At 63.1% G+C, this 57671-nt stretch carries 54 protein-coding genes, 4 tRNA genes and 1 pseudogene (1 of these 59 cut by a window edge); 40 read left to right on the top strand and 19 right to left on the bottom strand.

The features are described from left to right. Window positions 1–2264, top strand: partial view of an Hpt domain-containing protein gene (locus V6E02_RS04435; RefSeq protein ID WP_347307531.1) — the 3' portion only. 3526 nt of this gene lie to the left of the window's left edge; 2264 of the gene's 5790 nt are visible here — the last part of the coding sequence; its start codon lies beyond the left edge, outside the window; it ends in the stop codon at window positions 2262–2264. An 82-nt stretch (window positions 2265–2346) separates the two neighbouring features. On the opposite strand, the gene V6E02_RS04430 is transcribed toward V6E02_RS04435, so the two are convergent. Both V6E02_RS04430 and thiC read right to left on the bottom strand, forming a co-directional pair. Continuing rightward, window positions 2347–3171 carry an undecaprenyl-diphosphate phosphatase gene (locus tag V6E02_RS04430; RefSeq protein WP_347307529.1) on the bottom strand — a complete coding sequence of 275 codons (825 nt, stop codon included), beginning with the start codon at window positions 3169–3171 and terminating at the stop codon, window positions 2347–2349. Window positions 3172–3234: 63 nt separating this feature from the next. After that, window positions 3235–5160: a phosphomethylpyrimidine synthase ThiC gene (thiC, locus tag V6E02_RS04425; RefSeq protein WP_347307527.1), complete on the bottom strand. Its 1926-nt coding sequence runs from the start codon at window positions 5158–5160 to the stop codon at window positions 3235–3237. Window positions 5161–5570: 410 nt separating this feature from the next. On the opposite strand from thiC, the gene V6E02_RS04420 reads away from it, so the two are divergent. Genes V6E02_RS04420 through V6E02_RS04410 form a run of 3 tightly spaced genes read left to right on the top strand, consistent with a single transcriptional unit; the run spans window position 5571 to window position 7894 of the window. After that, window positions 5571–6224: a protein-L-isoaspartate O-methyltransferase family protein gene (locus tag V6E02_RS04420; protein WP_347307526.1), complete on the top strand. Its 654-nt coding sequence runs from the start codon at window positions 5571–5573 to the stop codon at window positions 6222–6224. Continuing rightward, window positions 6224–6547: a rhodanese-like domain-containing protein gene (locus tag V6E02_RS04415; protein ID WP_347307524.1), complete on the top strand. Its 324-nt coding sequence runs from the start codon at window positions 6224–6226 to the stop codon at window positions 6545–6547. Before V6E02_RS04420 ends, V6E02_RS04415 begins: the two co-directional genes overlap by 1 nt. 21 nt (window positions 6548–6568) lie before the next feature. Beyond that, window positions 6569–7894, top strand: coding sequence for a TolC family outer membrane protein (locus tag V6E02_RS04410; RefSeq protein WP_347307522.1), 1326 nt, complete (start codon window positions 6569–6571; stop codon window positions 7892–7894). 160 nt (window positions 7895–8054) lie between these two features. Here the strand turns inward: V6E02_RS04410 and waaA are convergent, their stop codons facing one another. Beyond that, window positions 8055–9308, bottom strand: a complete 1254-nt coding sequence (gene waaA / locus V6E02_RS04405) for a lipid IV(A) 3-deoxy-D-manno-octulosonic acid transferase (protein WP_347307520.1) — start codon at window positions 9306–9308, stop codon at window positions 8055–8057. Next, window positions 9309–10301 carry a lipopolysaccharide heptosyltransferase I gene (waaC, locus tag V6E02_RS04400; RefSeq protein ID WP_347307518.1) on the bottom strand — a complete coding sequence of 331 codons (993 nt, stop codon included), beginning with the start codon at window positions 10299–10301 and terminating at the stop codon, window positions 9309–9311. It lies immediately after the preceding gene. Between the two features lie 327 nt (window positions 10302–10628). Between waaC and V6E02_RS04395 the strand changes: the two genes are divergently transcribed. From V6E02_RS04395 to V6E02_RS04265, 27 genes and pseudogenes are all read left to right on the top strand, one after another. Then, window positions 10629–11387, top strand: coding sequence for a glycosyltransferase family 2 protein (locus V6E02_RS04395; RefSeq protein ID WP_347307516.1), 759 nt, complete (start codon window positions 10629–10631; stop codon window positions 11385–11387). Beyond that, complete coding sequence (locus tag V6E02_RS04390) at window positions 11384–12391, top strand: NAD-dependent epimerase (RefSeq protein ID WP_347307514.1); 1008 nt, start codon at window positions 11384–11386, stop codon at window positions 12389–12391. The genes V6E02_RS04395 and V6E02_RS04390 overlap by 4 nt, the downstream gene beginning before the upstream one ends. Before the next feature lie 70 nt (window positions 12392–12461). After that, window positions 12462–13535 (top strand): dTDP-glucose 4,6-dehydratase, encoded by a 1074-nt coding sequence (gene rfbB, locus V6E02_RS04385; protein ID WP_347307512.1) that lies wholly within the window; start codon window positions 12462–12464, stop codon window positions 13533–13535. Then, window positions 13532–14407, top strand: coding sequence for a glucose-1-phosphate thymidylyltransferase RfbA (rfbA, locus tag V6E02_RS04380; protein WP_347307510.1), 876 nt, complete (start codon window positions 13532–13534; stop codon window positions 14405–14407). The genes rfbB and rfbA overlap by 4 nt, the downstream gene beginning before the upstream one ends. A gap of 219 nt (window positions 14408–14626) precedes the next feature. Next, on the top strand, window positions 14627–14992 hold the full coding sequence (locus tag V6E02_RS04375) for a MarR family EPS-associated transcriptional regulator (RefSeq protein WP_347307508.1): 366 nt from the start codon (window positions 14627–14629) through the stop codon (window positions 14990–14992). A gap of 82 nt (window positions 14993–15074) precedes the next feature. Beyond that, entirely contained in the window at window positions 15075–16211 is a 1137-nt protein-coding gene (gene gmd / locus V6E02_RS04370) for a GDP-mannose 4,6-dehydratase (protein WP_347307507.1), read from the top strand. 23 nt (window positions 16212–16234) lie between these two features. Further along, a complete protein-coding gene (locus V6E02_RS04365; protein ID WP_347307505.1) occupies window positions 16235–17359 on the top strand; it encodes a GDP-L-fucose synthase family protein in 1125 nt (374 codons plus the stop codon). After that, the gene (locus V6E02_RS04360) at window positions 17356–17904 is read left to right on the top strand and encodes an acyltransferase (protein ID WP_347307503.1); all 549 of its coding nucleotides are present in this window, start codon (window positions 17356–17358) and stop codon (window positions 17902–17904) included. Before V6E02_RS04365 ends, V6E02_RS04360 begins: the two co-directional genes overlap by 4 nt. Then, entirely contained in the window at window positions 17901–18449 is a 549-nt protein-coding gene (locus V6E02_RS04355) for a class I SAM-dependent methyltransferase (RefSeq protein WP_347307501.1), read from the top strand. Before V6E02_RS04360 ends, V6E02_RS04355 begins: the two co-directional genes overlap by 4 nt. Next, a complete protein-coding gene (locus V6E02_RS04350) occupies window positions 18419–19147 on the top strand; it encodes an FkbM family methyltransferase (protein WP_347307499.1) in 729 nt (242 codons plus the stop codon). The genes V6E02_RS04355 and V6E02_RS04350 overlap by 31 nt, the downstream gene beginning before the upstream one ends. Window positions 19148–19617: 470 nt before the next feature. Next, entirely contained in the window at window positions 19618–20142 is a 525-nt protein-coding gene (locus tag V6E02_RS04345; RefSeq protein WP_347307497.1) for a glycosyltransferase family 10 domain-containing protein, read from the top strand. Between the two features lie 26 nt (window positions 20143–20168). Next, window positions 20169–21611, top strand: a complete 1443-nt coding sequence (locus tag V6E02_RS04340) for a lipopolysaccharide biosynthesis protein (protein ID WP_347307495.1) — start codon at window positions 20169–20171, stop codon at window positions 21609–21611. Between the two features lie 5 nt (window positions 21612–21616). Next, window positions 21617–22498: an alpha-1,2-fucosyltransferase gene (locus V6E02_RS04335; RefSeq protein WP_347307493.1), complete on the top strand. Its 882-nt coding sequence runs from the start codon at window positions 21617–21619 to the stop codon at window positions 22496–22498. Next, a complete protein-coding gene (locus V6E02_RS04330) occupies window positions 22495–23565 on the top strand; it encodes a glycosyltransferase family 2 protein (protein ID WP_347307491.1) in 1071 nt (356 codons plus the stop codon). Before V6E02_RS04335 ends, V6E02_RS04330 begins: the two co-directional genes overlap by 4 nt. A 4-nt stretch (window positions 23566–23569) precedes the next feature. Next, a complete protein-coding gene (locus tag V6E02_RS04325; protein WP_347307489.1) occupies window positions 23570–24493 on the top strand; it encodes a glycosyltransferase family 2 protein in 924 nt (307 codons plus the stop codon). Between the two features lie 260 nt (window positions 24494–24753). Continuing rightward, a complete protein-coding gene (locus V6E02_RS04320; protein ID WP_347307487.1) occupies window positions 24754–25164 on the top strand; it encodes a nucleotidyltransferase substrate binding protein in 411 nt (136 codons plus the stop codon). Continuing rightward, a complete protein-coding gene (locus V6E02_RS04315) occupies window positions 25161–25493 on the top strand; it encodes a nucleotidyltransferase domain-containing protein (RefSeq protein WP_347307485.1) in 333 nt (110 codons plus the stop codon). The genes V6E02_RS04320 and V6E02_RS04315 overlap by 4 nt, the downstream gene beginning before the upstream one ends. A 478-nt stretch (window positions 25494–25971) precedes the next feature. Continuing rightward, window positions 25972–26208 (top strand): type II toxin-antitoxin system Phd/YefM family antitoxin, encoded by a 237-nt coding sequence (locus V6E02_RS04310; RefSeq protein ID WP_347307655.1) that lies wholly within the window; start codon window positions 25972–25974, stop codon window positions 26206–26208. Beyond that, on the top strand, window positions 26209–26595 hold the full coding sequence (locus tag V6E02_RS04305) for a type II toxin-antitoxin system VapC family toxin (RefSeq protein ID WP_347307483.1): 387 nt from the start codon (window positions 26209–26211) through the stop codon (window positions 26593–26595). 12 nt (window positions 26596–26607) lie between these two features. Continuing rightward, window positions 26608–27450, top strand: a pseudogene (locus tag V6E02_RS12970) (endonuclease domain-containing protein); the annotation flags it as partial. A 93-nt stretch (window positions 27451–27543) separates the two neighbouring features. After that, a complete protein-coding gene (locus V6E02_RS04295; RefSeq protein WP_430626770.1) occupies window positions 27544–29412 on the top strand; it encodes an asparagine synthetase B family protein in 1869 nt (622 codons plus the stop codon). A 611-nt stretch (window positions 29413–30023) separates the two neighbouring features. After that, complete coding sequence (locus V6E02_RS04290; protein WP_347307481.1) at window positions 30024–31196, top strand: ATP-binding protein; 1173 nt, start codon at window positions 30024–30026, stop codon at window positions 31194–31196. A gap of 3 nt (window positions 31197–31199) precedes the next feature. Continuing rightward, window positions 31200–32315, top strand: coding sequence for a glycosyltransferase family 4 protein (locus tag V6E02_RS04285; RefSeq protein ID WP_347307479.1), 1116 nt, complete (start codon window positions 31200–31202; stop codon window positions 32313–32315). Window positions 32316–32390: 75 nt separating this feature from the next. Further along, the gene (locus V6E02_RS04280; protein WP_347307477.1) at window positions 32391–33536 is read left to right on the top strand and encodes an ATP-binding protein; all 1146 of its coding nucleotides are present in this window, start codon (window positions 32391–32393) and stop codon (window positions 33534–33536) included. A 40-nt stretch (window positions 33537–33576) separates the two neighbouring features. Continuing rightward, a complete protein-coding gene (locus V6E02_RS04275; RefSeq protein ID WP_347307475.1) occupies window positions 33577–34563 on the top strand; it encodes an NAD-dependent epimerase/dehydratase family protein in 987 nt (328 codons plus the stop codon). After that, complete coding sequence (locus tag V6E02_RS04270) at window positions 34560–35120, top strand: sugar transferase (protein WP_347307473.1); 561 nt, start codon at window positions 34560–34562, stop codon at window positions 35118–35120. The genes V6E02_RS04275 and V6E02_RS04270 overlap by 4 nt, the downstream gene beginning before the upstream one ends. A gap of 693 nt (window positions 35121–35813) precedes the next feature. Beyond that, window positions 35814–37721 (top strand): polysaccharide biosynthesis protein, encoded by a 1908-nt coding sequence (locus V6E02_RS04265; RefSeq protein ID WP_347307471.1) that lies wholly within the window; start codon window positions 35814–35816, stop codon window positions 37719–37721. A gap of 62 nt (window positions 37722–37783) precedes the next feature. Here V6E02_RS04265 and V6E02_RS04260 read toward each other — a convergent pair whose 3' ends face one another. The 15 genes from V6E02_RS04260 to rfaQ all read right to left on the bottom strand — a co-directional run bounded on the left by V6E02_RS04260 (window position 37784) and on the right by rfaQ (window position 53357). Then, window positions 37784–38818: a glycosyltransferase family 9 protein gene (locus tag V6E02_RS04260; protein WP_347307469.1), complete on the bottom strand. Its 1035-nt coding sequence runs from the start codon at window positions 38816–38818 to the stop codon at window positions 37784–37786. Continuing rightward, window positions 38815–39939, bottom strand: a complete 1125-nt coding sequence (locus V6E02_RS04255) for an O-antigen ligase family protein (protein WP_347307467.1) — start codon at window positions 39937–39939, stop codon at window positions 38815–38817. Before V6E02_RS04255 ends, V6E02_RS04260 begins: the two co-directional genes overlap by 4 nt. 161 nt (window positions 39940–40100) lie before the next feature. Next, entirely contained in the window at window positions 40101–40460 is a 360-nt protein-coding gene (locus tag V6E02_RS04250; RefSeq protein WP_430626765.1) for a glycosyltransferase, read from the bottom strand. Further along, complete coding sequence (locus V6E02_RS04245; protein ID WP_347307465.1) at window positions 40376–41302, bottom strand: glycosyltransferase family 9 protein; 927 nt, start codon at window positions 41300–41302, stop codon at window positions 40376–40378. The genes V6E02_RS04250 and V6E02_RS04245 overlap by 85 nt, the downstream gene beginning before the upstream one ends. Beyond that, window positions 41299–42597, bottom strand: a complete 1299-nt coding sequence (locus V6E02_RS04240; RefSeq protein ID WP_347307463.1) for an O-antigen ligase family protein — start codon at window positions 42595–42597, stop codon at window positions 41299–41301. Before V6E02_RS04240 ends, V6E02_RS04245 begins: the two co-directional genes overlap by 4 nt. Next, window positions 42594–43511, bottom strand: coding sequence for a glycosyltransferase family 4 protein (locus V6E02_RS04235; RefSeq protein ID WP_347307461.1), 918 nt, complete (start codon window positions 43509–43511; stop codon window positions 42594–42596). The genes V6E02_RS04240 and V6E02_RS04235 overlap by 4 nt, the downstream gene beginning before the upstream one ends. Continuing rightward, window positions 43508–43738: a hypothetical protein gene (locus V6E02_RS04230; RefSeq protein WP_347307459.1), complete on the bottom strand. Its 231-nt coding sequence runs from the start codon at window positions 43736–43738 to the stop codon at window positions 43508–43510. The genes V6E02_RS04235 and V6E02_RS04230 overlap by 4 nt, the downstream gene beginning before the upstream one ends. Before the next feature lie 205 nt (window positions 43739–43943). After that, window positions 43944–44987, bottom strand: coding sequence for a glycosyltransferase family 9 protein (locus V6E02_RS04225; RefSeq protein WP_347307652.1), 1044 nt, complete (start codon window positions 44985–44987; stop codon window positions 43944–43946). A gap of 74 nt (window positions 44988–45061) precedes the next feature. Continuing rightward, on the bottom strand, window positions 45062–46207 hold the full coding sequence (locus V6E02_RS04220) for a glycosyltransferase (protein WP_347307457.1): 1146 nt from the start codon (window positions 46205–46207) through the stop codon (window positions 45062–45064). A gap of 49 nt (window positions 46208–46256) precedes the next feature. Further along, complete coding sequence (locus tag V6E02_RS04215) at window positions 46257–47153, bottom strand: glycosyltransferase family 9 protein (RefSeq protein ID WP_347307455.1); 897 nt, start codon at window positions 47151–47153, stop codon at window positions 46257–46259. Between the two features lie 251 nt (window positions 47154–47404). Beyond that, complete coding sequence (locus tag V6E02_RS04210; protein ID WP_347307453.1) at window positions 47405–48214, bottom strand: polysaccharide deacetylase family protein; 810 nt, start codon at window positions 48212–48214, stop codon at window positions 47405–47407. Continuing rightward, window positions 48211–49296 carry a glycosyltransferase gene (locus tag V6E02_RS04205; protein WP_347307451.1) on the bottom strand — a complete coding sequence of 362 codons (1086 nt, stop codon included), beginning with the start codon at window positions 49294–49296 and terminating at the stop codon, window positions 48211–48213. The genes V6E02_RS04210 and V6E02_RS04205 overlap by 4 nt, the downstream gene beginning before the upstream one ends. Then, window positions 49293–51053 carry a lipid A export permease/ATP-binding protein MsbA gene (msbA, locus tag V6E02_RS04200; RefSeq protein WP_347307449.1) on the bottom strand — a complete coding sequence of 587 codons (1761 nt, stop codon included), beginning with the start codon at window positions 51051–51053 and terminating at the stop codon, window positions 49293–49295. Before msbA ends, V6E02_RS04205 begins: the two co-directional genes overlap by 4 nt. Then, window positions 51050–52237, bottom strand: coding sequence for a glycosyltransferase family 4 protein (locus V6E02_RS04195; RefSeq protein WP_347307447.1), 1188 nt, complete (start codon window positions 52235–52237; stop codon window positions 51050–51052). The genes msbA and V6E02_RS04195 overlap by 4 nt, the downstream gene beginning before the upstream one ends. Before the next feature lie 4 nt (window positions 52238–52241). Continuing rightward, window positions 52242–53357, bottom strand: a complete 1116-nt coding sequence (gene rfaQ / locus V6E02_RS04190; protein ID WP_347307445.1) for a putative lipopolysaccharide heptosyltransferase III — start codon at window positions 53355–53357, stop codon at window positions 52242–52244. A 124-nt stretch (window positions 53358–53481) separates the two neighbouring features. Between rfaQ and V6E02_RS04185 the strand changes: the two genes are divergently transcribed. The 9 genes from V6E02_RS04185 (at window position 53482) to rplA (ending at window position 57481) form a co-directional block, all read left to right on the top strand. Further along, a tRNA-Tyr gene (locus V6E02_RS04185) sits at window positions 53482–53567 on the top strand. A gap of 73 nt (window positions 53568–53640) precedes the next feature. Further along, a tRNA-Gly gene (locus V6E02_RS04180) sits at window positions 53641–53714 on the top strand. Window positions 53715–53817: 103 nt separating this feature from the next. Further along, window positions 53818–53892 (top strand) — tRNA-Thr (locus V6E02_RS04175). 35 nt (window positions 53893–53927) lie between these two features. Further along, entirely contained in the window at window positions 53928–55118 is a 1191-nt protein-coding gene (tuf, locus tag V6E02_RS04170; protein WP_347307428.1) for an elongation factor Tu, read from the top strand. An 88-nt stretch (window positions 55119–55206) separates the two neighbouring features. Beyond that, window positions 55207–55282: transfer RNA gene (locus tag V6E02_RS04165), tRNA-Trp, on the top strand. A gap of 75 nt (window positions 55283–55357) precedes the next feature. Then, window positions 55358–55714, top strand: a complete 357-nt coding sequence (gene secE, locus V6E02_RS04160; RefSeq protein WP_430626764.1) for a preprotein translocase subunit SecE — start codon at window positions 55358–55360, stop codon at window positions 55712–55714. Continuing rightward, on the top strand, window positions 55714–56247 hold the full coding sequence (nusG, locus tag V6E02_RS04155; RefSeq protein ID WP_347307442.1) for a transcription termination/antitermination protein NusG: 534 nt from the start codon (window positions 55714–55716) through the stop codon (window positions 56245–56247). Before secE ends, nusG begins: the two co-directional genes overlap by 1 nt. 105 nt (window positions 56248–56352) lie before the next feature. Then, entirely contained in the window at window positions 56353–56784 is a 432-nt protein-coding gene (gene rplK, locus V6E02_RS04150; RefSeq protein ID WP_347307440.1) for a 50S ribosomal protein L11, read from the top strand. Between the two features lies 1 nt (window position 56785). Then, complete coding sequence (gene rplA / locus V6E02_RS04145; RefSeq protein WP_347307438.1) at window positions 56786–57481, top strand: 50S ribosomal protein L1; 696 nt, start codon at window positions 56786–56788, stop codon at window positions 57479–57481. Window positions 57482–57671: the final 190 nt, after the last annotated feature.

The following is a 57671-nucleotide window of genomic DNA, read 5'->3' as shown; positions in this document are numbered from 1 at the left end:
ACGACCTGGATGCGGATCTTCTGCCCATCTTCCTGGAAGAAGCGGAGGAACTCATCCCCATCATCGGCCAGCAGCTGCGGGCCTGGCAGGCTGCCCCGAGCGACCGATCCGCGCAGCAGGCATTGCAGCGCGCCCTGCACACCCTCAAGGGTTCCGCGCGCATGGCCGGGGCCATGCGCCTGGGCGAACTTACCCACCAGATGGAGACGCGGGTGATCGCCGCCATGGAAGGCGGTGCGCCGGAGCCTGCCCTATTCGAGCAGCTAACGGCCCATTTCGACCGCATCGGCGATTTGCATGATGCCCTCCAGCGGGGTGAAACTGCGCCTGCCGTGCCCACGGCGACCTCCGCGGCTGCCGCGGCAAGCGGCCCCGTGCCGGTGGTGCTGGGGTTGCGCGCCCAGACGGGGGCGCCGCTTCCCAGCGCGGTGGCCGAGCCAGAGGCGGGGCGGGCCATGCTGCGGGTTCGCGCCGACGTGGTGGACCGGCTGGTGAACGAAGCCGGCGAGGTGAGCATTGCCCGTTCCCGCATCGAGGGCGAGATTCGCAATTTCAAGCAATTGTTGAAGGAACTCACGGACAACGTGATCCGCCTGCGTGCCCAGTTGCGGGAAGTGGAAATCCAGGCAGAGACGCAGATGCAGTCGCGCCTGTCCATGGCCCAGGACGCGCACCAGGAATTCGATCCCCTGGAGTTCGACCGCTTCACCCGCTTGCAGGAACTCACGCGCATGATGGCCGAGTCGGTGAACGACGTCTCCACCGTGCAACAGGCCCTGCTTAAGAACATCGACGAGGCGGAAGCCGCGTTGCTGGCCCAGGCGCGCATGAACCGGGAATTGCAGCAGCAGCTCATGCACATCCGCATGGTACCCCTGTCTAGCATCACCGAGCGCCTGCAACGCATCGTGCGCCAGACGGCGAAAGAGCTCGGCAAGGAGGCCGTCCTTACTATCCAGGGCGAAGGGGTGGAGCTGGATCGCAGCGTGCTGGAAAAGATGACCGCCCCCTTCGAGCACTTACTGCGCAATGCGCTCGCCCATGGCCTGGAATCGCAAGCCGAGCGGCAAAGCGCCGGCAAGCCACCGGCCGGTCAGCTGAATCTCATCGCGCGGCAAGAAGGCAACGAAGTGGTGCTCACCATTGCCGACGATGGTGCTGGCATCGATCTCGAACGGGTGCGCGCCAAGGCGGTGGAAATGGGCTGGCTTGCGCCGGGCGAGGAAGCCTCGCCCGCCCGCCTCATGGAAATGATTTTCCAGCCCGGTTTTTCCACCGCTTCTGAGATTACCCAGATCGCCGGGCGCGGCGTGGGCATGGACGTGGTCCGCAACGAAATCGCCAGCCTGGGCGGCCGGATCGAGGTGGCCTCGGAAAAAGGCAAGGGCACCACCTTCACCATCTATTTGCCCCTCACCCTGGCAGTGACCCAAGCGGTGCTGGTCCATGCCGGTGGCCAGATCTACGCGATTCCCTCCAGCATGGTGGAGCAGGTGCAGGAACTGCGCCCGGAGCCCCTTGCCGAAGTCTATCGGAAGGGCCAGGTGGAATGGCTGGGCAATGTCTATCCCCTCTACTACCTGCCGCGGCTCCTTGGCGACGACACCACCCAGCCCGAGGCGCTGCTCTACACCTCGATCATGCTGTTACGCAGCGGCAGCCAGCGCTGCGCTCTGCACGTGGACGCCCTGGAAGGCAACCAAGAAATCGTCATCAAAAACATCGGCCCGCAGCTTGCGCGTGTCACCGGCATTTCTGGCGCCACCGTGTTGGGCAATGGCCGCATCGTGCTCATCATCAATCCGGTGCAACTGGCGCATCGCGAAACGCCTCACGTGGCGGCGCAGGTATCCATGCCCGCGGGGGAGGCGCTTAGCACCACGCCCGTCATCATGGTGGTGGACGATTCTCTTACCGTGCGCAAGATCACCGGCCGCTTGCTGGCCAAAGAAGGCTATCAGGTGATCACCGCGAAAGACGGTGTCGATGCCTTGCAGCAACTGCAAGAAACCCTACCGGCGGTCATGCTGGTGGACATCGAAATGCCGCGCATGGATGGTTTCGAACTCACCAAGAACGTGCGCGGCGACCCCCGCACGCGCCATATCCCGATCATCATGATCACCTCGCGCACCGCGGAGAAACACCGCAATTACGCCAAGGAGCTTGGGGTGAACGTCTATCTGGGCAAGCCTTACCAGGAAGAGGAACTGCTTGCCCACATCGAGCGCTTCGTGCGCGAGGGCGCGGTACTCGCGGCCTGACCTGGCACTTCGTTTCCGCGACGCGGCTTGTGAAGGCTGTGTTGCTCGCGGCTTTAGCCGCGCCCCAGCCATTCCACAGCGCTCATGCGCCGAACGCGCTGCCCCACTGGTCCCGATAGAAGAACAGGACGACTAAGCCCAAGGCGATGCGATACCAGGCGAAGGGAATGAAGCTGTGGCTGGCCACCCAGCGCAGCAAGGCCTTCACGGCCAGCATGGCGGCGATGAAGGAGGCCGCGAAGCCCACCGCGAACAGCGGCAGGTCGGAAAGCCGCAGGAGCAACCAGTTCTTATATACGTCGTAGAACGTCGCCGCGAACATGGTGGGGATGGCGAGAAAGAACGAAAACTCGGTGGCCGCCCGCCGCGACAAGCCAAACACGATGCCGCCCATGATGGTGGCCCCGGCGCGCGACACACCCGGAAACATGGCGAGCGACTGGGCGAAGCCGATCTGCAGCGCCTGCTGCCAGCTCATGGCATCCACTGTCTGCACACGGGGATGGTAGGCACGCTTCTCGATATAGAGAATCGCCAATCCACCTGCGATCAGCGCCGCAGCCACCGTGATGGGATTGAACAGATACGCCTTGATGGTGTGATGAAACATCACTCCGAGCACCGCGGCTGGCAGAAAGGCCACCAACAGGTGAAACACGAAGCGTTGTTCCCGGGGCACATGCGCCACGCCCTGCGCGACTTGCGCCAGACGTTGCCGGTAATCCCAGCACACGGCGAGGATGGCGGCGAGTTGGATGGCGATCTCGAACACCTTGCCGCGCTCGTCGTTGAAGTCGAGCAGGTCGCCCACCAGGATCAGATGACCAGTGGAGGAAACGGGCAGAAACTCGGTCAGGCCCTCGACGATGCCAAGCAGAAGAGCCTTGAGAAGCAGAACGATATCCATGAAGTCTCGCGCCGCGCAAAGCCGGCATTGTATCGGCTTTGCGCAGGCAGGTGTGACGGCGCGTCAAGCCTTGCGGTAGATTTCGGCGCCGCTTGCGACGAACTCGATGGATTTCTGCGCCATCCCGCGGGCGAGGGCTTCTTCTGCGCTCACACCTTGCTGGGCAGCGTATTCCCGCACGTCCTGGGTGATCTTCATGGAGCAGAAATGCGGGCCACACATGGAGCAGAAGTGGGCCAGCTTGGCCCCCGCCTGGGGCAGGGTTTCGTCGTGAAATTCCCGCGCCCGGTCTGGATCGAGACCGAGGTTGAACTGGTCCTCCCAACGGAACTCGAAGCGCGCCTTGGATAGGGCGTTGTCGCGGATCTGAGCGCCGGGATGGCCCTTGGCCAGATCGGCGGCATGGGCGGCGAGCTTGTAGGTGATGATGCCTTCCTTGACGTCCTGCTTGTTGGGCAGGCCCAAGTGTTCCTTGGGCGTGACGTAGCACAGCATGGCCGTGCCATACCAGCCGATTTGCGCGGCACCGATGGCGCTGGTGATGTGATCGTAGCCCGGGGCGATGTCGGTGGTGAGCGGCCCAAGGGTGTAGAAGGGCGCTTCATCGCACCATTCCAGTTCCTTGTCCATGTTCTCCTTGATGAGCTGCATGGGCACGTGGCCGGGCCCTTCGATCATCACCTGCACATCGTGCCGCCAGGCGATCTGCGTGAGTTCGCCGAGGGTCTTGAGCTCTGCAAGTTGCGCCTCGTCGTTAGCGTCATAGATGGAGCCGGGCCGCAGGCCATCGCCCAAGGAGAAGGCCACGTCGTAGGCTTTCATGATCTCGCAGATTTCCTCGAAGTGGGTGTAGAGGAAGTTCTCCTGGTGATGGGCCAGACACCACTTGGCCATGATCGAGCCGCCGCGGGAGACAATCCCCGTCAGCCGGCTGGCGGTCAGCGGCACGTAGCGCAACAGGACCCCGGCATGGATGGTGAAGTAGTCCACGCCCTGCTCGGCCTGCTCGATCAGGGTGTCCCGGAAGATTTCCCAGGTGAGTTCCTCGGCGCGGCCGTCCACCTTTTCCAGTGCCTGGTAGATGGGCACGGTGCCGATGGGCACCGGGCTGTTGCGGATGATCCATTCGCGGGTTTCGTGGATGTGCTTGCCGGTGGACAGGTCCATCACCGTGTCGGCTCCCCAGCGGATGGCCCAGGTCATTTTTTCCACTTCCTCGCCGATGCCGGAGGACACCGCGGAGTTGCCGATGTTGGCATTCACCTTCACCAGGAAATTGCGGCCGATGATCATCGGCTCCGATTCCGGATGGTTGATGTTGGCGGGAATGATGGCGCGCCCGCGCGCCACCTCGTCCCGCACGAATTCCGGCGTGATGGTCTCGGGGATAGAAGCACCGAAGCGCTGGCCCGGATGCTGGCGAGTGAGCAGCGCGGCCATGCGTTGGCCGGTCGGGCCGGCGGCGCGCAGGCTCTCCAGGTATTCCTGGCGCCGCAGGTTCTCGCGGATGGCCACGAATTCCATTTCGGGCGTGATGATGCCCTGCCTGGCATAGTGCATTTGGGTGACGTTCATGCCGGCCCTGGCGCGGCGTGGGCGCCGCTTCAGATCGAAGCGCAGATGGGCAAGCTTGGGGTCCGTAAGCCGCGCGCGTCCGTACTCGGAGCTGGGGCCCGGTAGCACCTCGGTGTCGCCTCGCTCCTCGATCCAACGCGCCCGCAAGGGCGTAAGCCCTTTGCGGATGTCGATGTTCACCTCGGGGTCTGTGTAGGGGCCAGAAGTGTCATAGACAAAAATCGGTGGGTTGGGCTCCGCGCCGAAAGAGGCGGGCGTGTCGCTTTGCCGGATCTCGCGCATGGGCACGCGAATGTCCGGGCGCGAACCCTCGACGTAAATCTTGCGGGAATTGGGGAAAGGCTGGATGGCGGCTTCGTCCACCTTGGCGGTGGCGGCGTCGAATGGGCCTGCGGGATTCAAAACGGCGTTCATGGCGCGCTCCGGTTGGTGGGAGCGGCGGCGGGGGGCCGTCGCTTCCCTACGGCGGTATCAACCGCATCAGGTTCAACCCAGATCATCCATTAGACCGGCGGGTGCGCCATGAACTGCACGGCGCATGACACGCATCACCCACTTTTGGAGATGCCACCCGCGCCCAAGCGGGGGTGGGTGGCCACGCGTGCTCCGGCTCGCGCTCGACTCCTCGGACAGGTGTTCAAGCTGGCCTGCGACCGTCTTACGCAACCCAGGCGCGCCTGGGCCCACCCCATGCGGCGTCCTAATGGATAATCTGGGTTAAAGAGTATTTCTCACTCCCATGCGGGAGACCCCCAGCGAGTCCGCCAAAGGTACGGCATTTGTGGAATAATCGCAAGATTCATAAGGAAAAACACGGAGGCGTCATGGATTTGGAACAGGCCCGGTTCAACATGGTCGAGCAGCAGATCCGCCCGTGGGGCGTGCTGGACGAGACGGTGCTCGGCACACTCTATCGGGTCAAGCGGGAGGAGTACGTGCCGCCCGTCTATCGTAGCCTCGCGTTTTCCGATCTGGAAATTCCTTTGGGTCACGGCCAGACCATGCTGGCACCCAAGCTGGAGGCGCGCCTGCTCCAGGCGCTTGAGCTCAAGCCCACGGACAAGGTGCTGGAAGTGGGGACGGGGAGTGGCTACTTCACCGCGCTGCTTGCGCAGCTTGCCCGCGACGTGGTGAGCGTGGAGATCCTGCCGGAGTTTTCCAGCGAGGCGCGCGCCAAGCTCGCCGCCCACGAGATCCACAACGTCACCTTCGAGGTGGGCGACGCCGCTCGCGGTTGGGCGCGCCATGCGCCCTATGACGCCATCGTGCTCACCGGCTCGACGCCGGTGCTGGCGGAAGCATTCCTCCACAGCTTACGTCCAGGGGGGCGGCTGCTAGCGGTGGTGGGCGAACCGCCGGTGATGACGGCGCGCCGAGTGCGCCTGATCGAACCTGGCGTGTCCGAGAGCGAGGATCTATTCGAAACCTGCATCGCGCCGCTGATCAACGCGCCTCAGCCGGCGCGCTTCGTCTTCTGATGGAACACTTGACGCCCGCGGAGCTTGCCGCCTGGCTGTCCGATCCCAGCCGGCCCAAGCCCCGGCTTGTGGACGTGCGCGAGCCGTGGGAATTCGACATCTGCCATTTGCCGGGCGCCGAGCTTTTTCCTATGCGCCAGCTCCTCGAGCGGCTCGACGCCCTCTCACCCGATCGGGAAACGGTGGTCATCTGCCATCATGGCATCCGCAGCTATCAGGTGGCCCGGGTGCTGGAGCGGCAGGGATTTCGCGCCGTGTATAATCTCACCGGCGGTCTGGCCGCCTGGGCGCGGGATGTGGACGCGTCCATGCCCACCTACTGACTCCACCGCGAAAGGCATTCCATGAAGACGCTTGCGGCGGCGCTGGCCGCCATCGGAATCGTGTCGCCCGCCTTCGGCGCGGATCTTTTGCAGCTCTACCGGGAGGCGCTCAGCCAAGACGCCACCTACCAGGCCGCCCGCGCCGCGCGGGATGCCGGGCGGGAAAAGCTGCCCCAGGGCCGCGCGGGGTTGCTCCCGTCGGTCAATCTCAATGCCAACACCACCTACAACGAGGTGGACACCACCTACCGGGCGTCCATGCCGGGCCTGCTGTCCAGTGGCACCAGCCGTTATAACAGCCATGGCTACAGCGTGAGCATCGCCCAGCCCTTGTATCGCAGGCAGAATTTCGCGGCTTATGAGCAGGCCAAGGCGGCGGTGGCCGCAACCGATGCCCAGTTCGAGCAGGCGGGCCAGGAGCTGGTACTGCGCGTCGCCCAGGCCTATTTCGATGTCTTGCTCGCCCAGGACAACGTGGTGCTCGCCCAGGCGCAAAAGGCTGCCATCGCCGAACAGCTGGCGCAGGCGAAAAGGGCCTTCGAGGTGGGCACTGCCACCATTACCGACACCCACGAGGCCCAGGCCCGCTACGACCTGATCGTGGCCCAGGAGATCGCCGCCCAGAACGACCTGGAAATCAAGCGCCGCGACCTGGAGCGCCTCACGGGCAAACCGGTGGAGCGGGTCGAACCCTTGCGGGGTGAACCACCCCTGGAAGCGCCGCAGCAAGACATGGAAGCTTGGGTCCAGCGCGCCCTTAATCACAACCCCAACCTCATCGCGGCGCGCGCCGCACTCGAGGCCGCCAACCAGCAGGTGGAAGTCGCTCGCGGCGGCCATCATCCGACTCTGGACGTGGTGGCAAGCTATGGCGATAACCGTGTCGGCGGCGGCACCTTCGGCGGCTTCGACCAGACTGCCAAAACCATCGGCCTGCAGCTCGCCATACCCATTTATCAGGGGGGCGGCACCGATTCCCGGGTGCGTGAGGCGCTCGCCCATCAGGAGCAAGCACGGCAAGAACTGGAAGCCGCGGTACGCGCTGTCACCCAGCAGGTCCGCCAGGCCTATCTCAATGTCAGCAACGGCATCGCCCAGGTGAAGGCCCTCAAGCAGGCGCTCGCCTCCAGCCAACTCTCCCTCGAATCCACCCAGCTCGGCTTGGAAGTGGGCGTGCGCACCAGCGTGGACCTGCTCAATGCGCGGCAGCAACTTTTCACCGCCAAGCGCGACCTGGCCCAGGCCACCTATGCCTACATCCTCGCCCGCCTGCGTCTCGAAGCCGCGGTGGGGGACCTTAACGAAGGCGACGTCATCGCCACCAACACCTGGCTCGCCGGCCGCTGACCCGCCGGGCGAGGGTCGCCGGGGTCGCCTACAGAAAGGTTGGGGGCTTGCGGGAGAGGTTTTCGCCTGGATCGACCCGTGGTCCCGCTGCCGGTCGCCACTACAGCGCCTCCCACGGTGTCCAGGCCACATGGCATCGAGCACGGCTGTGGGCGGAGCGTCAGCCGCGACCTTGGCTGGCTTCGATGGCCGCCAGGGTGCGTTCGGTGGCGCCCCGATGCGCTGCGGCGAACTGGCGCCCCGCTTGCCCCATGGCCGCGCGCCGCTTCGGATCGCCCAGTAGCCGGCAGGCGGCGCGCACGGCCTCGCCCGCATCGCCAACGCGCAGTGCCGCGCCGGCGGCCAGGGCATCCTGCGCCGCTTGCGCGAAGTTGAAGGTGTGCGGTCCCAAGATCACCGGCGTGCCCATGGCGCAGGCCTCGATTAGATTCTGGCCGCCATGGGGCAGCAGACTGCCGCCCATGATTGCCACGTCCGCCGCGCCATAGTAGGCGAACATCTCTCCCATGCTGTCCCCCAGCAGCACACGGGTGTGCGAGGCCAGTGGTGCGTCTTCGCTGCGCCGCTGGAAAGGAATGCCCCGCCGCGCCAAGAGCGCGGCCACCTCATCGAAGCGTTGCGGATGGCGGGGCACGATGACCACAAGCAGGTCCGGCACGGCGCAGAGGGCGAGCGCGTCGAGCAGTTGCGCTTCTTCGCCCTCGCGGGTGCTGGCGGCCAGAAGCACCGGGCGCCCCCCCAGGCGTTGCCGCAGCGCGCAAGCGTGTCGTTCGGCCTCGGCAGGCGGGGTGATGTCGAACTTGAGGTTGCCTGTCACCACCACGTGTTTTGCGCCCAAGGCTTTAAGCCGCGCGGCGTCGGCTTCAGTCTGGGCGGCCACGCCGGTGAGGGCGGCGAAGGTGGCGCGGCTGAGTGGGCCGAAACGCTGGTAGCGCCGCGCGGAACGTTCGGAAAGCCGCGCATTGACGAGCCACACCGGCACGCCCGCCTTCCGGCAGGCTGCCACGAGATTGGGCCAGACCTCGGTTTCCATGATTAGCGCCAGTCGCGGCCGGACATGGCGCAGGAAAGCGCGGATTGCAAACGGATAATCATAGGGGCAGTAGGCCTGCAGCACGGTATCGCCGTAGAGTTGACGGCCCGTTGCACGCCCCGTGGGGGTCATATGGGTGAGCAGGATCGAGTGGTCCGGATGGCATCGTCGTAGGGCCTGGATGAGCGGGGCGGCGGCGCGGGTCTCGCCCACGGAGACGGCGTGGATCCAGATCACGGGTCGGTCCGGCGCGCCGGGATGATGCCCGAAACGCTCCAGCAGGTGCGCGAGATAAGCAGGTTCGCGCCGCGCGCGCCAGGCCAGACGCAACAGCACCCCGGGCAGCAGCGCATAGAGAAGCAGGGTATAGAGGCGCCGCATTCAGACTGTTCCCCGCCCCAGCCACGTGTCCACCACCGCGAGCACTTCGCTCACCTGGGCAAAACGTCCCGGCACACCCAGATTGGCCACGGGCGTGGTGGCATACAGGCCATTGCGGCGCGGATCGGAGCCGCCGTAGAGGCCGATGGTGGGCGTGCCCACGGCGGTGGCCAAATGTGCCAGTCCCGTATCCACGCCCACCACCAGGCGGGCGTGGGCGAGCAGGGCGGCGGCCTCGGTCAGGGTCAGGCGCGGAGCGGGGATCGTCCCCGGGAGCTGGTCCGCTATCCGGCGCGCGCGTTCGTATTCAGCAAGACTACCCCAGGGCAGCACGAGGCCGAAGCCCCGGCTCACGAGCGCGTGCCCCAGGGCGACCCAATGGGCTTCCGGCCAGAGTTTTTCCCTGCGGCTGGTGGCGGTGAGTAGCACCCCGTAGGGCGCCTCGGGCGCGAAGCTTGGAGCCTGCGCCGGGCGCGGCAGCCCGTAGTCCAGGGGCAAGTCGGCGGGCAAGGCAAAAGCTGCGGCCGCAAGCGCGCGGTAGCGCACCACCGCGTGCGCCTGGGCATCGACGCTGTGGCAACGGTCGTAGAAGCGGGCCGCCAGCGGCTCGCGCGCGCAATCGGCACAGTAGCCCACGTGCGCGCCTTGGGCGAGCCGCGCAAGCAGTGCGCTCTTGATGAGGCCCTGGGTGTCCAGAATCACATCGTAGGCGTGCGCCCACACGCGTCGCCGAAAGGCAGCCATCTCGCGCCACACCGCGGGCCGCAAAAGCTGCCTGCGCCAGCGACGCAGGGCCACGGGGATCACCCTCTCGACTCCAGGATTGAGGCGCGGGATGTCGGCGAAGGCTTCCTCCACCAGCCAATCGATACGCGCATATGGATAGCGCGCGCGAATGTCCGCCACCACTGGCAGATTGTGGATCACGTCGCCCATCGACGAAGTCTTGACCAAAAGCACCCGCATGGGGGCGACAGCGTACACGCAAACCATGGGCCGCGCATATAGAATGGCGGGGTATTACGCCTTGCAAGCCGCGATTGGCCGAGCCAGGACTGCCTTTGCGCGCAGACAGGAAAGACGCACGGGGAGGAGGCTGACGGCATGTCTTGCTCATTTTGCGCGCAAGCAGGAATCGAGGCTGGCGCGGCCATGGGCGGGGTCGATGCCGGATTGTGGCTCGCGGCTGGGCTTATCGGAATGGCCAAAGACCTCATACCCACGAACGCGACCTCGAGGGCGTGCGCCAGGGCCGCTCCTACGATGACGGTTTACGCACAGCGTTTCACGCACTTTTGTCAATCGCGATAATCTTCGATCATGACCCGCCATCCCTTGTCCGTTACCATCATCGCCCGCGACGCCGCGGGGCAGATCGGTCCCTGCCTCGACTCGGTGGCCTTCGCCGACGAAATCCTGGTGGTGGACTCGGGCAGCCGCGATGCGACCCCCGAGCTTGCCGCCGCGCGGGGCGCGCGGGTGCTTCACCAGGCGTGGCTCGGCTACGGCCCGCAGAAGCAGTTTGCCGCGCAAGCAGCGACCCATGACTGGGTATTGTCCATCGACGCCGATGAGCGGGTGACGCCGCAACTCATGACGGCCATCGAAAAGGCCCTGGTGGCGCCCACTGCCGCCGGGTTCGAAATGGCGCGGCGCAACCGTTTCCTGGGGCGCTGGCTCGCTCATGGGGAAGGCTATCCGGATTGGTCGTTGCGCCTGTTCGATCGCAGGCGCGCGCGCTGGAGCGAGGATGCGGTGCATGAGAAGGTAATCTGCGACGGGCCCGTGTCGCGGCTTGCGGGCGATTTGCTGCACGAATCCTGCGAGACACTTGCGGGCTATCTGGAAAAGCAGAACCACTACACCAGCCTGCAGGCCGAGGCGCTCTACCAGGCAGGGCGGCGCGCCACCTGGGGATTGCTGCTGGCAAGCCCGCTTATGCGCTTCGTAAAGTTTTATCTCTTACGTGCTGGCTTTCTCGACGGGCTGCCCGGCCTGGTGCACATCGGCATCGGGTGCATGAACAGCTTCGTCAAATACGCGAAACTTTTGGAACTGCAAGGAAAGGGTAAGCCTTGAGAATCCTGGTCACCGGCTGCGCCGGTTTCATCGGCATGCACACTGCGCAACGCTTGGTCGCGCGCGGCGACGAAGTGGTGGGCGTGGACAACCTCAACGACTACTACGACGTGAAACTGAAAGTGGACCGGCTGCGGCAACTGGAGGGCAAGCGTGGCTTTGCCTTCGCCGAGCTGGACCTGGCCGACCGCTTAGCCTGCGCAGAACTGTTCGCCAAGGGGCGCTTTCAGCGGGTGGTGCATCTGGCCGCCCAACCTGGTGTGCGCTATTCCCTCAAGAATCCCCAAGCCTACATCGACTCCAATCTGGTGGCCTTCGGCAACGTGCTGGAAGGCTGCCGCCAGCAGGGCGTGGAGCACCTGGTCTATGCCAGCAGCTCCTCGGTGTACGGTGCGAACCGCAAGATGCCCTTCTCCGAGCACGACAACGTGGACCATCCGGTGAGTCTTTATGCCGCCACCAAGAAAGCCAACGAACTCATGGCCCACACCTATAGCCACCTGTTCGGCTTGCCCACCACGGGCTTGCGCTTCTTCACCGTCTATGGTCCCTGGGGCCGGCCGGACATGTCGCCTTCCCTGTTCGTGGGGGCCATCCTGCGTGGCGAACCCATCCAAGTGTTCAACGAAGGCAAAATGCGGCGTGACTTTACCTATATCGACGACATCATCGAAGGCGTGGTGCGCGTGCTCGACAAGATTCCAGAAGGGCAGCCGGATTTCGACCATGCCCATCCCGATCCGGCCGCCAGCCACGCGCCCTATCGCATCTACAACATCGGCAACCACGAGCCGGTGGAGCTCATGAGTTTCATCGAAACCATCGAACGTGCGGTGGGGCGCAAGGCCGAGAAAATCTTCTTGCCCATGCAACCGGGCGATGTGGAAGCGACCTATGCCGATACCACCCTGCTGCGGGAAGCAGTGGGGTTTGCGCCCGCCACCCCGCTGGCGGCGGGTATCGACCAGTTCGTCACCTGGTACCGGGCTTATTACAGGCTTTAGCCGAGACGAGTGATGGGCTTGTGGGTGCCCCGGGGTATGATTTGTAGCCGAATCTAAAGGCAGACCTGCCATGACCTCTTCCATCCTCGTCACCGGCGGCGCCGGTTTCATCGGCGCCAACTTTGTGCTCGAGTGGCTCGCCCGCCACGACGAGCCAGTGGTCAACCTGGACAAGCTCACCTATGCGGGAAACCTGGACAATCTCGCAGCGGTGGCCAACGATGCTCGCCACATTTTTGTGCGCGGCGACATCAACGATCGCGCCCTGGTGGAACGCCTGCTCGCCGAGCACCAGGTGCGCGCCATTGTGCATTTCGCAGCGGAATCCCACGTGGACCGTTCCATCCACGGCCCGGAGGATTTCATCACCACCAACGTCAACGGCACCTTCCACTTGCTGGAAGCCGCGCGGGCCTATCTTGCCGCGTGCCCGCAGGCGCAGCGCGCGCGTTTCCGTTTCGTGCACGTTTCCACCGATGAAGTCTATGGCTCCCTCGGGCCCACGGACCCACCGTTTTCCGAGACCACCTGTTTTGCCCCCAATAGTCCCTATTCGGCGTCAAAGGCGGCTTCCGACCACCTGGCGCGGGCCTGGCATCACACCTATGGGCTCCCCGTCATCATCACCCATTGCTCCAACAACTACGGCCCCTACCAGTTTCCCGAAAAACTCATCCCCTTGATGATCCTCAACGCCCTGTCGGGCAGACCGCTGCCCATCTACGGCGATGGACGCAACATCCGCGACTGGCTCTACGTCACTGACCACTGCCGCGCCCTGATGCGCGTGCTGGAGGCGGGGCGGCCCGGCGAGACCTACAACATCGGCGGCTGGAACGAAAAGACCAATCTGGACGTGGTGCACGCCCTGTGCGCCATCCTGGATCGCCTAAGACCAGAGGGCGCGCCCCACGCGCGGTTGATCCGTTTCGTCGCGGACCGCCCTGGGCACGACCGCCGCTACGCCATCGATGCACGCAAGATGCAGCGGGAGCTGGGTTGGCAGCCGGATGAGAGTTTCGACAGCGGGCTGAGCAAAACGGTGGAGTGGTATCTCGCCCATCAAGACTGGGTGGCGCGCATCACCAGCGGCGCTTACCGTCAGTGGGTGGAAAAACATTACGGCACACAGGTTGCATCATGAAGGGCATCATCCTCGCCGGCGGCGCTGGCACGCGGCTATATCCGGTCACCCTGGCGGTGTCCAAGCAGCTGTTGCCGGTGTACGACAAGCCCATGATCTACTACCCCTTGAGCACCCTGATGCTGGCGGGCATCCGCGACATGCTTGTCATCTCCACGCCCCAGGATACGCCCCGCTTCCGCCAGCTCCTGGGCGACGGGAGTCAATGGGGGCTCAACTTCTCTTACGCCGTGCAACCGCAGCCCGAAGGCATCGCCCAGGCCTTTCTCATCGGCGCCACCTTCATCGGCTGTGGTGGCTGTGCCCTGGTGCTGGGAGACAACATCTTCTACGGCCACGAGCTCGCCCGGGACCTGCAGCGGGCAGCGGCCAAGACCACGGGCGCCACCGTGTTCGCCTACCCGGTCCATGACCCGGAACGCTACGGTGTGGTGGAATTCGGCCCTGACCGCAAGGTTCTCTCCATCGAAGAAAAGCCCCAGCAACCCCGCTCCCGCTATGCCATCACGGGGCTTTATTTCTACGACAACCAGGTCATCGACATCGCGCGCGGGCTCAAACCGTCTGCGCGGGGCGAACTGGAGATCACCGACGTCAACCGCGAATACCTGGCGCGGGGGCAGCTCGAAGTCTCCATCATGGGCCGCGGCATGGCCTGGCTGGATACCGGCACCCACGAAACCTTGCTCGAGGCCTCAGCCTTCATCGAAACCATTGAACGCCGGCAGGGACTGAAAATTGCCTGCCCCGAAGAGGTCGCCTGGCGCATGGGCTACATCGACACGGAGCAACTCCTGCGCCTGGCCGCCCGCCTGGGCAACAGCCGCTATGGCGCCTACCTGCGAGCTCTAAGCGAGGAGCGGGTGTACTGAGCAGCGTCCACGGGGCGAAGCTCGGTATCGCGCCGGCTCAAGCCGCCACGGGGCCAGCTTTGGGGCCAATTTGTGGAGCGGCCTGAGCCGCGATCGGAATCGATGTGGGAGCGGCTTGAGCCGCAATCGGGACGAGCCACCTTCTCTCGGGAAGCGGGGCCAGAATGACCCCGCTTCCATTGACACCCCTTTCCATGCCGTGGTCCAATACCCCGTTCAATGAGTGAACGGACCATGCTGGATACCGCCACGCGCTACCGGCTGCTCAAACTGCTCGAGGCCAACCCCGAAGCCTCCCAGCGTGCGCTGGCGCGGGAGCTGGGGGTAAGCCTGGGCAAGGTCAACTACTGCCTGCGCGCGCTCATGGACAAAGGCTGGGTCAAGGCGCGCAACTTCCGCAATAGCGACAACAAGCTCGCCTACCTCTACGTGCTCACCCCCAAAGGTGCGGCGGAAAAGGCGCGGCTGACGGTTGAATATCTGCGCATCAAGCTTGCCGAGGCGGAAGCGCTAGAGCGGGAAATCGCCGCCCTGCGGGCGGAAGCCGCGCGGCTTCAAAAGGGCAAACCCGAGACATGTTCTTGAGACCGGAAAACTTCGCCTTGCTGACACTCATCGCTGGTGCCTGTGGCTGGCCAAGCGACGATCCCGACGACAAGGACTCCGCATGAACGAGCGAGCCTCCCTGAAAAAAGCCCTCATCACGGGCATCACCGGCCAGGACGGCGCCTATCTGGCCGAGTTTCTGCTCGGCAAGGGCTATGAAGTGCATGGCATCAAGCGCCGCACCAGCCTCTTCAACACCCAGCGCATCGACCACCTCTACCGCGACCCCCACGAGCCCGGCGTGCGCTTCTTCCTGCACCACGGTGACATGACCGATTCCTCCAGCCTCATGCACATCATCGAGAAAGTGCAGCCGGACGAAATCTACAACCTCGCCGCGCAAAGCCATGTGGCCGTCTCCTTCGAGGAACCGGAATACACCGCCAACGCCGATGCCCTGGGCACCCTGCGCATCCTGGAAGCCATCCGCACCCTGGGCCTCAAAGACAAAACGCGCTTTTATCAAGCCTCCACTTCCGAGCTGTTCGGCAAGGTGCGCGAAATTCCCCAGAAAGAAACCACGCCCTTCTATCCCCGCAGTCCCTACGCGGCCGCCAAGCTCTACGCCTACTGGATCACCATCAACTATCGCGAGGCCTATGGGCTCTATGCCTGCAACGGCATCCTGTTCAATCACGAAAGCCCCATCCGCGGTGAGACCTTCGTCACCCGTAAGATCACCCGGGGCTTAGCCCGCATCAAGCTGGGCCTTCAGGACTGCCTCTATCTTGGCAACCTGGATGCCAAGCGCGACTGGGGCCATGCGCGCGACTACGTCGAAGCCATGTGGTTGATGCTACAGCAACCCGAGCCGGACGATTTCGTCATCGCCACCGGCAGCCAATACAGCGTGCGGGACTTCGTCAACGCGGTGGCCCACGAGCTGGGCATGGAACTGGAATGGCGCGGCAGCGGGCGCGAAGAAAAGGCCTACTGGCTCAATCCCCCTCCTCCCTCTGGGAGAGGGGCTGGGGGTGAGGGTCAGCCCATCGTCGCGGTCGATCCTCGCTACTTCCGCCCCGCCGAGGTCGAAACCCTGTTGGGCGATGCCAGCAAGGCGCGGGAGAGGCTGGGTTGGCGGCCACGTGTGCCATTCGACCAACTGGTCAAAGAAATGGCGCAGGCCGACCTGAAAGAAGCCCAGCGAGAGCAGCTCATGCGTGCTCATGGACACGCTGTGTCGAACCGCCTGGAGTGAAGGTCGTGCAGCACGAACCCTGCATGCCCCTTGATGCCAGAATTTATGTGGCCGGCCACCGCGGCCTTGTCGGCTCCGCCCTTATGCGCCGACTCGCCGCGCAAGGCTACACAAGCCTGCTCACTCGCAGCCACGCCGAGCTCGACCTCACCGACCAGGCCGCCGTGCGCGCCTTCTTCGAAGCCGAGCGCCCGGACTACGTGTTCCTCGCTGCCGCCAAGGTGGGCGGCATCCTCGCCAACGACACCTACCCGGCAGAGTTCATCCACCAGAACCTGGCGATTCAGACCAACGTCATCCACGAGGCCTGGCGGGCGGGGGTCAAGCGCCTGCTTTTTCTCGGCTCCTCCTGCATCTACCCCCGCGACTGCCCCCAGCCCATCAAGGAAGAATACCTCCTCACCGGCCCGCTCGAGCCCACCAATCGCCCCTATGCGGTGGCCAAGATCGCCGGCATCGAAATGTGCTGGGCCTACAACCGCCAGTACGGCACGCGCTTTCTCGCCGTCATGCCCACCAACCTCTACGGCCCCGGCGACAACTACGACCTTGCCACCTCCCACGTCATCCCCGCGATGCTGCGCAAGTTCCACCTGGCCAAACTGGCCATGGAAAAAAACTGGGCCGCCATCGAGGCGGACGAACGCCACCACGGCCCCATCCCGGCGGACATCAAGCGCGACCTCTACGCCACCTGTTGCGAAGGCCAGCCGCCGCGCGTCGTCCTCTGGGGCACGGGCACCCCGCGCCGAGAATTCCTGTACAGCGACGACCTGGCCGATGCCTGCCTCTTTCTCATGAACCTGCCAGATGCCCAATTCGACGCGCTTCTCAACCCCTCTCCCACCGGGAGAGGGGCCGGGGGTGAGGGCGCATCCCCTCTCCCTCCGGGAGAGGGGTCGGGGGTGAGGGCTCAACACCCCCCGCTCATCAACATCGGCGTCGGCCACGACCTCACCATTCGTGAGCTCGCCGAAACCATCGCCCAAGTGGTGGGCTACAAGGGCGAGATCGTCTTCGACGCCACGAAGCCCGATGGCACGCCGAGGAAGGTGTTGGATGTGTCGCGCCTATTTTCACTTGGGTGGCAGCCGACCGTTCCGTTGCTGCAAGGCCTCGAACAAGCCTTGGAGGGTCTCACAGGATGACGGCGGCAAAACTGTTCTCGTATGCACGTGCGCTGCTCAGCGAAGCGTTCTTGCGTTTATACATGCCGTATTTACGTTGCAGGTTGGGACATCTCGGTCCGGGCGCAGGGATTTATGGACGCTGCAAGATCTCTTTCCCGCAGCATGTGCATATCGGTGCGAATACCTCCATAGGGCCAGGATGTTTTCTTCAAGCTTCGTCGCAAGGACATATCATCATCGGCGAGCGCTGCGCCATCGCAGCTTTCACGCGCATCATTACCCCCACCCACGACCCGGCGGTGCTACCGGTGGCGGCGGTCGGCATTAACCGGACTGTGGAAATTGGTGACGATGTCTGGATTGGAACGGGCGCCATGATCCTTCCCGGTGTTAGGATCGGCAGCCGCAGCATCGTGGCGGCGGGGGCGGTGGTGACGAAGGATGTACCGGAAGACGTCATGGTCGCTGGTGTGCCCGCGCGTGTCGTAAAAACCTTGTTGCCCGCCGAGCTGCGGTTCGAAAACGGGCGCCGCGCCATCTTGCAGAAAAGGAAAGCCTCATGAAACTCCACCTTGGCTGCGGCAAGCGGCACATTCCCGGCTTCGTCCATATCGACGCCATCGACTATCCCCATGTGGATCACGTGGCGACGATCGACAACCTTTCCTTCATTGCCGATAACAGTGTCGATCTCATCTACAACTGCCATGTGCTGGAGCATTTCAAGCGCCGTGACGTGGGGCGCGTGTTGCGGGAGTGGCACCGCGTGCTCAAGCCAGGTGGCATGCTGCGTATTTCCGTCCCCGATTTCGCGAAACTCTGCGAGGTCTATCAACGCTACGGCAAACTCGATCTGGTGATCGGCGCGCTCTTTGGGCGGCAGGATTATCTATACAACATCCACTACAACGTCTTCGACTTTGACACCCTGGCCCAAGAACTCACGGCAGCCGGATTCGTCGATGTGCGCCGCTATGACTGGCGCGAAACGGAACATGCGGCTATCGATGACTATTCCCAGGCGTACATCCCGCATATGGACAAGGAAAATGGGATTCTAATTAGCCTGAATGTCGAGTGCGAAAAACCACTGCACATCGGATGTTGAAAACAAGGGCCATCCTGGAACGAGCCAAGTGGCTTTACGGACTGTATGTTCGTCGAGACCCATTTTTACAAGAGGTTCGCCGTTGGTTCAGGGACAAGGGTGACCAAACGCTACGTTTGCACTACCCCTTGACTTCAGACAGCATCGTTGTCGACGTGGGGGGCTACGTCGGCGATTTCGCAGAGGCTATTTACACCAAATATCGATGTAGAGTTCTGGTTTTTGAGCCGGTGGCGGAGTATTGGCAGCGCTGTGTCGCCCGCTTCGCCCAGAACCCCAGGATCGAAGTATTCAACTATGGTCTTGGTTCCAAAGATGCAAGTCTGCCGCTAGAGATCAAAGGGGATGGGTCCTCTTTCGTAGAAGACCATTCGACGGCCCAGAGCCACGCTCTCGCCTCATTGAGACGGGCGGATACCACGCTAGAAGCGCTCGGGATAAAACACGTGGATTTGATGAAAATCAATATCGAAGGCGGGGAATACGATCTGCTGGAGTTGCTGATAGAGACCGGATGGCTAACCCGCATTCGCTTTTTGCAGATACAGTTCCACAACTTCGTGCCCGGCGCAACCGAACGAAGGCAAGTAATTCGATCCAAACTCGCTCAGAGCCATACCGAGATGTGGACCTACGAGTTCGTGTGGGAGAGTTGGCAGCGTCGTGGCTACCCCGGGTCCTCAGGCAACCTATCATGATGAAGGCTTTGTTCGTTCACAGCGGAACTAAGCCGGCGAGAGGTATTTTCGAGCGGGATGGTGCCCCAAATGGCCTCACCGCAGCATGGTGTGAGCTTCGAACCGCGTTTAAGGATGCCGGGTGTCAGTTGGTTACAGAGGATGAGTGGGACGGTGACCTGCCGAATTTTGAGCTACACCTCGACGCTCGAGCCCAGAAAAGTGAGGCCCCGTCATTCTGTATCCTTACCGAATGCGATTTAGTCTACCCGAACAATCGGTCTGCCCGACTCCTTGACAGATACGCACACCTCTTTACGTGGGATCCCACGCTGGTGGAATCGGGGCGAGCGACGAAGATTCAGCTCGGTCACCCTCTTGGCCCGGGAGTGGTAGATGGTTACGGAGACAGGCCACTGCTCGTTGTTTTGATCAACGCTAACAAGGCCCTCCCCGTTTGGCGTCCAAAGCAGGACCTCTACCGGGAAAGAGTGCGTGCCATCCGCTGGTTCGAGCGCCATGCACCTCAGGATTTTGCGCTCTATGGGTACGGCTGGGACAAGTTACCGCGCTTGCCGACGCGCTTGGGTGGCCTCGTTCATCGTATTGAAGGCGCGCTGCCTTTGCGCCCGCGATGGTTTCCCTCCTGGCGTGGTGTGGCGGCGAGCAAGCACGAGGTGTTGCGGCGGGCGCGCTTTTCCATCTGTTATGAAAATGTCGGCGGGTTGCGTGGCTACATCACCGAGAAAATCTTTGATGCCTTTTGTGCAGGCAACGTGCCCGTCTATTGGGGAGCAGAAGACATTGCCGACTACGTGCCAGAAACGTGTTTCATCGACCGCAGGCGGTTCCGTTCCTATGACGATCTTCACGCCTACCTCGTGTCCATGCCGGAAGACACATTCTTTGGCTACCAGAAGGCAATTCGAGATTTTCTCGCCTCGCCCAAGGCGCAACGCTTTTCGACTCGCACCTTCGCCGAGACCATTGTGGCCGGAGTGTTGAGCAGACTTTGAGCCCACCCATGGACAAAAGGCGTGACTTGATCCTCGTCGCCGGAGGACGGGCATCGAATGCCTTGCTGACGTTGGTCACGCTCTACGCGCTCACACGCCTGCTGCCGCCGGGTGAATATGCAGTATTGGCGTTGGTCACTGCCTTTCAGGCGTTCGCTGGCCTGATCGTAGTTAATCCTGCCGGGCTGTGGTTTCAACGCCATCTACACGAGTGGCATGACGCAGGCAGCTTGCCGAGCAGACGCCGTGGACTCGACGAGATACAACGATTCGCCGCGCTGGTAACCGCCAGTCTGGTGGTACTGTGGGGCGGCTTCGTACATTCGATGACGTGGGAAACGACTGTCTTTTTCGGTGCCCTCGTCGCTGCAATAATTTATTTTCAGACGGACGCAACCGTCTCCTCGAATGTGTTTAACGCGCTCGGCAGCCGGAGCTCCGCCGTGTTGTGGCAACTCGCGTTAAGCGCCTTGGGTTTGATCTTATCGGCGGGGCTGACTTTGCAATGGCGCAATGCCGTGGCGTGGCTGGCCGGTCAAGCGCTGGCTGCGGTGCTGGTGAGTCTGGTTTCGCGTGCCACGCTGCGACGTGTCGTGGGTCAACCGACGCCTTCCACCCCTCATGGTGAGCACTCGTTTTTGCGTGAGCGAGGGTATTGGCGTTTTGCTCTCCCCTTGGCAGCACTCACCAGCCTGATGTGGCTCTACGGTAACGGCTACCGGTTCATTCTCGAGCGTGCTTGGGATGCAACGGCATTGGGGATATTTTTGCTGGCACTCTCGGTTCCTGCCCAGATGACTGCGGTACTGGAATCCATCGTGATGCAGTATGCGTACCCGTTTTATTTTCGCCGTATCGCGGGCCAAGTCGATGAATCAACCAAGGCGGAGGCCACGGCGGCCATGACCAACGCCCTTCTTCCGCTGTATTGGGCCTGGGGCGCCTTTCTCTGTGTAGCGACGCCCCAGGTGATTTTTTTGATCACGGCGCCAAGCTATCATGGTGCCGCGCAGTGGGCGATCTATGGCGCATTGCTGGAAGTTGCCCGGTTGACGGGCAACGCCTGGAATCTTACTGCACAGGCAAGAAAAGACTTCCGCCCGCTGGTTTTGCCTCATGCAGTGGGTGCTGTGGGCAGTCTCATCACGGCGTTGGTCGTGTGGCACACCGGCGCTTCGGCGCAGGTGTTTGCCGCTGGGTTGCTGCTTGCCGCACTCGTCCAGAGTGCGCTCATGGTGATTCGGTCGCGAAACATGCTGCCGCTATGGTTTTCCAGAAGACGCGCGGGGATAGCAGGCTTGGTCCTTTTTTTGGGCCTCATGCTCGGCTTCCTGTGGCGCGCGGATCACGGCCCCTTGGTTTCGATCCTCATCATTGCCGTGGCCGGTGTGCTGTTTAGCCTAGTGGCTTATGTGCATCTGCGCACGGCGCGGTTTTTCCACAGCTTGGCTGAGCAGCGGCTGGCTTGAAGCGTATGGTGATCGTTCGTCTTTGTGGTGGGCTCGGTAACCAGATGTTCCAGTATGTGGCGGGCTACGCCCTCGCTCGGCTGCACGGCAGCGCGCTGCGCTTCGATACGAGCTGGTTCGAGACGAACCGCTTGCATAATGGTTTGGAGCTTGACCGGGTGTTTGGCCTGACGTTAGCGGAGGCAACCGCGTCGGACAAGCGCAGAATTCTCGGCTGGGCAGCACAACGGGTCGTTTACCGGGTGCTGGCCCGGAAATACCTGAAGCCCCTTCGCCCCCGCAGCATGGTCATGGAACCGCATTTTCACTATTGGCCAGGCTTTGCCGACTTGCCTGATGACGTTTATCTGGATGGTTACTGGCAAAGCGAGCGCTATTTTGCGTCTGTCGCGCCGGAGCTGCGCGAGCGCTTTCGTTTTGCCTTGCCGCTCGATCCGCGCAGTGCCGATCTCGTGGAGGCCATGGCGCAGCAAGAGAGTGTTTCCATTCATGTGCGACGAGGCGATTTCGTGTCTGACCCGAGCGTGAACCAGGTGCACGGCGTGGATCTTTCGGGTTATTACCGTGCAGCGATTGCCGCCATCCGCGAGCGAGTCCGCCAGCCGATTTTCTATGTGTTTTCCGACGAGCCGCAGTGGGTCCGCCAGCATCTCGAGATACCCGCGCAGTCGGTCATCGTCGATCATAATCGCGGTGAGGATAGCTACCGAGACATGCAATTGATGAGCGCCTGCCGTCATCACATTCTCGCCAACTCTTCATTCAGCTGGTGGGCGGCGTGGTTGAATCCGAGGGAGGACAAAATCGTGATCGCGCCTCGCCAGTGGTTCGCCGTCGCTGACCTTGACACGCGCGATCTTTATTGCCAGGGATGGATCGTCTTGTGAGCGCCGTGACCTCGAGCCCATCTCCCCTGGTGTCGGTGTTGATGCCGGTATACAACGCCGCTCGATTTGTCGCCGATGCCATCGAGTCGATCCTCGCACAAACTTTTCGGGACTTCGAGTTCATCATCATCGACGATGGCTCGACCGATGGCAGTTTGTCGGTATTGAAGCGCTACGCGGCAAACGACCCCCGCATTCGCCTGATCAGTCGGGAGAACCGTGGCTTGGTGGCCACTCTCAACGAAGGCATCGAAAAAGCCCGCGGCGAATGGATTGCGCGCATGGATGGGGATGACGTTGCCCTGCCGAACCGCTTGAGCCTTCAGCTAAAACACCTCGCGGAGACAGGCGCGGATTTTTGCGGTGGCGCGGTGCAATGCTTTGGCGGCTGGCGCGCGCTCTGGCGCTATCCCGTAAGCCATGAGGCCTGCGCTGTACGCCTGCTGTTTGATGTGCCCTTCGCCCACCCGGCGGTGATGGGGCGGCGCAGTGCGCTCTCGTCTCTACGCTATCGACAGGACTTCAACCGGGCCCAGGACTATGATCTTTGGCAACGTGCTTGGGCGCAAGGGTATCGGCTGACGAATGTTGAGGAGATCGTCCTACGCTATCGCGTGCATGAAAATCAGGTTTCCGCGCGCCATACCGGTGATCAGCGCGACCGTGCGGACCTCGTGCGCCAGCGACACTGGAAAGCCTTGTTGCCGGAATATACAGACGAGCACGTAAACGTACTCCTTACGGCCATTCGCGAAGGTAGCGGAGCAACGTCGCTCCTTGTTCCGGCGTTCGAAAGGCTTTTGCGGCAGTACGAAGGGGAAGCCCGTGAGGTGCTCTTGTTCGACGCCTACCGGATGTTTTGCCGGATGGCAGGGAACGACAAAGCGGCGGTGAGGAACTGGCTGCACCTTGCGTCGGCGGCAAGGGAAGGGATCGGACGAGTCGAAGTTTACAGGCGGGCGACGGTTTTGCTACTGATTTCGATGTTTCAAATTCGGAGCACAGCTTCAGGCTATCAGACCCTTCGCTCATTGCGCCACCGCCTGGCATCATTGCTTGAACGATAGAGGTATGATTTCCGTCGTCATTCCGCTTTATAACAAGGAAAAGCACATCGCCAAAACGATCGACAGCGTTTTGGCGCAGACAAGGCCTCCGGCCGAAGTGATCGTGATCAATGATGGCTCTACGGACCGCGGTGCTGAGATCGTCCGGTCCTACGCAAAACCGGTACGCTTGATTGAGCAAGCCAATTACGGGGTGAGCGCGGCCAGGAATTTGGGTTTACGGGAGGCGCGCCATGAGCATGTCGCTTTTCTCGATGCCGATGATTGGTGGGAAACGAGTCACTTGGAAAGGTTGGAGGACCTGATCCAACGCTTCCCTGATGCAGGACTTTACAGTACGGCCCACCTTATTTTTCGAGAGGGCCGTTACTACCGGCCCCGTGGTGGTTTTTCTGACGGCTGGGTGGGGATGGTGGATGAATTTTTTACGCAATATGCGCGAGGACTCTCTTTGGTTAATTCCATTACAGCGTGCGTCAAAAAGAGCGCCGCTCTTGCGGCAGGCGGTTTTCCCGATGGGGTCAAACGAGGCGAGGACATCATCTTGTGGTGCAAACTCGCTTTGCGCTTTCCGGTTGCCCATGCGGAAATTCCTACTGCGGTCTACAACCAAGCGGCAATGAATCGTACCGACAAGCTTCGGGAGACGGAGCCGCCGGGTTCATTAGTGTTTCTAGGTGAATTGCTGGAATCTGGGGGCGTGGATGAGCGGACGCGCAAAGGGGTAGCGATGCTGTTCGACCGCATCGCATTGTTTACAGCGGCTGGCTTTGCACTCAATCAGGATGCAGCAGGTATCGATGCGATCTGTCGTATTGCGCGCTCGGTTCGACGATACAGGGTCGTTGGCGGCGTGACGGCGCTGCGCGCAGTGCCGGTGTCATGGCTTCGCTTGGCTCGGCACCTGCGGCATCGGCGGCAAAATTAGCGATGTGCGGTCTGACTGGTTTCTGGACCCCTGAACGGCTGACCGAACCGCTCGACGCTGCTGCGCGCCGGATGGGGGACCCGCTGGTCCACCGAGGCCCGGATGACGCCGGGGTGTGGGTGGACGAAAGAGGAGAGCCCTCACCCCCAACCCCTCTCCCAGGGGGAGAGGGGAGTGGCCGTCACCCCCGGCCGCTCTCCCAAGGGGAGAGGGTGGACAAGGAAACCCTTCGCGTTGTTTCAACCTAAAGGGGAAATTTCATGCTGAACCCTGACGTGCGCTGGAAGCAACGCTTCGAGAATTTCCAAAGAGCTCTGCAGCAACTCGCGGCTGCCGTGGAGTTGCGCAAGACGCGCCCCTTGTCGGATCTGGAACAGCAGGGGCTGGTCCAGGCCTTTGAATTCACGCATGAGCTCGGCTGGAACGTTTTGAAAGATTATCTGGAGATGGAGGGCATCCAGGGTTTGGTGGGTTCCCGCAGCACTGTACGCGAGGCCTTCAAGCGCGGCCTGATCGAGGATGGCGAGGCGTGGATGGATATGATCGAGAAACGCCACCTCTCCAGCCATACCTATAACCTCAAGATCGCAGAAATCGTGGTTTCAGGGGTTGTCGAACGCTACTATCCAGCCTTCCTGGCATTGCAAAAGCGCCTGGAACGGGACCTATGACTGCGGGCTTGTTTGGTCTTTCGCGCGAGACGATCGAGGTTATTCGCCGGATTCTGGCTACCGAACCTGCGGTCGAGAGGGCAGTTATTTTTGGCTCCCGTGCGAAGGGCACACAGCGGCCCGGCTCCGATATCGACCTCGTGCTTTTTGGCAAGGGCCTCGATCTAGATGCCCTCGGCAGACTGGCTGCCCGTTTGGATGAGTCTTCGATTCCGTATCAGGTGGATCTGTGCCTGTTCGACATGATCGACCACGATGATCTTCGTGCGCACATTGCACGCGTGGGGAAGGTATTTTATGAGCGTGGAGCGAATCGGTGTGCGGACTGACCGGTTTTTGGACTCCTGAACGGCTGACCGAGCCGCTCGACGTGGTCGCGCGCCGGATGGCGGACACGCTCGTCCACCGAGGCCCGGATGATGCTGGAGTGTGGGTGGCCGAAAGAGGAGAGCCCTCACCCCCAACCCCTCTCCCAGTGGGCGAGGGGAGTGGCCCTCACCCCGAGCCCCTCTCCCAGGGGGCGAGGGGAGTGGCCCTCACCCCCGTCCCCTCTCCCAGGGGGAGAGGGGAGTGGCCGTCACCCCCGGGCGCTTTCCCAGGGGGAGAGGGGAGTGGCCGTCGCCTCCTCCCCCGCCCCTGTCTCGAAGGGAGAGGGCGATCACCCTTGGCCCTTCCCGGTTTCCCCCGCGAGGGCAGCCCTTATTCTTCCCCCTTGTGCAATGCGCTCCCCCTTGCCGGAACTTCCCGCTAAGTGCCCACTATCCATATGGATGGTAAACTAAACTTAGCTTAGGTCAGGAGGCTATGATGCAAGTCGTCAACGTTCATGAGGCGAAAACCCATCTTTCGCGTCTGCTGGAGCAGGTGGCAGGCGGCGAGGAAATCATCATTGCCAAGGCGGGAAAGGCGATGGCCCGACTTGTGCCGCTGGAGGCTGCACCGAAAAAGCGTCGCCTGGGGCGACTCAAAGGCAGGCTGAACGTGCCCGATGATTTCGACATGCCCCTGGCGGAGGACCATCTTGCTTTGTTCGAAGGGCGCTGAGTGGTCGTTCTGCTGGACACGCACATCCTGCTTTGGGCGTTGGATGCGCCTCAGCGCTTGCCCAACGATGTGGTCACCCAGCTCGAATCGCCGGAGAACACCGTTTATTTCAGCGCGGTGAGCATTTGGGAGATCGCCATTAAGAACGCGCTGGGGAAAATCCAGCTTCCGTACGGGCCAGAAGAGATTGCGAAAGCCGCGAAAGACACCGGGTTTCTCGAACTCGCCATCAGCGCCGCGCATTGCGCCAAGGTCGCCCATTTGGCGCCACACCACCGCGATCCATTCGACCGTTTGCTGATTGCTCAGACCTTGCTGCTGCCCGCGCAACTCGTCACCGCTGACGCGGCACTGGCGCCGTATTCAGAACTGGTGCGGCTCATCTGAGCCTGAAGCATCATGTGTGGCCTCACCGGTTTTTGGACCCCTGAACGGCTGACCGAGCCGCTCGACGTTGTTGCACGCCGGATGGCGGACACGCTCGTCCACCGCGGCCCGGATGACGCCGGGGTGTGGGTGGACGAAGCAGTCGGTTTGGCGCTCGCTCACCGGCGGCTGGCGATCCTCGATCTTTCCCCCGCCGGGCATCAGCCGATGGTCTCAGGGAGCGGTCGGTATGTGATCGCCTTCAATGGCGAGATTTATAACCATCTCGAGCTGAGGCGAGCCCTCACCCCCAGCCCCTCTCCCAGGGGGAGAGGGGAGTGGCCCTCACCCCCGGCCCCTCTCCCATGGGGAGAGGGGAGTGGCCCTCACCCCCGACCCCTCTCCCAGGGGGAGAGGGGCGTGGCCCTCACCCCCGTCCCCTCTCCCAGTGGGCGAGGGGAGTGGCCCTCACCCCCAGCCCCTCTCCCGGAGGGAGAGGGGCATCCAGGTTTCCCCTCTCCCGCAAGCGGGAGAGGGGCTAGGGGTGAGGGCAACCCTGTTCCGAAGGAACTCCGCGGGTTCGCCCGTCAGCTTCGGCGCGACGCGACCGATGCGGAGCGTCTCATGTGGTTCCTGCTTCGTGATCGTCGCCTGGCAGGCCGGAAGTTTCGCCGCCAGCACCCCGTGCCACCCTATGTGCTCGACTTCTACTGCGCGGAACTCAATCTGGCCATTGAATTGGATGGGGGGCAGCATGTGGCCCAGGCTGAACGCGATGCACGGCGGGATGCGTACCTAGCTGAGCAGGGCATACGGGTACTGCGCTTTTGGAACCATGAGGTGCTCGCGCAGACCGAGGCGGTGTTGGAGAGGATTTGGGAGGTGGTGGCGCCCTCACCCCCGGCCCCTCTCCCATGGGGAGAGGGGAGTGGCCCTCACCCCCGACCCCTCTCCCAGGGGGAGAGGGGCGTGGCGTGGCGCGGACATTCGGATACCGAGACATTGCTCGCCTGTTTCGAGGCGTGGGGGATCGAGCGGACCCTCCAGCGTGCCGTGGGCATGTTCGCCATCGCCCTGTGGGACCGTGAAACGCGCACGCTCACCCTCGCGCGCGACCGCCTGGGCGAGAAGCCGCTTTATTACGGCTGGCTGCGCGGGGCGCTGGTGTTCGGCTCGGAACTGAAGGCGCTGCGTGCGTTTCCGGGCTTCGATAACGAAATCGACCGCGGCGCGTTGGCGCTCTTCTTGCGCCATAACTATGTCCCCGCGCCGTGGAGTATTTATCGCAATATCTGGAAGCTGCCGCCAGGGTGTTACGTGCAGTTTGGCGGGCGGCCCTCACCCCCCGCCCCTCTCCCGGAGGGAGAGGGGAGTGGCCCTCACCCCCAGCCCCTCTCCCGGAGGGAGAGGGGTGTTGCCCTCACCCCCCGCCCCTCTCCCAGGGGGAGAGGGGAGTGGCCCTCACCCCCGGCCCCTCTCCCATGGGGAGAGGGGTGCGCCCTCACCCCCGGCCCCTCTCCCGCAAGCGGGAGAGGGGAGGTGCGCGCCTACTGGCGCGTGGCGGATGCGGTGGAAGCGGGTTTCGATGCGCCGTTTGCCGGCAGTGATGCCGAGGCCATAGCGGAACTGGACCGGCTGTTGCGTGAGGCGATTGCCGGGCAGATGGTGGCGGATGTGCCGCTGGGTGCCTTTCTTTCCGGCGGGATCGATTCCACCACCGTGGTCGCCCTCATGCAGGCGCAATCGAGCCGGCCGGTGAAGACCTTCACCATCGGCTTTCACGAGGGCGACTACAACGAAGCCGAGCACGCCCATGCGGTGGCGCGCCATCTGGGGACCGACCACACCGAGCTCTACGTCACACCGAAGCAGGCGTTGGATGTCATTCCCCGGCTGCCGGCGCTCTATGACGAGCCCTTCGCCGATTCGTCGCAGATTCCCACCTTTCTCGTCGCGCAACTGGCGCGTGAACATGTGACGGTGAGCCTCTCCGGCGACGGGGGCGATGAGCTCTTCGGAGGCTACAACCGGTATTTTTGGACGCGGGCTTTGTGGCGCCGGCTCGGTCTATTGCCCGTGCCGCTGCGGCGCGCGCTGGCAGCGGCGCTCACGCTGCCCTCGCCCCAGGCCTGGAGCCGACTGTTTGCCGTGCTCAAACCCGTGCTCCCGCCCGCCCTGCGGGTAAAACTCGCTGGCGACAAGATGCATAAGCTCGCCGAGCTGGTGGGGCTCGATTCCCTGGAAGCGGTGTACCGTTACCTTGTCTCTCACTGGAAGCATCCGGCCGAGGAACTGGTGATCGGTGCCACCGAGCCGGAGACGATTCTCTCGCGCCGGGACGAGTGGCCGGCAAGCCTCGCCGATGGGCGGCGTTCGTTCGAAGAGGTGATGATGTTCCTCGACCAGCTCACCTACCTGCCCGATGACATTCTGGTCAAGGTGGACCGCGCCGCCATGGGGGTGAGCCTGGAAACCCGCGTGCCGCTTCTGGATCACCGCGTGGTGGAATTTTCCTGGCGGCTGCCCTTGCACCTGAAAATCCGCAATAGTCAGTCCAAATGGCTGCTTAGGCAGGTGCTCTATCGATACGTCCCCCGAGAATTGATGGAACGGCCCAAAATGGGCTTCGGCGTGCCGCTCGACCAGTGGCTGCGCGGGCCGCTGCGGGAGTGGGCGGAGGATTTGTTGTCGGAGGACCGGCTCAAACGCGAAGGCTTTCTGCATCCTGCGCCCATCCGCGAAAAATGGGCGGAACACCTCTCGGGCCGGCGTAACTGGGCGTATTACCTGTGGGATGTGTTGATGTGGGAGGCGTGGTTTGCTCATCGGCATGTCTAATGACGAAAGGGTGCGGCAACGACGCCCCAACCGTCATTCCGGACGCGGCTTGCCGCGAGCCGGACTCCAGCAAGCGGCGCTGGCTATGATGACCACCGCCTGGATTCCCGCTTTCGCGGGAATGACGAAACCGTGCGGCAACGACGCCCCAACCGTCATTCCGGGCGCGGCTTGCCGCGAGCCGGACTCCAGGAAGCGGCGATAGCTATGACCACGCCGGCCTGGATTCCCGCTTTCGCGGGAATGACGAAACCGTGAGGCAACGACGCCCAGCCGTCATTCCGGGCGCGGCTTGCCGCGACCCGGAATCCAGGAAGCGGCGATAGCTATGACCACGCTGGCCTGGATTCCCGCTTTCGCGGAATGACGAAACCGTGCGGGAATGACGCCCAGCCGTCATTCCGGGCGCGGCTTGCCGCGCCCCGGAATCCAGGAAACCCCTTGCCCTTTGGCCACGCCGGCGTGGATTCCGCTTCGGGCTCGATGGTCGGCGATTGCCTGACCTGTGACCGACCTTCACTCTGGTAGCCAGGGACCCGCTGCCGATGAGCGAGCTGGGTAATTGTAAGGCGAATTGACAAATTGCCGGGCCGCCTTTTAGCATGGCTGCCATGATTCCCCGGCAAGCGGAAGTTTCTCTGCATCAACTGGCGGGCTGGTATCCGGCAGTAGCGATCGTGGGGCCGCGTCAGTCGGGCAAAACGACCTTGGCTCGTCTGGCGTTTCCCGACAAGCCCTATGTTTCGCTGGAAAATCCGGACGAGCGGGAGTTCGCGCGACAGGATGCGCGCGCGTTTCTCGGTCGCTTTCCCGAGGGGGCGATCCTCGACGAGGTGCAACGTGCCCCAGCGCTCCTTTCCTGGTTGCAGGAAGTGCTCGACGCCGATCGCCGCGCCGGCCGCTTCGTGCTGACCGGCTCGTGGCAGCCCGGGTTGCGTGGCGGTATCGCCCAGTCCCTGGCAGGGCGGGTGGGGCATTTGAACCTGCTGCCCCTATCGATGCAGGAATTGCAGGAGGCCAGGCTTCTGCCCGCGACATTGGCCGAGTGCCTGCTCAAAGGCGGATTCCCGCCCATCTACGACCGGGCCATTCCCCCCCATGTTTGGTTTGGGGATTACACGGCTACGTATCTGGAACGCGATGTGCGCCAGATCCTCGAGTTGCGCGATTTGGCTGCATTCCACCGCTTCCTGCGCATGTGCGCGGCCCGCACGGGGCAGCTCGTGAATCTGTCCCAGCTTGCCGCCGATTGCGGGATCACCCACAACACGGCAAAGAGTTGGTTGTCGGTCCTGGAGGCGAGCTTCCTGGTCTATCTGCTTCCACCCTGGCATCGCAATATCGGCAAGCGGCTGGTGAAAACGCCCAAGCTGTATTTTCTCGATGTGGGACTGGCGGCCTGGCTGGCGGGTCAGCGGAGTGAAGAGGCCATTGCCCTCGGGCCGCTGCGCGGCTCGCTGTTCGAGACCTGGGTGGTGAGCGAGGTGGTCAAGACCTTGCGCAACCGTCTCCTGCCCCATGAGCTCTTTTTCTATCGGGACGCCCATGGCCGGGAGATCGACCTGATCTTGGAGGCACACGGTGCGCCCACGCTCGCGGTGGAATGCAAGGCCGGCGAGACGCCTGCCGGTGACTGGTTCGCACCGCTCGCGCGGCTTGCCGATGAGATCGGCGCAGCCAGCGCGGCCATCGTGTACGGAGGGAACACGGACCAGCCACGTGACCCGGTGCCGGCAATCGGCTGGCGTCATTTGCCGGATTTGCTGGCAAGGTCGACGGGGTGACCGATGTCATCATCGAGCCGCACCCACCTTGTCTTTCTCGTTAGCGAGGACTGGTACTTCGTCTCCCATCGCCTCGCCCTGGCCAAGGCGGCCAAAACGGCGGGATTCGAGGTGACGGTGCTGACACGGTGCAGTGAGGCGTGTCGGGAGATCGAGGCGGCGAGGCTCAGGGTGATTCCCTTTTCGATGGCGCGACGGGGCCTGAGTCCGCTCACCCTCATGCGCGAGGTGTGGCGTGTCGCGCGGCTGTATCGCCGCCTCCGTCCGGACATCGTGCACCATGTGGCGCTGCGGCCGGTAGTGGTGGGTGGGTTGGCGGCGCGATTGGCTGGGGTGCGCGGGGTCGTATCCGCCATTGCGGGGATGGGTTTCGTCTTTACTGGCAAGCGCGCGGGCTGGTTGCAGTGGACCCTGCGGGCACTGCTGCGGGTGGGGCTGGCGCGTGGTGCCGTGATCGTGCAAAACCCGGATGATGCTGCGTTGGTCGAGCGCTTGGGTGTCGCGACGCAGCGCGTGACCTTGATTCCCGGCGCGGGCGTGGATACCGCGCGATTTACGCCTGCGCCTGAACCCGACGGGCAAACTGTGGTGATGCTGGCCTCGCGTCTGCTCTGGGACAAGGGCGTAGGCGAGTTCGTGGAGGCAGCGCAAGCGCTACGGGGACGGGCCCGCTTCGTGCTGGTAGGCGCGCCGGACCCAGACAACCCCGCGAGCGTCTCCCAAGCCCAGGTGCAGACCTGGGTGGAGTCAGGCGTGGTCGAGTGGTGGGGCCGTCGCTCGGACATGGCTACGACCCTGGCCCAGGCGCATATCGTCTGTCTCCCTTCTTCTTATCGGGAGGGGCTGCCTAAAGTGTTGCTGGAGGCGATGAGTGTGGGCCGGGCGTGTATCACCACGGATGCCCCCGGTTGCCGCGATTGTGTGCGCGATGGTGACAATGGTTTGCTGGTGCCGGTGAAAGATGCCGGAGCGCTGACGGCGGCGATTGCGCGCCTGCTCGATGACCCCGAACTGCGTCGCCGCATGGGCAGCCGGGGGCGCGAGCGGGCGGTTGCCGAGTTCAGCCAGGAGCGGGTGATCGAGGCCACACTCGCGGTGTACCGTGAGGTGCTCGCCTGATGGCTAGGGCGATGGCTGTTGACAATTGCCATGTCTCTTGTGGATCATCCGGATATTCCACGATAGAGATGCGACATGGCCGAAATCGCCCGGACGCTGGACCTGAAATCCTTGCTGGCGCGCAAGTCTTTTTTTCTTTTCGGACCGCGGGCCACGGGCAAATCGACTTTGATCCGTAGCCAATTGGGGGACAGGGCTTTCGTCATCGATTTGCTCGATTCGCGCCACTATCTGCGTCTGTCCGCCGCCCCTTATGACTTGGAGGCGATGATCGGGGCAAGCGAGCGACCAGTGGTTGTGATCGACGAGGTGCAACGGGTCCCGGAGCTCTTGAATGAGGTCCATCGCCTGATCGAGCAAAGAGGGCTGCGTTTCCTGCTCACCGGGAGCAGCGCGCGTAAGCTGCGCCGCGGACAGGCCAATCTGCTCGCCGGGCGAGTGTGGGAGGCACGGCTTTTTCCGCTCATCTGGCGGGAAATCCCCGACTTCGATCTGGATCGATATTTGTTGTTCGGTGGCCTGCCGTCGGTCTGGCTGAGCCCGGAACCCCTTGAAGAACTCGACGCCTACGTCCCCACCTACCTCACCGAGGAGATCATGGCCGAAGGCTTGGTGCGCAAGCTGCCACCGTTTTCCCGGTTTTTGCGCGCGATGGCCCTTTCCAACGGCGAGATACTCAATTTCACGAAACTGGCGAACGATTGTCAGGTGCCGCCCTCCACGGTCACGGAATACGTAGCGTTGCTCGAGGACACGCTGGTCGGCCATCTTTTGCCGGCTTGGACGGCCTCCAGGAAGCGCAAAGCCATCCGCACGGCGAAGTTTTATTTCTTCGATTGCGGGGTGACGCACGTCCTGGCCGGAACGCGCTGGCTGGACCGCAACGCCGATCTTTGGGGCAAGAGCTTCGAGCAATTCATCGGCGGGGAACTGCGTGCTTTTTTGAGCTACCAGCGCATCAAACTGCCCCTGGCCTACTGGCGCTCGACTCATGGTGATGAAGTGGATTTCCTGATCGGCGACGAGATCGCCATCGAGGTCAAGGCAAGCTCGCGGGTGAGCTGGCGCGACTTCAAGGGCCTGGATCGCCTTGCGGAGGAAGGCGTGTTCAAACATTACCTGCTGGTGAGCCAGGACCCGACCGAACTCAAGGACGGCGCACGCCACGCCATGCCTTGGCAGCGCTTTCTGGAAGAGCTATGGGCGCGCCGCTGGGTTTGATGTGGCTGGCGCCTGGCGAGGCCGCGGGGAGGACTGGGGCGTGAAAGCACTCATCACCGGCGCCACCGGCTTCATCGGCCGCCGCTTGATGCGGGAGGGCGACCGGGCGTTGGTGCGCAGCCCTCACCCCCGCCCCCTCTCCCAGAGGGAGAGGGGAGTCCCCTCACCCCCGACCCCTCTCCCGGTGAGAGAGGGGAGTGCCCTCACCCCTAACCCCTCTCCCACAGGGAGAGGGGAGGTCGTGGTGGGCGATTTGCTCGATCCCGCGTCTCTAGCCCGCGCCTGCGAGGGCATCGAAACGGTGTTCCATTGCGCCGGTCTTGCCGATGCGGATACGAGGGATGAAGCGCTTTTGTGGCGCGTCAATGTCGAGGGCACGAAAAACTTGCTCGAAGCGGCGGGGCGTGCAGGTGTGCGGCGCTTCGTGTTTTTTTCCAGCGTCAAGGCGATGGCCGAGCCGGGTGACGAATGCCCGGATGAGGACTGGCCCGGCGAGCCGGCGACGTCCTATGGCCGCGCCAAGCGTGCGGCGGAAGCCGCGGTGTTCGAGGCGGGCACACGCTGGGGCATGCACTTGGTGAGTCTGCGCCTGGCGGTCGTCTATGGCCGCGGCAATCGGGGCAATCTGTGGAAGATGGCGCAGGCCGTCAAAAAAGGCTGGTTTCCGCCGCTGCCCGAGACCGGCAACCGACGGTCCCTCGTGCATGTGGACGATGTGGTCGCCGCTGCACGGCGCGTGGCAGAGGATCCCCGCGCCAATGGACGCACCTACATCGTCGCCGATCCGCGGCCCTATTCCACGCGCGAGATTTACGATGCCATGCGCGGGGCGCTTGGACTGCCGCCAATCCAGTGGGCGGTGCCCCAAGGGGCGATTCGCCTTGTCGGCTTGATGGGGCGACGGGGCCGCGCGCTGGTGGATCGCCTTCTCGGCTCGGCTTGTTATTCTCCGGCGCGCATCGAGGCCGAGTTGGGTTTTCGCGCGCAGATAGGGCTCGGCGACGGCTTGCGGGAGATGCTGGGGTGATCCGCGTTCTTGACGTCGTGCTCTCGGCGGTTGGTCTGCTCGTTTCCGCGCCGCTTATGCTGATCATTTTCGTCGCGGGCCTCATCGATACCGGGTCACCGCTTTTCATCCAGGAACGCGTGGGACGTGGGCGCAGGCCATTTCGCGTCGTCAAATTGCGCACCATGCGGCTGGAGACGCCTTCGGTGGGCACGCACCTGGCCGATCCGGCGAGTGTCACGCCTTTGGGGCGTTTCCTGCGGCGCACCAAGCTGGATGAACTGCCGCAGCTGTGGAATGTGTTGAAAGGGGACATGAGCCTGGTGGGGCCGCGCCCTTGTTTGCCCAACCAGACGGAACTCATCGCGGCACGCAGCCGCTTGGGCGTGTTCGCCGTGCGCCCGGGTATCACCGGGCTGGCGCAGATCCGCGGCATCGACATGTCCGAGCCGCAGCGCCTGGCCGAAGTGGACGCGGAGATGATGCGCGGGTTCGGCTTGGTCGCCTATTGCCGCATTCTCGCGGCGACCCTGCTGGGCGCGGGGCGAGGGGATCGGGTGAGACGGAGTGGGGTCTAAAATCGCCGCGACCAAACGCCGCGTCGTGGCTATTGAGCATTACGTAAGTAGGTGACACCTTTGTGTCGTCCCCGCGAAAGCGGGGACCCAGGAACATGGCGAGGAAGACCCTGGATTCCCGCTTTCGCGGGAATGACGTTTGACTTACGCAGCCTGTCAACTACTTACGTAACGCTCAATAAATCCGCTCCACCACGGGGCGTGGCCTCATTTCGGCGCAAGGGGGAGCTCGTCATTCCGATGCGGCCGCTAATCGAGGCGCGTGTGGCTACATTCACTGCCGCGCCTGGATTCCGGGTCGCCCGCGGCGCCCGGAAAGACGATGGGGCGTCATTCCGACGCGGGCGCGAATCGAGGCGAGTCGGCCCTATTCGCTGCCGCGTCTGGAGTCCGGGTCGCCTGCGGCGCCCGGAATGACGATGGGGTGTCATTCCCGCGCACGCGGGAATCCAGGACCTTTCGTGAATACCTCGGGGGCGCGGCTTGCGCGAGGACGACTGAAACTTCTCGCGCATCGACGCAATCTTCGAGATCGATCGCACCGCGCCGGAGGCCGCGCCCACACCGCGCCTTACGCCCGCCCTACGGCGCGCGCGGTTATAATCGCCGGGGTCCGTTCGAACTAGAACCTTTCATGCCCCTTCCTGTTGGCCCCGGCCATTCCGACTTCACCCCAGAATCGATGACCGTTTGATGCGTTTCTTTCGACTCGGCAACCCGCTCCTTCCCTGGCGCCATCCGCGCGCGGCGCTTGCCTTCGCCCACGATCTGGTCGCTGCGGGGGTGGCGTGGTGGCTGGCGTTCTGGTTGCGTTTCAGCCCGGACTGGCCCGAGCAGTTCCAACACCTCATGGAGCAGGGTTTGCCATGGGTGGTACTGGTGCAGGGCGGGTGTTTCATCGGCTTCGGGCTCTACCGGGGCATGTGGCGTTTCGCCAGTTTGCCGGATCTCAAGCGCATCCTGCTGGCGGTGGCGGTGGCGGCCCTGGTGGCGCCGGCCACGCTGTTGCTCCTGGCGCCGGGGGTGGTGTTGCCGCGTTCCGTGTTGCTGCTCGACCCATTGCTGCTGGCAATGATCATGGGGGGCAGCCGGCTTGCTTATCGCGCCTTCAAGGAGCATCGCTTGGCGGCGCTGGCCCATCCGGAGCGGCGGCCGGCGTTGATCTTGGGGGCCGGTTCGGCGGCGGATTTTTTTCTGCGGGAGTTGCGCCGCCATCCCTCGGGACTGCGGCCGGTGGGCTTGCTGGACGATAACCGTGCCAAGCAGGGGCGGCGCCTCCAGGACGTGCCGGTGCTGGGGGCCCTCGACGACCTGCCTCGTCTCGCGCAGCGCATGGGGGCGGAGCTGGCGGTGCTGGCCATGCCCGCGGCCCCTCACGCGGTGAAACGCCGCGCCGCGGAGCTCGCCCTCAAGGCCGGCGTGGAACTCCTCACCCTGCCGGCGCTGGAGGATCTGTTGGCGGGGCGCGTGACCATTCAGAGCCTGCGCGGCCTGGAGCTCGAGGATCTGCTGGGGCGGGATCCGGTGACTCTGGATCTGGAAGGCTTGACCCACGCCATCGGCGGCCGCACCGTGATGGTCACCGGCGGCGCGGGTTCCATCGGCTCGGAACTGGTGCGCCAGCTCGCCGCTTTCCGTCCGGCGCGGCTGGTGCTGGTGGATGCCTCCGAATACGGCCTCTATCGCATGGGGGAGGAATGCGCCCAGCGTTTTCCCGATCTCGCCGTCGAGCTGGTGGCCGCCGATGTACGGGATGGCGCGCGCATGACGGCCTTGCTCGCCCACTGGCGCCCGGTGTGGGTCTATCACGCCGCGGCCTACAAGCACGTGCCCCTCATGGAGCAGGACAACGCCCTGGAATGCCTGAAAAACAACGTGCTGGGCACCTGGGTCACGGCGCGCGCGGCGATCGCCGCCGCCGTGGAGAAGTTCGTGCTCGTCTCCACGGACAAGGCCGTCAATCCCACCAATGTCATGGGCGCTTCCAAGCGCCTGGCCGAGCTCGTCTGTCAGAGCCTGGAGGGACAGGGCACCCATTTCCTGTCCGTACGCTTCGGCAACGTGCTGGGTTCCTCTGGCAGCGTGGTGCCCAAGTTCCGCGCCCAGATCGAAGCCGGTGGGCCGGTCACCGTCACCCATCCGGAGGTGGTGCGCTACTTCATGACCATCCCGGAAGCGGCCCAGCTCGTTCTCCAGGCGGGCCTGATGGGGCGCGGCGGGGAGATTTTCGTGCTGGACATGGGCGAGCCGGTGAAGATCGTGGACCTCGCCCGCCTGATGATCCGGCTGGCGGGCCGCACGGAGGCGGACATCCCCATCGTCTTCACTGGGCTACGCCCCGGAGAGAAACTCTACGAAGAGCTGCTGGCCGACGCCGAGGCCACGCTGCCCACGCCTCATCCGCGGGTGCGGGTGGCGAAGGCGGCGGGTGAATACGGTTGCGTGGACGCTGCCCTCGCCTGGATACAAGCCACGACCGACGCTGGCCCCGAGACCGTACGCGTCCAGCTCGCGCAGTGGCTCAGAGACTATCGCCCTGAGCGCATGGGCGCAGCCGCAGCATCGGCGGGGGTGGTGCAGCGCGCTCACACTCGCGCGTGATACATCCCCGCGCCTGGTCCGGGGGAAGCGGGGAGCGGCTTTGGCCGCGATCGGGTCCGCACTCACATCGTTTTCAATCGCTCCGCCACTAGACTTCCCCAGGCTCCCGCCGCCTCTTCCACCGCAACATCCGCCACCTCACGGCTTTCCGGCTGCAACACCCGGTGCGGGACCCGCCAGGGATGCCAGCGTGCCGGATCGGAGCGACCAAAGAAGCAGACGATGGGCTTCCCAAGCCCGGCGGCGATATGCATGGCGCCGCCATCGGAGCAGATCACCGAATCGCAGGCGGCGAGCCCTCCCATGAGCTGCGTCAGACGCTGGGTGGGCCAGGGCAGAAGCGGCAGGCCCTGGGTGGCTTCCACGATCCAGGCGGCTTTTTCGTCGTCCCCCGGGTGAAGGGGATTGCTCTCGCTCCCCGGGGACCAAAACAACATGAGACGCACCCCGTGGCGCGCCACCAGCAGACGTGCCAGTTCCGCGAAGCGCTCCTTGGGCCAGCGTTGCGAAGGCTTGCGCGCGCTGATGTGCAACCCCACCACCGGCCCCTGCCCCAGGGTGGCGAGGGCGGCCTGCGCGCGCGCGGTTTCCTCGGGGGGTGCGACCACCGTGAGCGGCCCGGGCGGGCCCTCGATGCCCAAGGGCGCGAGCAGGCGAAAGATGTCTTCCACCTCGTGCAGCGGATGGGGCAAGGTGTAGGGAATGGCGATGTCGATGTGTGCCACCCCAGCTTTTCCCGGCTCCGTGAAGCCGATGATGTGCCGAGGAGAGACGGCTCGCGCCAGGCGCAGCGCGCGCGGCAGGAAATGGGCGCCGGCGATGATGGCGTAATCGAAGCGCATGCGGCGCAGGTGCCAGAACAGCTTGAGGCGATCCCAATACACCTCGGCCGCCGTCTTGCCCGGTGCTCTGTGCTTTGCCTTGGTGTAGCTGTACACGCTATCGAGGTGCGGATTGCCGGCGAGCACCTCGGCGTTGTAGCTGTTCACGAAGGCGGCTAGGAAGGCCTCGGGAAACCGCGCCCGCAGCGCGGAAAATAGAGGCGTAGTGCAGACCAGATCGCCGATGTTGTCGCGGCGGATGAGGAGGATTTTCATGAGCGCGTGGCCCCGGGGTGTAGCCTTCCGTCTGTCAGGGCGAGCAAAATGCCAAACAAGAACAAAGACTGCTGAAGCATGTGATCGCGTAAGTTGCTATCCAGCAGGCTGCGGGCGAAGGTGGCGCAGGCCAACAGGAAGAGTAGCAGGCCGAACGTATCTGCGCGCCGCCGTGCGGCGTGCCAACCGCGCTGTATGAGGCTTAGGAAACAGATCACGATGAGGAGGGCGCCGGGCACTCCGGTTCCAATCGAGATGTCCAGCAGGCTGCTGTGACTGTGCCCGCTGCCTTGGCCATAAGCCATGTTTAGCCCGTGACCGAAGGCATTGCGACCAAAGCCGATCCCTAGCGGGTGCTCGGCCACCAGCCGGAGGCCCTCCTTGAGCATGGCAAGCCGCAAATAGGCCGAGGGATCACCACCGCTGGGTAAAGACTCGCCCAAGACCACCGCACGAGTATCCGCATGCCAGGCGAGTCGGGCGGACTGAAGCGTGCCCTGCCAACGGGAGTCGCTCGCGAGCAGCGCTCCGAGCGCCACCCCGCCCAGCAAGAACGCTGCGAAAACGAGGCGTTTGGCCTGTGGCGTGAACTGCGGCCCGGTGAGCAGGAAAATGGTGAGTCCCGCAAGCGCCACAGCCAGGCTGACCAAGCCGTTGCGAATCTGCTCCACATAAAGCGTGGCGAGCGCCACCGGCGCCATGAGCGCCGCGGCCCAGGTGGGAAATAGGCGTTGGGCTCGGCCACTGGGTCTTGCTGCGAGCGCTGCCAGAAGCAGGCAAGCCAAGGTGACGGTGAGATAATTGCTCTTGTCCGGGCCTTCGGTGAGTCCGCCCACGCGGCGCAACAGGGCGTGCCCGGTAAAAAGCGGTGTTGCTGCGGTCCAAAGCGTCGCCACCGCATGCACCAAGAGGACCAACGTCAGCGCGCGCCACAAGGTCTCGCGCCAATCTTCCCGGGCCGCACGCAGACCAAGCGCCCAGCCGAAAAAGCCTGCCGCTATGGCCGGCCCCCACTGGCCCCAGAGCTCGCTCAGCGCCTGGCTCCGCCCGGGTGCGAAGAAAAAGGCTTGCAAGAGCGCCCACAGCAGAAACGCCAGACACCATACGGCTGGAGCCGGCATCGGGCCAGCCAAGCCATTGCGCATTTCCCGTAGAGTCCGCCACGTCCAAATGATTCCACCGACCAAGAGCGCATTGCGTAAGGCAATGGTGTGTGGCATCGGCCAGATCAGCATCACCGCTGTGGCGAGGGAAATCACGAAAAGACACGAGATGCGACGGGTCATGGCGAGCCTTCAAGAATTTCTGCATAAATGCTTTCCAACCTCGGCACGATGGTTTCCCAGCTGAAACGTGCTTCCACTTCGCGCCTTGCCGCGATCCGAACCGGCGTCCAGCCCGAAAGGTTATTCAATACGGCTTCGATGGCGGCGGTGGCCGCATCCAGGTCGGTCGGATCTTCCAGGAGGACACCGGTCTGGCCGTGGCGAATCGACTCCCTGATGCCTCCGCGATCACTGCTGATGACGACCAGCCCGGCTGCCATCTCCTCGATCATTACCATGCCTTGGGTCTCGATCCGGGATGGCACGAACAATATGTCAGCTGCCTGGAACAGGTGGGCCAGAGTAGATTGGGGCACGGCATCAAGTTCCCGGTAACGCCCGCTGCCCAAGAGGCGGCTGCGTGCCGCCTGGCGCTGGAAAAAGGTTCTTTCACGCGAAGCGTCGGCAGGCCCTGGGTGGCTTCCACGATCCAGGCGGCTTTTTCGTCGTCCCCCGGGTGAAGGGGATTGCTCTCGCTCCCCGGGGACCAAAACAACATGAGACGCACCCCGTGGCGCGCCACCAGCAGACGTGCCAGTTCCGCGAAGCGCTCCTTGGGCCAGCGTTGCGAAGGCTTGCGCGCGCTGATGTGCAACCCCACCACCGGCCCCTGCCCCAGGGTGGCGAGGGCGGCCTGCGCGCGCGCGGTTTCCTCGGGGGGTGCGACCACCGTGAGCGGCCCGGGCGGGCCCTCGATGCCCAAGGGCGCGAGCAGGCGAAAGATGTCTTCCACCTCGTGCAGCGGATGGGGCAAGGTGTAGGGAATGGCGATGTCGATGTGTGCCACCCCAGCTTTTCCCGGCTCCGTGAAGCCGATGATGTGCCGAGGAGAGACGGCTCGCGCCAGGCGCAGCGCGCGCGGCAGGAAATGGGCGCCGGCGATGATGGCGTAATCGAAGCGCATGCGGCGCAGGTGCCAGAACAGCTTGAGGCGATCCCAATACACCTCGGCCGCCGTCTTGCCCGGTGCTCTGTGCTTTGCCTTGGTGTAGCTGTACACGCTATCGAGGTGCGGATTGCCGGCGAGCACCTCGGCGTTGTAGCTGTTCACGAAGGCGGCTAGGAAGGCCTCGGGAAACCGCGCCCGCAGCGCGGAAAATAGAGGCGTAGTGCAGACCAGATCGCCGATGTTGTCGCGGCGGATGAGGAGGATTTTCATGAAGCACGCTTTTGGCGGATGGCCTCCAATACCCCGAGCCAGGCCATTGACGGCCCCAGGCCAATCCAAAGACCGTTTGCCAAGCCAAGCACCAGATGGTCCACGAGAAAACCCAGCACGATAGCCGCGGTGGCCCCCCCTACATCTGCCCCTTGCCGAGTCTGTTGCCATGCCACGCGGACGAAGAGTCCAAGTACGGCACAATAGACCACGAGCCCTACCAGACCCGCTTCAAAGAAAATTTGCAGATAGAGGTTGTGTGGGTTGACTTTGTCGGTTGGCAAAGAGAAATAGTTGACTTGGGCTTCTGCCAGAAGGCTTTGTTTATTTTGTTCCCAGCGCTCGACAAAGCCATCCTCAACGGCAATTCGACCGAGTTTTTTCCAGCCGAAACCGTATCCAAGGAGTGGCCGCTCGCGAGCAATTTCTATGACTCCCAGCCAAATCGGGATTCTGCCGCTCAAGCCATCGCTTTCCCGGCCGAAGGCACGGGTATCCAATGCGTCGATATAGGTGTGTGGTGAAAACGCGGGCAGGAACCGCTCACGCAAATCAGGCCGTGCGAGTCCTAACACAATCGTTGTAAAAAGGCCAACGCCAAGCAAAAGCAACAACAGTCGCCATCTGCGTAGGGCGATGAGCATGGCTGCGATCGCGAGCAAGCCTGCCAGTAGCGGCGCCCGTCCCTGCGTTAAGATGATTATGGCAAACGCCGCCGCGGTCGCGGCACCGGCCCACCAGCGGAGCTGGCCGGCGCTCAAAAACAGCCCAAAATAAACGGGCAGATAGAACCCTGCATCGAGCGCAACGCCCTTGACGAAGTTGCCTGAGGTGCGCGCCGCATAAAGATCCCCATACCACGTAAGTTCGGCTACAGCCAACGCGATGCGCAACAGAAAAAGGCTGCCAGCATAGATGAATAACCACTCGCGCCAGCCACCCTCTCGAAAAGCAAATGCTGTGAGCAAAAACAGCAGTATTGCGGGGAGTAAGTGCTTCCGCAGTTCATTGAAACCTTCCAGCGGCGCGATACCCGCTAGGCTGCTCGCCCCTACAAGCGTAAGCAAGACTAACAGTCCAAGCACAAGGGGAGAATGCCAATCGACCTTGAGCCGTTTCGTCCCAACCAGCCACCCCGTTACAAGGAGCATGAAAAACGCTGCGACGTTTTTCCACGCGGCATTGTGTGGGAATGGGAGCGCGGCCAAATAAAAAAATACCGACAACCGTGCAAGATGTTCCGGCGAAGCTGCCCACAGCCTTTGCTCGCCGAGCCGGTTCAGCCAAACAGTCATCTTGTTATGTTCCATTTCTGGGTTTGGTGCGCCAGCGCCTGGTCGTAAGCTTCCTCGAGCTTGGCGACAGCGATCTCTGGCAGCAATGTTCTCAGTCGAGCCCTTGCGTTACTCAGCAAGATTTCACGTTCTGCGGCGTGGTCTGGCCGGAGAAGATCCAATCCACGCTTAAGTCCCGACTCAAGGGAAGCAGGGTCTGTCGGATCGATGACAACAGCACAATCCGGGCCGGTAAACTCGGCGAGACCCCCGGTTTGCGCGACGAGGGGCAGGCGACCCAGCGCCATGGCCTCCTGCGCAATGAGACCAAAAGGCTCGTCCAGGGAAGGCATGGCGACGATGTCAGCTCTTCGCATCAAGTCGAGAAATTCGGGAGCAGACAGTTTTCCGGCGATCTCGATATGGGGATGGGGCAACCCAGGTAAGTGCTCTACGCCGCTCCCGGCAAGTATCAGTCGCGCACTGCCCGGCGGCAACCGTGAGAACGCTCGAATCAATTCTTTGCCACCTTTGAGGGGGCTTCCCCCACCCCCGAAGAGAATGACCGGCGGGTCGTTGGGAGCCGGAACCCCCGCGACGGATTCGCGGAGCGCTAGCACTTCCATGGAGAGAGGATTGTGCACAATTGCGTACGGCTTGGTTGTTTCGCTTTTTTCGAGAACGTACTCCTTTGTGCGCCGGCTCACAAAGACGAGCAAATCAGCCAGCGACGGGATGATCGGCTTGGCAAAATGCCGGTGATAATGGACAACGATGGCAGGTTTGTAGGACAAGCGCCTTGTCACGGCATCTACCAACTCTTGGCGGTTGTGAAAATGAATCAATTCCGGCCGGATGCGTTCAATCGACTCGACGAGTTGGGGATAAGTGAAAACACCCAAGCGGAACATCTTGTTGAAAATGCGGTTCCTCATGCGGTGTTCATGAGAAACGTAAATACATCGACCCCGTGGTATTGGAAATGGGCTGGCGTGCCGCGCCCACCGGGCGAGCAGGCAATCAAATGCCGATAGCGTTTCCCAGACGAGGCAAAAGCCAGGATAACTTTCTCGACTGAACCGGCTGTGTTGCGGATATCAGCCCAGAAATGAATGTGTAGTGCCACCGGCTTGCCGCGCTCAAGATTTTCGAAGTCGGACAATGATGATGTCTCCGAAAAGTACATCTGGCGAAATCAGAAACTGCCGAAATTCAGGCAAGTAGGACCGTTGCGCAGTGAACCGGACGCAGCCGTTGTGCGAGGGCTCCTTCTCCGCACGGGATGTCTGCGATGGCGGCGTCCTTTGGCGCATCGAGAAGCGCGATTGCTTGCTCGTGGACATTCTCTGCGGCAAGCGCCCTTGGTTTCATGATTTGTACCTTTTCCCGTGTTGGCGAAAGATAGGCTCCAAGATGGAGACTGTTTCGAGGCGAGTCAGACACGCGCGATCACCCCTCGCGCACACGTAAGGCGTTGCGAAAGTGTGGGAGCACGGTGCGCAAGGCACGTTTGCGGCAACGATGTGGGCGTTGGCGCCGAGTGGCCTCTGGTCTTCTGGATCAGCCGGGCCCATGACGTCAATGACGGGCACGCCGAGCGCATCAGCCAGGTAGGTCACGCCGGAATCCACCCCTACGTAGAGCGCCAAACGACTTAACAAGGCTGGCAGTTCGTCCAGCGTCCACTGGCCGGTGGTGTCCACGATCCGCTGGCTGCTGAACTTGGTCTGTAGGGCCGACGCGATGGGCTGATCCTGCGCGGTGCCGATCAGAACCAGCGTGACGCCTGTTCTTTGGATGAGCGTGTTGACCATTTCCAGCAATTTGTGCTCAGGCCAGGCCTTCATCGGGTTGCCGGCGCCTAGTCCCAAGCCTACATAGGTAGCTGAGCTGTCCGGGAGCACTTTGACCGCTTTTGCTAGAGCCTCGGGAGCAGCGGTAGGTATCTCGTTCGCGCGCGCCAAAGCGTCCCGGCTTATGTTGATGCCAAGCCCAGTGAGGGCGCGCAACGCCGTCTCCCGAAACAGCCGCCCGTGCAGATGCCTTTCGCCCGAGGTCAGGAAGGGCCAAGCAAGGCGCGCGATGCCTTTGCGCCGGTCTGGCAGAACCGAGATGCGGTGCGGGATCCTTGCCCAGAAGGGCACAATGAACGTGGCAAGATTGGGGCTTAGAGTCAATACGGCATCGAACCGGCCGGCGACGAGTTGGTATAACCATTTCTTGCCACGCCAGCCCTTGAACCCATGAACCGGCAATAACAAGACTTCGTCGATCGTGTCGAGTCGACGTGCGAGTGGTTCATTGACTGGATGGATCAATGCGTGAATGCGCGTATGGGGACACCCTTCCCGGAGCGCGCGGAGCACTGTCGTGGTGTTGATGAAATCGCCGATTTTCGCGGTCTGGATCACCAAGAGCCGCTTGATCGGTCGCGTTCGGTTTTTTTTGGATAGCGCCCACAAAACAGGTGATGCGACCCAGGTGACTAAGAGCCAGAACACAGCGCCTCCAAGAGATTTCGCTCCACCCCACTCACGTAGCGCTCAATCGAGAACGCCTGCCGGACGCGTGCTCGGCCTGCTTTGCCGAGGCGATCGCGCAATTCGGTGTCGCGCAGCAGGCGAGCCAGGGCGGCGGCCAGTTTGTGCACATCGCCATGGGGATACAGCAGGCCCGTTTCGCCGTCCACCACGAGCTCGCGGGAACCTACGGCATTTGCGGCCACGACGGGTTTGCCAAGGAGCATTGCTTCCAGGATGACGCGGGGTAGTCCTTCTCGGCTAGATGCCAACACGAAAACATCCATTGCCGCGATGAATGGCAAGGGATCACGCTGGAAGCCAACGAAATGAACTCTTCTCTCGATGCCGGCATGCTTTGCCGACTCGTGCAACGCCCGCGCTTCGGGTCCCTCGCCCACCACCAACAAATGAACCGTGAGATTCTCTTGCCGCTCTAGAGCCACCACTGCGTTTAACAGGTCTGCAACAGATTTGCGTTTGACCAACTGCCCAACGGTGCCGATGAGCATGGCTCCAGTTGGGATCCCTTCCAGCCGTACGGCTGGCGGCAAAACCAGGTCTGGACTGATGCCGTTGTGGACGACCACGAGTTTGTCAGGTTGCACGCCTTGGCTCTTTAGAGACTCCGCGACACCTTCCGACACGCAAATGATGCGGCAGGCACTCCGATTGACGATTGCCACTTCGGTGGGGTTCAGCCATGTGTCGATGCGACAATGTTGTACCACCGGTAACCGAACGGACTCCGCAGCCAGATAACCTTCCAGGTTGGAGGATGGCTGGTTGTTCATGTACAGGAGATGGAAGCCGCCGTCGCGTAAAACATCGGCGATGCGCTGTGCCTGGGGCACGATGCGCCAGCGTTTCTCAATCGAGAACTGGGCTTGTGCCCGTGAATCCGGCCATGGCTTCAGCAAGCCGCGTGCGAGTTCTTTTGCAAGTTTGGCCCAGCCGGGTTGTTTGCGCCGGGGCAGTACGATGAGTGGTATGCCAAGTGCTGCGAGTTCCTCGGACAACCGTGGACCCGAGAGCCCCCTTTTGTAGTCCGAGTAAAAACAGCAGACGATGGAGAAGCGGTTACGGTCGATCCGTTTGAGCAGCTCCATCATGCTGTTGGTGCCCCCGCCCCACTCGTGGCCGGTATCCAGGAGCAGCACCTTAATTGGGGGAGTCATGTTGCCTCAACACTTGCTGCGTTGCTGTAACAACCTCGTCCACCTGGATGTTGTTCATGCAGAGGGGTTCCGCGTAAGGACAGCGCTTTGACAGGCAGGGGTCGCAGGTGCGCCATTTCCGAATCACCACGTGGCGACCGAGATCGTATGCCGGCCCAGACCGAGCCGGGTTGGAGACGGCAAACAGCGCCACGACTGGCGTTCCGACGGCAACGGCTAGATGCATCGGCCCCGTGTCCCCGGTAATCAGCACTTGGGCTCGATTTAGCAAGGCTGGTAAGGCGCGCAGTGGCAGATCACCGGCAGACACCCAGGCCAACAATCTCTTTGTAGCGGAACTTGCATTGATCGCCTCAGCGATGCGCATGCACAATTCCCGCTCGCGTGGCGAACCCGTGATAACGAATTTCAGCGCACCATTTGCCACCAACAGCCGCTGCGCAGCTTCGACAAAGCGGCCCGCAGGCCATCGTCGGCTATTGGTAGAGGCGCCCGGCTGTAGGGCGACCAGGCGCGCATGCTGCCATCCGAGTCTCTGCAAACGTTCTTCCACCAGACGCTCCCCATCCTCGTGGCGGGGCACGATCATGCGCCTATCGAAGGGACCGGGAGCACCTGCTAGGCGAACGACTTCCAGGCGTTGATCGAGTCCGTGCCCCATCTCCTGCCAACCGAGGCGAGGGGTCTGGTTGGTGAGCAAAAAATTCCATTCGTTATCGTTGGGTAGCTTGAAAATGTAACGTGCGCCCGAGAGGTAGGCGAGCGGCGTGGCCTGGGGCTCGTTACCGTGCAGGATGACCGCGAGATCATAGCCTCTGAGCCGCTTTGCAGCGGCGAAAAATCCGGCCCACCTATTGTCGAAGGGAAACAGCTCATCCACGTGGGGGAAGCCTTCGAATAGTTCCACTAATGATGGGTGAATGACCCATGTGATATGCGCTCCTTGGTACGTCCGGCGCAGCGCATGCAAAGCCGGGGTCGATAGCAGTGAATCGCCCAGGGCGGTGCAGGAGATGGCCAGGATGCGGCGAATGGCCGAGGTGCCGAGCTCATCCGAGCGCCGCGGCCGTTGGTCTAGCCGTTTCCGGTGCCAGAGCCAATGGCGGAGTGACCATTCGATGAATGGCAGTCTCATCTTCCCTGCTTGCCACGCAGATGAAGGTAGAGGTATGCAAGCCACGGCCGTCGATACACTGCAAGGCGCTGCTCGAGCCAGCGACCACCTTGGTCTTTGACGGCTATTCTCGCAAGGCCATCACGCGGTGAACGCCGTGTCACCACCCCACGTACCGTGAGGTACCGGAAGTTTAGCCCCTGTTCTTCCGCGATGCGGTCATACCCATCTGGGTGCAGCCCCCACGGCCAGCACAAATGGCGAACGACGCGCCCCAGGCGCGCTTCGAGAACGGCGCGGCTTTGGGCGAGGTCTTGGGCCAGCGCGGAAAGCCGCTCGGCGGGGTCTCTGTATTCCAGGTCCCAGCGGCGATGGCTGTGGGTATGGGAGTGGATTTCCACGTGGCCGCTGGCTTCCATGGCTTCGATTTCGCTCCAACGCAGCATGACCGTATCGGCCTGGCCTTCGGCGATCAGGCGTTTGCAGGTCTTGTGGTCGGGGCAGGGCGCCTCTTTGCGCACGGGGCCGTCACCGATCGAGCCCGTGATGGCGAAGATCACCGCCCGGTGACCGTATTCGCGCAGCACGGGGTAGGCATGGATGAAGTTGTCCAGGTAGCCGTCATCGAAGGTGAGCATGACCGATCGTGCGGGCAGGGGTGCGCCGGCCAGGAAGGCTTCCAGCTCGGCCGTGCCCACGGTGTGCCAGCCGTGGTGGGCGAGCCAGTGCATCTGGTCGCGGAAGTTCTCCGGCGAGACCGTCACCAGCCCCGGCTGGGGGCTCACATGGTGGTACATGAGGATGGGAAGGGCCTGCGCGGTGCTCACTGGCTTTTCTCCAGCTCCTCATAAACGGCGAGCATGCCCGCGCCCATTTGTTCGATGCCGAAATGGGCTGCGACCCAGGGCCGTGCGGCGCGGGCAAAGGCCGCCCGTTTGCCGGGATTTTCCAATAGCTCGAGCAGGGCGGCGGCAAGGCGCTCCGGGTCGTGGGGGGGCACGAGCAGCCCGGTCTCGCCTTCGCGGATGGTCTCGGGCACGCCCCCTACCCGGGTGCCGATCACCGGCACGCCCATGGCCTGGGCCTCCAGGAAGGCCGTGCCCAGCGCTTCTTCCCGCGTCGGCAGGACGAAGAGGTCCAGGGCACGCAGGATTTCTGGCACGTCCCGCCGCAAGCCCAGGAAGTGCACGTGGGCCGACAGTCCCAAGTTGGCGGCTTCTGCCTTGAGCTTGGCTTCTTGCGGGCCGTCACCGGCGATGACGAAATGGACCTGGGGCAGCCGCGCCAGCACGCGCGGGATGGCAGCCAACAGATCGCGGTGGCCTTTCTTGTTGCGCAGGATGGCGAGGGTGCCCACAAGCAACACGTCGGGCGCGAGGCCCAGCGCTTGGCGCAGGGTAGGCGTCACTTGCGCCGGATCGAAACGTTTTAGATCCACGCCGGTGGGCACCACCCGCAGCCGGGCACGGGGCACGCCGCGCTGGGCAAGGTCGTCTGCCACGGCCTGGCTTACGGTGACCACTCGGTCCGGAAGCCAAGTATAGGTGGCCAAATGGGTGGGCGGCAGGATGAGATGGCGGGTGCGGACGATGTGCGGCCGTTTCCACAGACTGCGCGCGGCCAAACCTGCCAGCAAGGTGTCGCGGCCGCTGTGGGTGTTGATATGGCTGGGCCGGTGGCGGGCGAACAGGCGCCGCAGGGCGAGCAGGCTATCCAGGGCGAGCCCCCGTCCCATGGGCACGCTGTGCACGGGCAGACCTTTTTCCTGCGCCCGGGCCGCCAGCCGCGCCCCCGGTGGGGTGACTACTGCCACTTCGATGCCGCGCCCGTGCAGATATTCGAGCTCCATCAGGGTCCGGTTTTCCTGGCCACCCCAGCCCAGGGAGGATTCCGTGTGCCACACCCTCATGCCGACACGGCACCCATCTCGAACTGCAGACGATAAAGCCGCGCATATGCGCCGCCGGCGGCGAGCAAATTGGTGTGGGTGCCGGACTCGATGATGCGACCCTGGTCCATCACCACGATGCGGTCGGCGCCTTCGATGGTGGAGAGGCGATGGGCGATGACCAGGGTGGTGCGGCCTTGCATGAGGTTTTCCAGGGCGGCCTGCACATGGCGTTCCGATTCGGTGTCCAGGGCCGAGGTGGCTTCGTCCAGGATCAGGATGGGGGCGTTCTTGAGGATCGCACGGGCAATCGCGATGCGCTGGCGCTGGCCACCCGAGAGTTTCACGCCGTTTTCGCCGACGAGGGTATCGAAGCCTTCTGGCATCTGTTCGATGAATTCCAGCGCGTGGGCGGCGCGGGCGGCGGCAATGAGTTCGGCGCGACTCACCTGTCCCAAACGGCCATAGGCGATGTTGGCGGCGACGGTGTCGTTGAACAGCACCACGTCCTGGGAGACAAGGGCAATCTGGGCGCGCAGATCGGTAAGCTTGATTTCGGCGATGTCGATGCCGTCGATGAGGATGCGCCCTGTCGTGGGCTCATAGAAGCGGGGCAGCAGGTTGACCAGCGAGGTCTTGCCGCTGCCGCTTTTACCCACCAGGGCGACGGTCTCGCCGGGCTGAATTGCCAGGTTCACGTCGTCGAGCACCAGCGGGCCGTCGGCTTCGTAGCGCAGGCTCACGTGCTCATAGCGCACCTCGCCCCGCGCACGGTCGAGGGTGCGCGTGCCGGTGTCTTTTTCTCCCGGGCGGTCGAGCAAGCCGAACACCACTTCCGCCGCGGCCAGGCCCCGCTGCAAGGCCTCGTTCACGCCGGTCAGCCGCTTGATGGGCGCAAGCAGCATGAGCATGGCGGTGATGAAGGAGACAAAGCCACCCACGGTGGTCTTGTCCTGGGCCGCCTGCATGGTGGCGAGATAGATGATCAAGGCGAGCGCAATGGCGGCGAGCAGTTGCACCAGGGGCACGTTTAAACCCGAGGCCACGGTCTGCTTGATGTCGAAGCGGCGCAGCCGATTGGTGGCATCGAAGAAGCGCCGTTTTTCGTAGTCCTGGCCGCCGAAGATCTTCACGACCTTGTGGGCCTCGATGGTCTCGCCCAGCACGTGGGTGATGTCCTGCATGGCTTCCTGCGCGCCGCGGTACATGCGCCGCAGGCGCAGGGTGAAATAGCGCACGGTGATGGCGATGGCCGGCGCCATCACCAGAGTGATGAGCGTGAGCTGCCAATTCAGATAGAAAAGCCAGCCCATGAGTCCCAGGATGGTGAAAGAGTCGCGCACCACCACGGTGATCACGTTGGTGCCGGCGGAGGTGACGGAATTCACGTTGTAGGCGATGTTGGCGATCAGCGCCCCCGCGGGGCTGTTGTCGAAATCGCGCGTGGGCAGGGTCACCAGTTTGGCGAACATGCGGTTTCTGAGTTCCAGCACCACCCGCGTGGCGAGCCAACTGGTGGCGTAGTTGGCGCCGAAGGTGAATAGGCCCCGCAGCAGGAACAGGCCGACGAGGGCCACCGGGATGAGCTTCATGAGCAGCGGATCGCGCTCCACGAAGCTGCCATCGAGCAGCGGCTTCATGAGCGCCGGCAGGGCGGGCTCGGTGGCCGCCACCAGAATGGTGAAAACCAGCGAGGCGGCGAACATCTTCCACCAAGGCTTGGCGATTTGAAGTAGCCGCAGGTAGAGCTGAGCGCTGGAGAGGGTGGGCAGAGTCACGCGGGGTCCGTAGGCGGGGCGCTCGGTTGGGAAAAAGGCGTAAGTGTACCGGAATCAAGGCCTTGTACTCCAGCTAGAAGACGCTGGTAAAGACCCAGTAGGGCCTGGGTTGCGGCCTGCGCGTTAAAGCGCTCTGCTTCTGCCCGCGCCGCCTGCCCCATGGGCGCGCGCGCTGCGGGATGCAGAAGCCGCGCCAGGGCATCGGCGATGCCGGAAACGTCGAGCGCATCGCGCACGAAACCCGTCACACCTTCTTCCAGCACCTCCGCCGCGCCGGACTTGGTGGAGGTCACGACTGGCAGGCCGCAGGCCAGGGCTTCCAATGCCACGTTGGGGAAGGGATCGTAGAGCGTAGGCAATACCAGGGCATCGGCCGCGTGGTAGCAGGAAAGCACGTCTTCTCGTGGACCGAGGAAAAGCGTGCGCGCCCCACAGCCCAGCCGCTGGGCCAGGCGCTGGTAGCGCCGCGCGTGGCGATCGCGTCCCACCACCAATAGCTGCGCCGCGGGGGCATCCAGCTGGGCAAAGGCGGCTAGCAACGTGGCGAGCCCCTTGCGTTCGTATCCCGAGCCCAGGAACAGGAACACCGTGGACGCCGCCGAAAGCCCCAGTTGGTGCCGCGCTTCCCTGCGCTGCTCGCGGTTGGCCGGGTGGAAGCGAGCCAGATCCACGCCGCTATAGATCACGTGCAGCTTGCCGGGGTCGATGGCGAAATGGGTGAGAATTTCGTCACGCACCATGCGCGAGTTGCAGATCACCGCCTTCAGACGCGGGCTTTCGAACAAGCGCCGCTCTGCTGTCAGCACATAGCGGTGGTAGGGATTGAGGGCCTGAGCGAGCCGCGCGAACCAGGACTGCGTGCGCCTGCGCTGTTCGAGCCACACCCGGTGGACCCCGTCGCCCGCCCGGTACAGATCACAGCAGACCAGCCGCTCGTGGGACTGCACCAGGTCGAAGGGCTGCGCGGCAAGGGCGCGGCAGACGCAACGAGCAAACCCCAAGTCCCGCCATAGACTGCCCAGGTAGAAGGGGTCGCAGCGGAGCACCTCGCCGGCACCCTCCCAGTGGCGGGTGACGAGGGTGACCTGCACACCCTGGGCGCGCAGGGCTTCCAACGCCCGGGCCACGAAGCGTTCCGCGCCGCCGAAGGGGGTGTAGCGCTGGCGCACCAGGGCCAGGCGCACAGGGCTAGCCGTCGCCACAGCAGACGAGTTCCTCCACTGCTTCCAGCACGAGCTGGGGCTCAATTGACAGCAAGCACTCGCTCACTTTGCCGCTACCACAGCCATCCTGGCCGCAGGGCCGACAGGAGTGGGCTGAGGTCAGAATTCGGCTGGGCACGCCCCAGGGCCCCCACTCCCGCTCCCCGCTGGGACCGAACAGGGCCACCGTGGGCGTGCCCATGGCCGCCGAAAGGTGCATGGGGGCCGAATCCATGCCGATGAACAGCCGGGCGCGCCCGATCAGGGCGCCCAACTCCTTGAGGCCGAGGTGCCCGCCCAAATCCACCACCGGGGCGGCGCTCAGGGCGCGCACCTGAGCGAGGAACGCCCGCTCCGCCGGCTCGGGTGCGGCGGTCAGCACCACTGGCCAGCCGCGCGCGGCAAGCCCGTCCACGAGCTGCGCCGCCTGACCCGCAGGCCAGGTCTTGAACCACCAGCGCGAGCCTGGATGAAAAACCAGGAAGCCGCCTCGGGTCAGGCCGTGTGCAGCCAAAAGCGCATCGACGGCAGCTTCTGCTTCTGCCCCCGGCACGAAGGTGAGCCCCCGCTCATGGGGTTGCGGCTGGATGCCGATGCGACGCAGGGCGTCCAGGTGCAATTCGACGGTGTGACGGCGATTGCCGGCCAGCCACGGATAGAGGTGGCTGAAACTACCCCGCCAGAAGCGCCCGGGTCGCTGGCGAGCGACGCCATAACGGGCGCCTGTCAGGCGCGCAAGCCAAGCGCCACGTGGGTGTTCCGTGAGGTGGATGACCAGGTCGTAGCGGCGTGCCTTGAGGGCTTTTAGCAAGCTCCATTCCGCCCGCAGCCGGGTGGCTGGGGGCAGGGTTTTCCAGCGCTTGTCTATCGTGTGGATATGGGTGATGGCGGGGTGTCCCTCGAGCATCACGGCGCAGTCACGATAGACCAGGGCGTCCAGTTCCAAATGGGGCGCCCGTCGGGCCAGCACGCTGAATACCGGGCTGGTAAGGAGCACATCGCCCAGGTGGCGGAGCTTGATGACCAGCACGCGCCGCAGGCGTTCCAGGTCGATGGCGTCATCCGGGAGGGGAAGAAAAGACGGCAAGACGGGCACGGCCATGGCCGGCACGATAGCAAACTCCCTGCGCGAAGGGAAATTGCCTGGACGTCTAGCAGGTTGGGGGGCTGTCTAGTGCTTCATTTGACAGCCTAAGGGCTTGGCGGCATAATCGCGGGTTTCGTTCGGAGGGGTTCCCGAGCGGTCAAAGGGATCAGACTGTAAATCTGACGGCTTACGCCTTCGAAGGTTCGAATCCTTCCCCCTCCACCAGGTTTTCGGCAAGATTGGGAGCCTCGCTTCGACCGTTCAGTCGACCGTCAAGTCGGGCCGGGATACCGCCTTCGCGGGTGTAGCTCAATGGTAGAGCAGAAGCCTTCCAAGCTTAAGACGAGGGTTCGATTCCCTTCACCCGCTCCAATACCCAAGGGGGGCCCGGTCCATTTGGGTATTGGCCGGACTGGGGCGCAGCACCCATCAACGGTGGCTCGGCCAAACCGGCCCCGGGCAGTCCAGGTCTCATGCCCATGTAGCTCAGTGGTAGAGCACTCCCTTGGTAAGGGAGAGGCCACGTGTTCGATCCACGTCATGGGCACCAGGTATTGAGTCATTCTCGTCAAGAGGAAAGCGATCATGGCAAAGGAAAAGTTTGAGCGTAAGAAGCCGCATGTGAATGTGGGGACGATTGGTCATGTGGACCATGGCAAGACCACTTTGACGGCGGCGATCACCACGATTTTGGCGAAGAAGTTTGGTGGTGAGGCGAAGAAGTATGATGAGATTGACTCGGCGCCGGAGGAGAAGGCGCGTGGTATTACGATCAACACGGCGCATGTGGAGTATGAGACGGCGAAGCGGCACTATGCGCATGTGGACTGTCCGGGTCATGCGGACTATGTGAAGAACATGATTACGGGTGCGGCGCAGATGGATGGTGCCATTTTGGTGGTATCGGCGGCGGATGGTCCGATGCCGCAGACGCGGGAGCATATTTTGTTGGCGCGTCAGGTGGGGGTGCCGTACATTGTGGTGTATTTGAACAAGGCGGACATGGTGGACGATCCCGAGCTTTTGGAGCTGGTTGAGATGGAAGTGCGGGAGTTGTTGTCCAAGTATGATTTTCCTGGGGACGACACGCCGATTATTGTGGGGTCGGCGCTGAAGGCGTTGGAGGGGGATCAGAGCGAGATTGGTGAGCCGTCGATTTTGAAGTTAGCGGATGCGCTGGACAATTATATTCCGGACCCGGTGCGAGCGATTGACCAGCCGTTTTTGATGCCGATTGAGGATGTGTTTTCGATTTCGGGTCGTGGCACGGTGGTGACGGGGCGTGTGGAGCGTGGTGTGGTCAAGGTGGGTGATGAGGTGGAGATTGTGGGTTTGCGTCCGACCCAGAAGACCACGGTGACGGGTGTGGAGATGTTCCGCAAGCTGTTGGACCAGGGGCAAGCTGGGGATAACGTGGGTGTGCTGCTGCGTGGGACGAAGCGTGAGGAAGTGGAGCGTGGTCAGGTGTTGGCCAAGCCTGGGACGATTACGCCGCACACCAAGTTTACGGCTGAGATTTATGTGTTGTCGAAGGAAGAGGGTGGGCGTCATACGCCGTTTTTCAATGGCTATCGTCCGCAGTTTTATTTTCGGACGACGGACGTGACGGGTGCGGTGGAGTTGCCGGCGGGTGTGGAGATGGTGATGCCGGGTGACAACGTGCAGATCACGGTGAGCTTAATCCAGCCGATTGCCATGGAAGAGGGGTTGCGTTTTGCGATTCGCGAAGGCGGCCGCACCGTGGGCGCCGGCGTGGTGTCGAAGATCATTGAATAACGGTGGTGAGCCGGTTCGCGTTCGGTGTTGGCGCCTTGGCTGCCGGCTCGCCGCTCCAAACGCGAAACGCGCGATTCAGAAGCGAATTAGGCCAGTAGCTCAATTGGCAGAGCGGCGGTCTCCAAAACCGCAGGTTGGGGGTTCGAGACCCTCCTGGCCTGCCAGACACACCGGCATTGCCGCCGGTGCGACATGACGGCGGTCGGTCGCCTGGTGCCACCGACCCGGGGTAAACCCTGATGGGATCCATGGCGGACAAACTCAAACTGGCCCTGGCGGCCTTGCTCGTGGTGGCGGGGCTGACCGGCTTTTATGCGTTGGCCAGCAAGCCGATGGCGCTGCGCGTGCTGGCGGTGGTGGGGGGTGTGGCGGCAGCGGCGCTGGTGGCGTGGTTTACTGCGCCTGGCCGCCAGTTCGTGGCCTTTGCCCGCGAGTCTGTCGCCGAGGCCAAGCGCGTGGTCTGGCCCACCCGCAAGGAGGCCATGCAAACCACCGGCGTGGTGTTCGTGTTCGTGGTGTTGATGGCGCTGTTCATTTTCGTGGTGGATGCCTCGCTGGGTGCGATTCTGCGCATGTTGATGGAACGGGGAAGCTGATGGCCAAACGCTGGTATGTGGTGCACACCTACTCCGGCTTCGAGAAGAGCGTCAAGCGCGCCCTCGAAGAACGCATCAAGCGCGAGCACATGGAGGACAAGTTCGGCCAGATCCTGGTGCCGGTGGAGGAAGTGGTCGAGATGAAGGGCGGTCAGAAGCGCACCAGCGAGCGCAAATTCTTCCCGGGCTACGTGCTGGTGGAAATGGAAATGAACGATGCCACCTGGCACCTGGTGAAGAGCGTGCCCAAGGTCACCGGTTTCGTCGGGGGGTCCGCGGCTAAGCCCACACCCATCAGCGAGAAGGAAGTCCAGGCGCTGCTGCACCAGATGCAAGAAGGGGTGGAGAAGCCCCGGCCCAAAGTGCTGTTTGAGGTGGGCGAGGCGGTGCGTGTCACCGAGGGGCCGTTCACCGATTTCCATGGCAATGTGGAAGAGGTCAACTACGACAAGAACAAGCTCAGGGTGTCGGTCATGATCTTCGGCCGTTCCACCCCGGTCGAACTGGACTTCAGCCAGGTGGAGAAGGCCTGAGCCCGTCGTGATGCGGGCCCGCCGGAAGCCCTGATTCCGGCACGAGGAGCGCCAGTAGGACCACCGACCGCGCGTTCGCACTCACTCTAAGGAAAGGAAGCCAGCATGGCAAAGAAAATCGTCGGCTACATCAAGCTGCAGGTGCCGGCGGGCAAGGCCAATCCCTCGCCTCCCATCGGTCCCGCGCTGGGCCAGCGCGGTCTGAACATCATGGAATTCTGCAAGGCCTTCAATGCCCAGACCCAGGGCATGGAACCGGGCCTGCCGATCCCCGTGGTGATCACCGCCTACGCAGACAAGTCCTTCACCTTCGTGATGAAGACGCCGCCAGCCAGCGTGCTATTGAAGAAAGCGGCCAAGGTGGAGAAGGGCTCGTCCAAACCCCACACCGACAAGGTGGGCCGCATCACCCGCGGTCAGGCCGAGGAAATCGCCAAGATGAAAATGCCGGATCTCACCGCTGCTGATCTGGAGGCCGCGGTGCGCACTATCGCCGGCAGCGCCCGCAGCATGGGCATCGAAGTGGAGGGGTTGTGACATGGCCAAGCTTTCCAAACGCCGTCAGGCCATCCTGGCCAAGGTGGACCGCAATAAGATCTATCCAGTGGACGAGGCACTGAAGCTGGTGAAGGAAACCGCTACCGCAAAGTTCGACGAGTCCGTGGATGTGGCTGTCAATCTGGGCGTGGATGCACGCAAATCCGACCAGCTGGTGCGCGGCTCCATCGTGCTGCCCAAGGGCACCGGCAAGACCGTGCGTGTGGCGGTGTTCGCCCAGGGCGCGGCGGCCGATGCCGCCCGCGAGGCAGGGGCTGACATCGTCGGCTTCGATGATCTCGCCGCCCAGATCAAGGAAGGCCGCATGGACTTCGACGTGGTCATCGCCACGCCGGATTCCATGCGCGTGGTGGGGCAGCTGGGTCAGATCCTTGGTCCCCGCGGTCTCATGCCCAACCCCAAGGTGGGGACAGTGACGCCCAACGTGGCCGAGGCGGTGAAAAACGCCAAGGCGGGCCAGGTGCAGTACCGGACGGACAAGGCGGGCATCGTCCACTGCACCATCGGCCGCGCCTCCTTTGCTCCGCAGGACCTCAAGGCCAACCTGCTGGCGCTGGTGGATGCCCTCAACAAGGCCAAACCCGCCGCTGCCAAGGGTGTATATCTGAAAAAGATTGCCATCTCCAGCACCATGGGGGTCGGCGTGAAGGTGGATCAGGCTTCTTTGACGACCTGAACTTTTCCCTCCTTCCTTGGGGGGGCATGTAAGTGCTTTGGGCCCGGTCACTTAGCCGGCCGCCACCTCTCCGCCGGTTACCGAGCGCAACTCCGGTAACCGGCGGGGATGGGCGGTCAGGTTGGGTGAACGGGGTTATCAAAGACCGTAGGCGCCCGCAAGGGCTTAATGCCGGCGACGGAAGCTCAAT

Origin of the sequence: Thiobacter sp. AK1, from assembly GCF_039822265.1 — a bacterium.
In the GTDB taxonomy this organism is placed as follows: domain Bacteria; phylum Pseudomonadota; class Gammaproteobacteria; order Burkholderiales; family Thiobacteraceae; genus Thiobacter; species Thiobacter aerophilum.
Note: the sequence above shows the minus strand (reverse complement) of the source record. Positions and strands in the feature narration are given on the sequence as shown.

Coding starts and splice junctions, on each gene's coding strand:
- V6E02_RS04240 (WP_347307463.1), bottom strand. CDS start 42,597: ATGACTGTTTGGCTGAACCGGCTCGGCGAGCAAAGGCTGTGGGCAGCT.
- V6E02_RS04290 (WP_347307481.1), top strand. CDS start 30,024: ATGATTCCCCGGCAAGCGGAAGTTTCTCTGCATCAACTGGCGGGCTGG.
- nusG (WP_347307442.1), top strand. CDS start 55,714: ATGGCCAAACGCTGGTATGTGGTGCACACCTACTCCGGCTTCGAGAAG.
- V6E02_RS04365 (WP_347307505.1), top strand. CDS start 16,235: ATGCCCCTTGATGCCAGAATTTATGTGGCCGGCCACCGCGGCCTTGTC.
- V6E02_RS04260 (WP_347307469.1), bottom strand. CDS start 38,818: ATGAAAATCCTCCTCATCCGCCGCGACAACATCGGCGATCTGGTCTGC.
- V6E02_RS04265 (WP_347307471.1), top strand. CDS start 35,814: ATGCGTTTCTTTCGACTCGGCAACCCGCTCCTTCCCTGGCGCCATCCG.
- V6E02_RS04280 (WP_347307477.1), top strand. CDS start 32,391: ATGGCCGAAATCGCCCGGACGCTGGACCTGAAATCCTTGCTGGCGCGC.
- V6E02_RS04235 (WP_347307461.1), bottom strand. CDS start 43,511: ATGAGGAACCGCATTTTCAACAAGATGTTCCGCTTGGGTGTTTTCACT.
- rfbB (WP_347307512.1), top strand. CDS start 12,462: ATGACCTCTTCCATCCTCGTCACCGGCGGCGCCGGTTTCATCGGCGCC.
- V6E02_RS04335 (WP_347307493.1), top strand. CDS start 21,617: ATGGTGATCGTTCGTCTTTGTGGTGGGCTCGGTAACCAGATGTTCCAG.
- V6E02_RS04325 (WP_347307489.1), top strand. CDS start 23,570: ATGATTTCCGTCGTCATTCCGCTTTATAACAAGGAAAAGCACATCGCC.
- V6E02_RS04375 (WP_347307508.1), top strand. CDS start 14,627: ATGAGTGAACGGACCATGCTGGATACCGCCACGCGCTACCGGCTGCTC.
- tuf (WP_347307428.1), top strand. CDS start 53,928: ATGGCAAAGGAAAAGTTTGAGCGTAAGAAGCCGCATGTGAATGTGGGG.
- V6E02_RS04315 (WP_347307485.1), top strand. CDS start 25,161: ATGACTGCGGGCTTGTTTGGTCTTTCGCGCGAGACGATCGAGGTTATT.
- rplA (WP_347307438.1), top strand. CDS start 56,786: ATGGCCAAGCTTTCCAAACGCCGTCAGGCCATCCTGGCCAAGGTGGAC.
- V6E02_RS04355 (WP_347307501.1), top strand. CDS start 17,901: ATGAAACTCCACCTTGGCTGCGGCAAGCGGCACATTCCCGGCTTCGTC.
- V6E02_RS04255 (WP_347307467.1), bottom strand. CDS start 39,939: ATGCCGGCTCCAGCCGTATGGTGTCTGGCGTTTCTGCTGTGGGCGCTC.
- thiC (WP_347307527.1), bottom strand. CDS start 5,160: ATGAACGCCGTTTTGAATCCCGCAGGCCCATTCGACGCCGCCACCGCC.
- V6E02_RS04320 (WP_347307487.1), top strand. CDS start 24,754: ATGCTGAACCCTGACGTGCGCTGGAAGCAACGCTTCGAGAATTTCCAA.
- V6E02_RS04395 (WP_347307516.1), top strand. CDS start 10,629: ATGACCCGCCATCCCTTGTCCGTTACCATCATCGCCCGCGACGCCGCG.
- rfaQ (WP_347307445.1), bottom strand. CDS start 53,357: ATGGCCGTGCCCGTCTTGCCGTCTTTTCTTCCCCTCCCGGATGACGCC.
- V6E02_RS04415 (WP_347307524.1), top strand. CDS start 6,224: ATGGAACACTTGACGCCCGCGGAGCTTGCCGCCTGGCTGTCCGATCCC.
- V6E02_RS04360 (WP_347307503.1), top strand. CDS start 17,356: ATGACGGCGGCAAAACTGTTCTCGTATGCACGTGCGCTGCTCAGCGAA.
- secE (WP_430626764.1), top strand. CDS start 55,358: ATGGGATCCATGGCGGACAAACTCAAACTGGCCCTGGCGGCCTTGCTC.
- V6E02_RS04205 (WP_347307451.1), bottom strand. CDS start 49,296: ATGAGGGTGTGGCACACGGAATCCTCCCTGGGCTGGGGTGGCCAGGAA.
- V6E02_RS04430 (WP_347307529.1), bottom strand. CDS start 3,171: ATGGATATCGTTCTGCTTCTCAAGGCTCTTCTGCTTGGCATCGTCGAG.
- waaC (WP_347307518.1), bottom strand. CDS start 10,301: ATGGTTTGCGTGTACGCTGTCGCCCCCATGCGGGTGCTTTTGGTCAAG.
- V6E02_RS04285 (WP_347307479.1), top strand. CDS start 31,200: ATGTCATCATCGAGCCGCACCCACCTTGTCTTTCTCGTTAGCGAGGAC.
- V6E02_RS04310 (WP_347307655.1), top strand. CDS start 25,972: ATGCAAGTCGTCAACGTTCATGAGGCGAAAACCCATCTTTCGCGTCTG.
- V6E02_RS04410 (WP_347307522.1), top strand. CDS start 6,569: ATGAAGACGCTTGCGGCGGCGCTGGCCGCCATCGGAATCGTGTCGCCC.
- gmd (WP_347307507.1), top strand. CDS start 15,075: ATGAACGAGCGAGCCTCCCTGAAAAAAGCCCTCATCACGGGCATCACC.
- V6E02_RS04245 (WP_347307465.1), bottom strand. CDS start 41,302: ATGAAAATCCTCCTCATCCGCCGCGACAACATCGGCGATCTGGTCTGC.
- waaA (WP_347307520.1), bottom strand. CDS start 9,308: ATGCGGCGCCTCTATACCCTGCTTCTCTATGCGCTGCTGCCCGGGGTG.
- V6E02_RS04420 (WP_347307526.1), top strand. CDS start 5,571: ATGGATTTGGAACAGGCCCGGTTCAACATGGTCGAGCAGCAGATCCGC.
- rplK (WP_347307440.1), top strand. CDS start 56,353: ATGGCAAAGAAAATCGTCGGCTACATCAAGCTGCAGGTGCCGGCGGGC.
- V6E02_RS04220 (WP_347307457.1), bottom strand. CDS start 46,207: ATGATGGAGCTGCTCAAACGGATCGACCGTAACCGCTTCTCCATCGTC.
- rfbA (WP_347307510.1), top strand. CDS start 13,532: ATGAAGGGCATCATCCTCGCCGGCGGCGCTGGCACGCGGCTATATCCG.